This window comes from Streptomyces sp. NPDC001194 (assembly GCF_042896985.1).
Taxonomy (GTDB): Bacteria; Actinomycetota; Actinomycetes; order Streptomycetales; family Streptomycetaceae; genus Streptomyces.
On the sequence record NZ_JBIAXU010000003.1, the window covers coordinates 222,370 to 278,025 of the forward strand.

Annotated in this window: 52 protein-coding genes, 1 tRNA gene and 2 pseudogenes (2 of these 55 cut by a window edge); 23 read left to right on the plus strand and 32 right to left on the minus strand. The window is 71.4% G+C overall.

Annotated elements, in window-relative coordinates; translation table 11 throughout:
* From ACFY1T_RS09035 to ACFY1T_RS09045, 3 genes are all read right to left on the minus strand, one after another.
* Positions 1–224, minus strand: the 5' end (the start) of a protein-coding gene (locus tag ACFY1T_RS09035) for a glycosyltransferase (RefSeq protein ID WP_390787614.1). It extends 2,326 nt beyond the left edge of the window; 224 of the gene's 2,550 nt are visible here — the first part of the coding sequence; it begins with the start codon at positions 222–224; its stop codon lies off the left edge, out of view.
* Positions 221–901: a GntR family transcriptional regulator gene (locus ACFY1T_RS09040; RefSeq protein ID WP_390787615.1), complete on the minus strand. Its 681-nt coding sequence runs from the start codon at positions 899–901 to the stop codon at positions 221–223. Before ACFY1T_RS09040 ends, ACFY1T_RS09035 begins: the two co-directional genes overlap by 4 nt.
* Positions 902–1,001: 100 nt before the next feature.
* Positions 1,002–2,384, minus strand: a complete 1,383-nt coding sequence (locus ACFY1T_RS09045; RefSeq protein WP_390787616.1) for an aspartate aminotransferase family protein — start codon at positions 2,382–2,384, stop codon at positions 1,002–1,004.
* A 140-nt stretch (positions 2,385–2,524) separates the two neighbouring features.
* Between ACFY1T_RS09045 and ACFY1T_RS09050 the strand changes: the two genes are divergently transcribed.
* The 9 genes from ACFY1T_RS09050 to ACFY1T_RS09090 all read left to right on the plus strand — a co-directional run bounded on the left by ACFY1T_RS09050 (position 2,525) and on the right by ACFY1T_RS09090 (position 11,658).
* Positions 2,525–3,241 carry a DJ-1/PfpI family protein gene (locus ACFY1T_RS09050; RefSeq protein WP_390787617.1) on the plus strand — a complete coding sequence of 239 codons (717 nt, stop codon included), beginning with the start codon at positions 2,525–2,527 and terminating at the stop codon, positions 3,239–3,241.
* Positions 3,234–3,722 carry a MarR family winged helix-turn-helix transcriptional regulator gene (locus ACFY1T_RS09055; protein WP_390787618.1) on the plus strand — a complete coding sequence of 163 codons (489 nt, stop codon included), beginning with the start codon at positions 3,234–3,236 and terminating at the stop codon, positions 3,720–3,722. The genes ACFY1T_RS09050 and ACFY1T_RS09055 overlap by 8 nt, the downstream gene beginning before the upstream one ends.
* A 275-nt stretch (positions 3,723–3,997) precedes the next feature.
* Positions 3,998–5,011 carry an alpha/beta hydrolase gene (locus tag ACFY1T_RS09060; protein ID WP_390787619.1) on the plus strand — a complete coding sequence of 338 codons (1,014 nt, stop codon included), beginning with the start codon at positions 3,998–4,000 and terminating at the stop codon, positions 5,009–5,011.
* A complete protein-coding gene (locus tag ACFY1T_RS09065) occupies positions 5,004–6,215 on the plus strand; it encodes an acyltransferase (RefSeq protein WP_390787620.1) in 1,212 nt (403 codons plus the stop codon). The genes ACFY1T_RS09060 and ACFY1T_RS09065 overlap by 8 nt, the downstream gene beginning before the upstream one ends.
* 10 nt (positions 6,216–6,225) lie before the next feature.
* A complete protein-coding gene (locus ACFY1T_RS09070; RefSeq protein ID WP_390787621.1) occupies positions 6,226–7,593 on the plus strand; it encodes a sensor histidine kinase in 1,368 nt (455 codons plus the stop codon).
* A 9-nt stretch (positions 7,594–7,602) separates the two neighbouring features.
* Entirely contained in the window at positions 7,603–8,283 is a 681-nt protein-coding gene (locus ACFY1T_RS09075; RefSeq protein WP_390787622.1) for a response regulator, read from the plus strand.
* 87 nt (positions 8,284–8,370) lie between these two features.
* Positions 8,371–9,723 carry a sensor histidine kinase gene (locus ACFY1T_RS09080; protein ID WP_390787623.1) on the plus strand — a complete coding sequence of 451 codons (1,353 nt, stop codon included), beginning with the start codon at positions 8,371–8,373 and terminating at the stop codon, positions 9,721–9,723.
* Entirely contained in the window at positions 9,720–10,379 is a 660-nt protein-coding gene (locus tag ACFY1T_RS09085) for a response regulator transcription factor (protein WP_030870872.1), read from the plus strand. Before ACFY1T_RS09080 ends, ACFY1T_RS09085 begins: the two co-directional genes overlap by 4 nt.
* Positions 10,380–10,461: 82 nt before the next feature.
* Positions 10,462–11,658: a cytochrome P450 gene (locus ACFY1T_RS09090; RefSeq protein WP_390787624.1), complete on the plus strand. Its 1,197-nt coding sequence runs from the start codon at positions 10,462–10,464 to the stop codon at positions 11,656–11,658.
* Positions 11,659–11,682: 24 nt separating this feature from the next.
* On the opposite strand, the gene ACFY1T_RS09095 is transcribed toward ACFY1T_RS09090, so the two are convergent.
* Both ACFY1T_RS09095 and ACFY1T_RS09100 read right to left on the minus strand, forming a co-directional pair.
* Positions 11,683–13,266, minus strand: a complete 1,584-nt coding sequence (locus tag ACFY1T_RS09095) for an ABC transporter permease (RefSeq protein WP_390787625.1) — start codon at positions 13,264–13,266, stop codon at positions 11,683–11,685.
* Positions 13,263–14,195, minus strand: coding sequence for an ATP-binding cassette domain-containing protein (locus tag ACFY1T_RS09100; protein ID WP_390787626.1), 933 nt, complete (start codon positions 14,193–14,195; stop codon positions 13,263–13,265). Before ACFY1T_RS09100 ends, ACFY1T_RS09095 begins: the two co-directional genes overlap by 4 nt.
* Positions 14,196–14,270: 75 nt before the next feature.
* Here ACFY1T_RS09100 and ACFY1T_RS09105 point away from each other — a divergent pair, with 75 nt between their 5' ends.
* Complete coding sequence (locus tag ACFY1T_RS09105; RefSeq protein WP_390787627.1) at positions 14,271–14,774, plus strand: GbsR/MarR family transcriptional regulator; 504 nt, start codon at positions 14,271–14,273, stop codon at positions 14,772–14,774.
* A gap of 139 nt (positions 14,775–14,913) precedes the next feature.
* Here ACFY1T_RS09105 and ACFY1T_RS09110 read toward each other — a convergent pair whose 3' ends face one another.
* The gene (locus ACFY1T_RS09110) at positions 14,914–15,720 is read right to left on the minus strand and encodes a diacylglycerol kinase (RefSeq protein WP_390787894.1); all 807 of its coding nucleotides are present in this window, start codon (positions 15,718–15,720) and stop codon (positions 14,914–14,916) included.
* Between the two features lie 184 nt (positions 15,721–15,904).
* Between ACFY1T_RS09110 and ACFY1T_RS09115 the strand changes: the two genes are divergently transcribed.
* Positions 15,905–17,188, plus strand: a complete 1,284-nt coding sequence (locus ACFY1T_RS09115) for an adenylosuccinate synthase (RefSeq protein WP_229337648.1) — start codon at positions 15,905–15,907, stop codon at positions 17,186–17,188.
* 121 nt (positions 17,189–17,309) lie between these two features.
* Here the strand turns inward: ACFY1T_RS09115 and ACFY1T_RS09120 are convergent, their stop codons facing one another.
* The 11 genes from ACFY1T_RS09120 to ACFY1T_RS09170 all read right to left on the minus strand — a co-directional run bounded on the left by ACFY1T_RS09120 (position 17,310) and on the right by ACFY1T_RS09170 (position 29,026).
* On the minus strand, positions 17,310–19,016 hold the full coding sequence (locus ACFY1T_RS09120; protein ID WP_390787628.1) for a PKD domain-containing protein: 1,707 nt from the start codon (positions 19,014–19,016) through the stop codon (positions 17,310–17,312).
* A gap of 123 nt (positions 19,017–19,139) precedes the next feature.
* On the minus strand, positions 19,140–20,024 hold the full coding sequence (locus ACFY1T_RS09125; protein ID WP_390787629.1) for an alpha/beta hydrolase family protein: 885 nt from the start codon (positions 20,022–20,024) through the stop codon (positions 19,140–19,142).
* A gap of 167 nt (positions 20,025–20,191) precedes the next feature.
* The gene (gene kynU, locus ACFY1T_RS09130; RefSeq protein WP_390787630.1) at positions 20,192–21,415 is read right to left on the minus strand and encodes a kynureninase; all 1,224 of its coding nucleotides are present in this window, start codon (positions 21,413–21,415) and stop codon (positions 20,192–20,194) included.
* Complete coding sequence (locus ACFY1T_RS09135) at positions 21,408–22,253, minus strand: tryptophan 2,3-dioxygenase family protein (RefSeq protein ID WP_390787631.1); 846 nt, start codon at positions 22,251–22,253, stop codon at positions 21,408–21,410. Before ACFY1T_RS09135 ends, kynU begins: the two co-directional genes overlap by 8 nt.
* A gap of 197 nt (positions 22,254–22,450) precedes the next feature.
* On the minus strand, positions 22,451–22,864 hold the full coding sequence (locus ACFY1T_RS09140; protein ID WP_390787632.1) for a DUF3151 domain-containing protein: 414 nt from the start codon (positions 22,862–22,864) through the stop codon (positions 22,451–22,453).
* Positions 22,865–23,015: 151 nt separating this feature from the next.
* The gene (fbaA, locus tag ACFY1T_RS09145) at positions 23,016–24,038 is read right to left on the minus strand and encodes a class II fructose-bisphosphate aldolase (RefSeq protein WP_030152875.1); all 1,023 of its coding nucleotides are present in this window, start codon (positions 24,036–24,038) and stop codon (positions 23,016–23,018) included.
* Between the two features lie 302 nt (positions 24,039–24,340).
* Positions 24,341–24,880 (minus strand): orotate phosphoribosyltransferase, encoded by a 540-nt coding sequence (gene pyrE / locus ACFY1T_RS09150; RefSeq protein WP_030152877.1) that lies wholly within the window; start codon positions 24,878–24,880, stop codon positions 24,341–24,343.
* 21 nt (positions 24,881–24,901) lie between these two features.
* A complete protein-coding gene (locus tag ACFY1T_RS09155; protein WP_390787633.1) occupies positions 24,902–25,687 on the minus strand; it encodes an aldose 1-epimerase in 786 nt (261 codons plus the stop codon).
* Between the two features lie 53 nt (positions 25,688–25,740).
* Complete coding sequence (locus tag ACFY1T_RS09160; RefSeq protein WP_390787634.1) at positions 25,741–26,622, minus strand: SRPBCC family protein; 882 nt, start codon at positions 26,620–26,622, stop codon at positions 25,741–25,743.
* 81 nt (positions 26,623–26,703) lie between these two features.
* Positions 26,704–28,344 (minus strand): polyamine aminopropyltransferase, encoded by a 1,641-nt coding sequence (locus ACFY1T_RS09165; RefSeq protein ID WP_390787635.1) that lies wholly within the window; start codon positions 28,342–28,344, stop codon positions 26,704–26,706.
* A 139-nt stretch (positions 28,345–28,483) separates the two neighbouring features.
* The gene (locus ACFY1T_RS09170; protein ID WP_030870911.1) at positions 28,484–29,026 is read right to left on the minus strand and encodes a DUF2617 family protein; all 543 of its coding nucleotides are present in this window, start codon (positions 29,024–29,026) and stop codon (positions 28,484–28,486) included.
* Between the two features lie 222 nt (positions 29,027–29,248).
* Between ACFY1T_RS09170 and ACFY1T_RS09175 the strand changes: the two genes are divergently transcribed.
* Positions 29,249–29,452 carry a hypothetical protein gene (locus ACFY1T_RS09175; RefSeq protein WP_390787636.1) on the plus strand — a complete coding sequence of 68 codons (204 nt, stop codon included), beginning with the start codon at positions 29,249–29,251 and terminating at the stop codon, positions 29,450–29,452.
* Positions 29,453–29,647: 195 nt separating this feature from the next.
* Positions 29,648–30,844, plus strand: a complete 1,197-nt coding sequence (locus tag ACFY1T_RS09180) for a pyridoxal phosphate-dependent aminotransferase (RefSeq protein WP_390787637.1) — start codon at positions 29,648–29,650, stop codon at positions 30,842–30,844.
* A 309-nt stretch (positions 30,845–31,153) separates the two neighbouring features.
* Here ACFY1T_RS09180 and ACFY1T_RS09185 read toward each other — a convergent pair whose 3' ends face one another.
* Positions 31,154–31,639, minus strand: a complete 486-nt coding sequence (locus ACFY1T_RS09185; protein ID WP_390787638.1) for a prevent-host-death family protein — start codon at positions 31,637–31,639, stop codon at positions 31,154–31,156.
* Between the two features lie 320 nt (positions 31,640–31,959).
* On the opposite strand from ACFY1T_RS09185, the gene ACFY1T_RS09190 reads away from it, so the two are divergent.
* Positions 31,960–33,078 (plus strand): hypothetical protein, encoded by a 1,119-nt coding sequence (locus ACFY1T_RS09190; RefSeq protein WP_390787639.1) that lies wholly within the window; start codon positions 31,960–31,962, stop codon positions 33,076–33,078.
* 10 nt (positions 33,079–33,088) lie between these two features.
* Here ACFY1T_RS09190 and ACFY1T_RS09195 read toward each other — a convergent pair whose 3' ends face one another.
* Both ACFY1T_RS09195 and clpB read right to left on the minus strand, forming a co-directional pair.
* A complete protein-coding gene (locus ACFY1T_RS09195; protein ID WP_030870916.1) occupies positions 33,089–33,634 on the minus strand; it encodes a YbjN domain-containing protein in 546 nt (181 codons plus the stop codon).
* A gap of 168 nt (positions 33,635–33,802) precedes the next feature.
* Entirely contained in the window at positions 33,803–36,403 is a 2,601-nt protein-coding gene (gene clpB / locus ACFY1T_RS09200) for an ATP-dependent chaperone ClpB (protein WP_390787640.1), read from the minus strand.
* A 125-nt stretch (positions 36,404–36,528) separates the two neighbouring features.
* On the opposite strand from clpB, the gene ACFY1T_RS09205 reads away from it, so the two are divergent.
* Positions 36,529–36,942, plus strand: a complete 414-nt coding sequence (locus ACFY1T_RS09205; protein WP_390787641.1) for a pyridoxamine 5'-phosphate oxidase family protein — start codon at positions 36,529–36,531, stop codon at positions 36,940–36,942.
* Between the two features lie 142 nt (positions 36,943–37,084).
* Here ACFY1T_RS09205 and ACFY1T_RS09210 read toward each other — a convergent pair whose 3' ends face one another.
* A complete protein-coding gene (locus ACFY1T_RS09210) occupies positions 37,085–37,399 on the minus strand; it encodes a hypothetical protein (protein WP_030299141.1) in 315 nt (104 codons plus the stop codon).
* Positions 37,400–37,725: 326 nt separating this feature from the next.
* On the opposite strand from ACFY1T_RS09210, the gene ACFY1T_RS09215 reads away from it, so the two are divergent.
* Complete coding sequence (locus ACFY1T_RS09215; RefSeq protein ID WP_030870924.1) at positions 37,726–38,739, plus strand: hypothetical protein; 1,014 nt, start codon at positions 37,726–37,728, stop codon at positions 38,737–38,739.
* Between the two features lie 91 nt (positions 38,740–38,830).
* On the opposite strand, the gene ACFY1T_RS09220 is transcribed toward ACFY1T_RS09215, so the two are convergent.
* The 4 genes from ACFY1T_RS09220 to dnaK are packed head-to-tail and all read right to left on the minus strand — an operon-like array spanning position 38,831 to position 43,030.
* Positions 38,831–39,283, minus strand: a complete 453-nt coding sequence (locus ACFY1T_RS09220) for a heat shock protein transcriptional repressor HspR (RefSeq protein WP_030870928.1) — start codon at positions 39,281–39,283, stop codon at positions 38,831–38,833.
* A gap of 1 nt (position 39,284) precedes the next feature.
* Positions 39,285–40,472, minus strand: a complete 1,188-nt coding sequence (dnaJ, locus tag ACFY1T_RS09225) for a molecular chaperone DnaJ (protein WP_390787642.1) — start codon at positions 40,470–40,472, stop codon at positions 39,285–39,287.
* 39 nt (positions 40,473–40,511) lie between these two features.
* Complete coding sequence (gene grpE / locus ACFY1T_RS09230; protein WP_390787643.1) at positions 40,512–41,183, minus strand: nucleotide exchange factor GrpE; 672 nt, start codon at positions 41,181–41,183, stop codon at positions 40,512–40,514.
* Positions 41,183–43,030: a molecular chaperone DnaK gene (gene dnaK / locus ACFY1T_RS09235; protein ID WP_390787644.1), complete on the minus strand. Its 1,848-nt coding sequence runs from the start codon at positions 43,028–43,030 to the stop codon at positions 41,183–41,185. The genes grpE and dnaK overlap by 1 nt, the downstream gene beginning before the upstream one ends.
* A 205-nt stretch (positions 43,031–43,235) precedes the next feature.
* On the opposite strand from dnaK, the gene ACFY1T_RS09240 reads away from it, so the two are divergent.
* Together ACFY1T_RS09240 and ACFY1T_RS09245 are read left to right on the plus strand one after the other, a co-directional pair.
* Complete coding sequence (locus tag ACFY1T_RS09240; protein ID WP_390787645.1) at positions 43,236–43,841, plus strand: sugar transferase; 606 nt, start codon at positions 43,236–43,238, stop codon at positions 43,839–43,841.
* 121 nt (positions 43,842–43,962) lie between these two features.
* Positions 43,963–46,176, plus strand: a pseudogene (locus ACFY1T_RS09245) ((Fe-S)-binding protein); the annotation flags it as partial.
* Between the two features lie 663 nt (positions 46,177–46,839).
* Here ACFY1T_RS09245 and ACFY1T_RS09250 read toward each other — a convergent pair.
* Positions 46,840–47,949, minus strand: a complete 1,110-nt coding sequence (locus ACFY1T_RS09250) for a hypothetical protein (protein ID WP_390787646.1) — start codon at positions 47,947–47,949, stop codon at positions 46,840–46,842.
* 266 nt (positions 47,950–48,215) lie between these two features.
* On the opposite strand from ACFY1T_RS09250, the gene ACFY1T_RS09255 reads away from it, so the two are divergent.
* The gene (locus tag ACFY1T_RS09255; RefSeq protein WP_030870947.1) at positions 48,216–49,151 is read left to right on the plus strand and encodes a Yip1 family protein; all 936 of its coding nucleotides are present in this window, start codon (positions 48,216–48,218) and stop codon (positions 49,149–49,151) included.
* 79 nt (positions 49,152–49,230) lie between these two features.
* Here the strand turns inward: ACFY1T_RS09255 and ACFY1T_RS09260 are convergent, their stop codons facing one another.
* Positions 49,231–49,731 (minus strand): phosphoribosyltransferase, encoded by a 501-nt coding sequence (locus ACFY1T_RS09260; protein ID WP_030870950.1) that lies wholly within the window; start codon positions 49,729–49,731, stop codon positions 49,231–49,233.
* Positions 49,728–50,315, minus strand: coding sequence for a dCTP deaminase (dcd, locus tag ACFY1T_RS09265; RefSeq protein WP_030870952.1), 588 nt, complete (start codon positions 50,313–50,315; stop codon positions 49,728–49,730). Before dcd ends, ACFY1T_RS09260 begins: the two co-directional genes overlap by 4 nt.
* Positions 50,316–50,799: 484 nt before the next feature.
* Here dcd and ACFY1T_RS09270 point away from each other — a divergent pair.
* Both ACFY1T_RS09270 and ACFY1T_RS09275 read left to right on the plus strand, forming a co-directional pair.
* A tRNA-Gly gene (locus tag ACFY1T_RS09270) sits at positions 50,800–50,870 on the plus strand.
* 576 nt (positions 50,871–51,446) lie between these two features.
* Positions 51,447–52,151, plus strand: a complete 705-nt coding sequence (locus ACFY1T_RS09275; protein WP_390787647.1) for a restriction endonuclease — start codon at positions 51,447–51,449, stop codon at positions 52,149–52,151.
* A 163-nt stretch (positions 52,152–52,314) separates the two neighbouring features.
* On the opposite strand, the gene ACFY1T_RS09280 is transcribed toward ACFY1T_RS09275, so the two are convergent.
* Both ACFY1T_RS09280 and ACFY1T_RS09285 read right to left on the minus strand, forming a co-directional pair.
* Positions 52,315–52,752, minus strand: coding sequence for a hypothetical protein (locus ACFY1T_RS09280; protein ID WP_390787648.1), 438 nt, complete (start codon positions 52,750–52,752; stop codon positions 52,315–52,317).
* 29 nt (positions 52,753–52,781) lie between these two features.
* Positions 52,782–53,006: pseudogene (locus tag ACFY1T_RS09285) on the minus strand (restriction endonuclease fold toxin-2 domain-containing protein); the annotation flags it as partial.
* A 301-nt stretch (positions 53,007–53,307) separates the two neighbouring features.
* On the opposite strand from ACFY1T_RS09285, the gene ACFY1T_RS09290 reads away from it, so the two are divergent.
* Complete coding sequence (locus ACFY1T_RS09290) at positions 53,308–53,655, plus strand: GntR family transcriptional regulator (protein ID WP_390787649.1); 348 nt, start codon at positions 53,308–53,310, stop codon at positions 53,653–53,655.
* Between the two features lie 311 nt (positions 53,656–53,966).
* Positions 53,967–54,626 carry a hypothetical protein gene (locus tag ACFY1T_RS09295; RefSeq protein ID WP_390787650.1) on the plus strand — a complete coding sequence of 220 codons (660 nt, stop codon included), beginning with the start codon at positions 53,967–53,969 and terminating at the stop codon, positions 54,624–54,626.
* A 64-nt stretch (positions 54,627–54,690) separates the two neighbouring features.
* Here ACFY1T_RS09295 and ACFY1T_RS09300 read toward each other — a convergent pair whose 3' ends face one another.
* Together ACFY1T_RS09300 and ACFY1T_RS09305 are read right to left on the minus strand one after the other, a co-directional pair.
* Positions 54,691–55,104: a GNAT family N-acetyltransferase gene (locus ACFY1T_RS09300; RefSeq protein ID WP_390787651.1), complete on the minus strand. Its 414-nt coding sequence runs from the start codon at positions 55,102–55,104 to the stop codon at positions 54,691–54,693.
* A gap of 111 nt (positions 55,105–55,215) precedes the next feature.
* Positions 55,216–55,656: the 3' portion of a TetR/AcrR family transcriptional regulator gene (locus tag ACFY1T_RS09305; RefSeq protein WP_390787652.1), read on the minus strand. The gene runs 195 nt beyond the window's last position; the window shows 441 of its 636 coding nt (coding positions 196–636); its start codon lies off the right edge, out of view; its stop codon occupies positions 55,216–55,218.

Here is a 55,656-nt window from a genome sequence, read left to right on the forward strand (position 1 = left end):
AGGTGGGCGCGGAAGGCGTCGAGGGCCGCGCCGATCCGGTGCGCGTCCTCGTGGGCGGGGATGACGACGGAGAGCCCGACGGCGCCCAGCCAGGCGGGGGCCGCGGCCGGTCCGCCGGTGGTCTTCGCGCCGGGACCTTCGGTCTTGCCGGTCTCGCCGGTCTCGCCGGTCGCTTCGGTCTCGCCGGTCGCTTCGGTCTCGCCGGTCGCGGTCGTGTCCGTCATGCGCCGACCGCCTCGAGGCCCGCGGCCCAGTCCAGCCCGTGCTGGTTGTACGCGTACACGAGGCTGCGCACCTCGTCGGCGTCGGCCCGGGTCACCGCGTCCACCAGCTCGTTGTGGCCCGACCACAGTCCGGTGTGCAGATCCGGCGCGGCCTTCAGGTGCGGTACGGCGAAGACCCAGCACTGCACCCGGATGCGGTGCAGGAAATCCGAGATGTACGTATTGCCGACCAGCCCGCTCAGCTCCCTCCAGAAGCGCAGGTCGTAGCCGATCAGCACTTCGAGGGACCCGCTCTGCGCGGCCCTGCACGCCTCCTCGGCACGACGGCGCACCGACACCAGCATTTCGCCGGAGCCGGGCGCGGTGCCGCGCTCGACGAGCCGCCGGAAGATCCCGTCCACTATGAGCGTACGGGCCTCGATCATGCCCCGGTAGTCGTCCACGGAGAAGACGCGCACGCGAAAGCCCCGGTGCTGGACCGATTCCAGCAGCCCCTGGGCCGAGAGGTCGACCAGTGCCTCGCGTACGGGCGTCGCGGAGACCTCGTACTGCTCGGCGATCTGCTTGACCGTGAACTCGGTGCCCGGTGGCAGGCGTCCCGCCAGCACCTCGTCGCGCAGCGCGTCCGCGATCTGCTGGCGAAGTGTGTTGCGGGTGACAGCGCCGCTGCCTGGCATAGGGGTCCGTCTCCTCAGTAGAACTTTCGGACACCTTAGGCCAGGCAGCGAGGCCGAAACCGTTCGAACGCCGGTGGTGTGTGTCTCGCGCGTCCCCCGGTCAGGCGGACGTGGTGTGCCGGTCCGCGACCGTCAGCGCCTCGTCGAGCAGGGCCAGGCCCTCCTTGGCCTCCGCCTCCGTGATGGTGCACGGCGGCACGACGTGCGTCCGGTTCATGTTCACGAAGGGCCACAGGCCGGAGGCCTTGCAGGCCGCCGCGAATTCGGCCATCGGCGCGTTGGCGGCCCCGGCCGCGTTGTACGGGACGAGCGGCTCGCGCGTCTCCTTGTCCCGTACGAGCTCCAGCGCCCAGAACGCGCCGAGGCCCCGGACCTCGCCGACCGACGGGTGCCGCTCGGCGATCTCGGCGAGCGCCGGGCCGATGACGTTCGCGCCGAGGTGGGCGGCGTGCTCGACGACGCCCTCCTCCTCCATGGCGTTGATCGTCGCCACGGCGGCGGCGCAGGCCAGGGGGTGGCCGGAGTACGTCAGGCCGCCGGGGTAGGGGCGGTTGGCGAAGGTCTCGGCGATGGCGCCGGAGATGGCGACGCCGCCGAGCGGCACGTACCCGCTGTTCACGCCCTTGGCGAAGGTGATCAGGTCGGGGGTGACGTCCCAGTGCTGGGCGGCGAACCACTTGCCGGTGCGGCCGAAGCCGGACATGACCTCGTCGAGGATGAAGACGATGCCGTGGCGGTCGCAGAGCTCGCGTACGCCCGCGAGGTAGCCGGCGGGCGGGGTCATGATCCCGGCCGTGCCCGGCACGCTCTCCAGGATGATCGCGGCGATGGTCGCCGGGCCCTCGAAGGCGATGGTGTCGGCGAGGTGCGCGAGGGCGCGCTCGCACTCCTCGGCCTCGGTGGCGGCGTGGAACGGCGAGCGGTAGAGGAACGGGCCCCAGAAGTGCACGACCCCGGCCGCTGCGGTGTCGGAGGGCCAGCGGCGCGGGTCGCCGGTCAGGTTGATCGCGGCGGCGGTGGCCCCGTGGTAGGAGCGGTACGTGGAGAGAACCTTCTGCCGTCCCGTGTGCAGACGGGCCATGCGGACGGCGTTCTCGACGGCCTCGGCACCGCCGTTGGTGAAGAAGACCTTGTCCAGGTCGCCCGGGGTCCGCTCGGCGATGAGGCGTGCGGCCTCGGAGCGGACGTCGACGGCGAAGCCGGGCGCGAGGGTACAGAGCCGGGCGGCCTGCTCCTGGATCGCGGCGACGACCTTGGGGTGCTGGTGGCCGATGTTGGTGTTCACCAGCTGGGAGGAGAAGTCGAGGTAGCGGTTGCCGTCGTAGTCCCAGAAGTACGACCCCTCGGCCCCGGCGACGGCGAGCGGGTCGATCAGGGCCTGGGCGGACCAGGAGTGGAAGACGTGGGCGCGGTCGGCGGCCTTGACGGAGGCGCCGGTTGCCGCGAGGTCTGCGGGGTTGCCCGTGGTGACGTGAGGGGTCATGCGGCCACGCTAAAAGTGCGCAGGTGGGAAGGGACATCGGCGGACTGTCTGCGGGTGGGGGCCGGGTCTCGGCAGTCTGTCGGCACGGAAGGGGGAACGGGGTGATTGACAGCACACTGTCGAAGTGACAGCCTACTGTCATGTCGATGGAAGAGGCGATGAAGATGACGACGACCGGGACGACGACCACCCCCTCCGATGCCACCGCTACCTCCGCCACCCCTGCTCCCCCGGCTCCCACCGGCCGGCCGGTGCACCTCGCGGTGTACGACACGTACGCGGACTGGGAGACCGGCCACACCACCGCACACCTGACCCAGCGCGGCTTCCCGGTCCGTACGGTCGGCCTCGCCGCCGGGGCGCCGGTCACCACCATGGGCGGCGTGCGCATCCAGCCCGACCTGGCCCTCGCGGACCTCTCGCCCGGGGACTCCTCCCTCCTCATCCTGACCGGCGCCTCGCTGTGGGACTCCGGCGACGAGCTGGCCCCCTTCGCGGCGAAGGCCCGGGAGTTCCTGGCGGCCGGGGTGCCCGTCGCGGCGATCTGCGGAGCCACGGCCGGCCTGGCCCGGGAAGGGCTGCTCGACGCGCACGCCCACACCAGCGCGGCCGCCGCGTACCTGGCCCACCAGCCGGGCTACGCGGGCACCGGGCGGTACGTCGAGGCCGACGCGGTGACGGACGGCGACCTGATCACGGCGGGCCCGACGGAGCCGGTCGCCTTCGCCCGGGAGGTCTTCGCCCGGCTGGACGTCTACGGGCCTGAGGTGCTCGACGCCTGGTACCGGCTGTTCCACGACTCGGACGCGAGCGCGTTCCCGGTGCTGATGGCGGCGGCGGAGCGCGGCGATGCCTGAGGCCCCCGCTCCGTCGGAACGGGCCCGGCAGGACCTGCTCAGCCGCACCGCGCTGGGGGTGTTCGGCCTGAACGGCCGGTTCCTCGCGATCTCCGAGGAGCTGGCCGGGCCGGCCGGGCTGACCGCGGCCTGGTGGCAGGTGCTGGGGGCCGTGCTACGGGAGCCGCTGCCGGTGGCGGGGATCGCCCGGGCCATGGGGATCACGCGGCAGAGCGTCCAGCGCATCGCGGACCTGCTGGTGGGGAAGGGCCTCGCGGAGTACGTCCCGAACCCGGCCCACCGGCGCGCGAAGCTGCTGCGCCCGACGGAGGAGGGACGTGCCGCCGTCGCCCGCATCACCCCGGCCCACGCCGTACTGGCCAACCGCCTCGCGGAGCAACTGGGCGAGGCGGGCTTCAGGGAGACGGTCGAGGTCCTGGACCGGCTCACCGAGGCCCTGGACACGCTGCTGGCCGAGGGATCCTCCGCCGCGGACGCCTGAGGCACGGGGCGGGGCGCGGGCTGGGCGGGGGCGTGGGCTCGGCGGGCGTGGGCGTGGGCTGTTCCGGGCACTTCGTCCACCGTCCCGGGGATGCATCCCGAGGACTGATCGACCGCTTCGGGTGTGGCCCTCAGGTTGGCCCTGTCATACCTGAGAGCCACGCGGAAAGGCCGCTCTGCAGCGGGACGCCGACGATGCCCCTCAATTCCTAACTTCGAGACCAGAGAAGACGTGAGCACAGCCCTCTGGATCGAGCGAAGGAAAAGGGACCCGCCATGACCCGCGCCGCAGGACGCCCCGCAGGCCACCCACGAGGACGCCGCGAAGGACGCACCACGGGCCGCCGCGCCGGACGTCACCCCGGCCGGCTGCGCCGGACCCTGCTGGCCGGGCTCGTCGCCGCGGCGGTCGTGCTCCCCGTCTCCGCCGCCGCCTCTCCCGACGTCCCGGCCCCGCCGCCCGCCGTCCTCGCCGAACAGGCCCCGCTCTTCGACCGGTACGCCGCCAACCGCGCCGACCTCGCCGAGGCGGCCCGCATGGCGCGGGACGCCGGCCGCACCGGCCGCGCGGCGAAGCTGCGGGCCATGGAGGCGGACGGCACCGCCCGCTTCCTCGCCTTCGACGGCCGCGGCAGGGGCCGTGCCGTCGAGGTGCTCGGCGATCTGGAGACCGCCGACCGGGTCGCCGTCCTGGTGCCCGGCTCCGACACCACGCTGGACACCTACCAGCGGTTCCGCGCCGGGGCCGTCGCCCTTCAGCAGCGCCTGCGCGCCGAGCATCCCCGCTCCGCCGTGGTCGCCTGGCTCGGGTACGACACCCCCGGCACGGTCAGCGCGAGCGTCCTGACCGCCGACCGCGCGGATGCGGCAGCTGCCGAACTGGGTCCCTTCCTCGACCTCTTGGGGCGGGTCGCCGCGCCCGGCGCCCGGCTCTCCCTGCTCTGCCACTCGTACGGGAGCGTGGTCTGCGCCCGGACCGCCACCGGCCCCGGAGTCGGCGACACGGCCCTGTTCGGCAGCCCCGGTACGGGCGCCGGCTCCGCCGCCGAGCTGCCGACCGACGCCCGGATCTGGGCGGGGCGCGGCGGGGCCGACTGGATCGGCCACGTCCCCCATGTCCGCCTCGGCGGGGTCGGCTTCGGGACCGACCCCGTCGACCCGGCCTTCGGAGCCCGGCTCTTCACCGCCGGCCCCGGCGGCCACAGCGACTACCTCAAGCCCGGCACCCCGTCCCTCGACAGCCTGACCCGCATCGTCCTCGGCAATGACCCGGAGGCCCCCCATGCGTAAGCTCCGTGCCCGCTGGTCCGTCCTCGCGGACCGCATCGAGGCCGGCACGCCCGCCGACCGGGACCGGACCGTGGACGCCCTGCGGTCCTTCGCCATCCTCGGTGTGGTGCTGGGCCACTGGCTGGTGACCGCCCTGACCACCGCCAACGGAGGCCTGAGCAACACCAGTCCGCTGGCCCACCTGCCCTGGCTGGCGCCGGTGTCCTGGGTGTTCCAGACGCTGGCCGTGTTCTTCCTGGTCGGCGGCCATGTCGCCGCCCGCGGCCACGCCTCGGCGCGCGAGCGCGGGGTGCCTTACGGGGTGTGGGTCGCGCAGCGGCTGTCGCGGCTGTTTCGGCCGGTCGCCGCGGTGCTCGCACTGTGGACCGTGACGGCGGCCGGACTGCTGCTCGGCGGGGCGGAGCCGGGCACCGTCCAGACGCTGGTCAAGCTCGTCCTCTCGCCGCTCTGGTTCCTCCTCGTCTTCGCCGTGCTCACCGCGGCGACCCCGCTCGTGGCCCGGCTCAACCCGCTGTGGCCGCTGGCCGTGGTGGCCGGTGTGGATGTGTGGCGGTTCGGCTTCGGCGGGCCGGAGTGGATCGGCTGGGTCAATGTGGCCGCCGGCTGGCTCGTCCCCTACACCCTGGGCGCCGCCTGGTCCCGTGGGGCGTTCGCCCGGCGCACCCCGGCCGCCCTGCTGCTGGGCGGGGGCGCGGCCGCCACCGTCGGGCTCGTCCTCTGGGGCGGATATCCGGCCTCCATGGTCGGCGTCCCCGGGGCCCCGATATCGAACCTGAACCCGCCGACGCTGGCCGCCGTTTCCTTCGGCCTGGCCCAGTGCGGGCTGGCGCTGCTGCTCCGCAGCCCTCTGGAGCGGGCCATGCGAAGGCCCCGCGTCTGGGCGAAGGTTGCCCTGATGAACCTGTCCGCGATGACGATCTTCCTCTGGCACCAGACCTCGATGATGGCCGTCACCGCCCTGGGGCTGCTGGCCCCGGTCGATCTGCCCGGGCTGCACACCGTTCCCGACTCCCCGCAGTGGATAGCCGCCCGGCTGCTGTGGCTGCCGGTGTTCGCCGCCGCGCTGGGCGTCTGCTGGGCCGCGTTCCGTACCTACGAGCAGGCGAGGCGGCCGAAGCGGGGCGGCCCCTCCAGGACCGTCGCGGCCTCCCGCCCGGCGGCGGGTTCCCCGCCGGCACCGGCCCGGGAGATCACCCATGCCTAGGCTGACCGGTGTGAACGAGCAGAGCGCGCCCCCGGCCACTTCCCCCTCCCGGGACCGGAGTCCGGCGGCCGCCGGGGCCCCGGCGGCCGACCCGCACCGGCATCCGGGCCGGGCCTCCGCACCCCGGGGAGGGTGGCTGGGGGCCCTGGGCCGGGACCTGCTCACCGTGGAGTGGGATCCGCTGCCCAAGATGTCCCGGCCACGGTGGCTGAGCCGGCTGCCGCACATCGCGGTCGCCTACGTCGCCGTCTTCTTCTGCTTCCTCACCACGGAACAGCTGGGCGACCACTACGGCGTCACCGGCGGTCCGCCGCTGGTGGCGGCGCTCCTGACCGGTGCCTCGATCGCGCTCGCGATGTTCCGGCCGATGGCTGGCTGGTGGCTCGGCCTGGTGGCCGGCGGGCTGAGCGCGTGGCTGATCCATCCCGACGTCGGCGCGGGGCAGACGTGGCCCTGGACCGCCGGGGGGTTGATCGCCTTCGCCCCGGTGCTGCTGCTGGTCGCCCTGCGCGTACCGCCGCGCGTGACCGTGTCTGCCGTTGCTGTCCCCGTCGCCCTCACCGGTCTGGCCGAGGTCCTCTGGCAGCCGGAGCACGGCCAGAGCACCGTGCTCACGGCGCTCCTCCTCTACGGGTTCGTCGGACTGCTCGGATACGCCCTGCGGGCCACCCGCCTGGCCCGCGGCAAGCTCGTCGAGCAGGAGACGATCACCGAGGAGGAGCGGGCCCGGCGCACCCTGCTGGAGGAGCGGAGCCGCATCGCGCGCGAACTGCACGACGTCGTCGCCCACCACATGTCGGTGATCTCCATCCAGGCGCAGGTCGCCCCGTACCTGGTGGAGAACCCCTCCGAGGAGCTCAAGGAGAACCTGGCGGGCATCCGGGGGAACGCTCTGGAAGCCCTGACGGAACTGCGCCGGGTGCTGGGCGTGCTGCGTTCCGAGCAGCCGGACGATCCGGCGAACCCGCACCATCCGCAGCCCACCCTCGCCGAACTGGACGGCCTCGTGGACAACGTGCGCAGTGCGGGGCTGGCCGTCACCACCGAGCTGGCGGGCGTCCGGCGGCCCCTCGCCCCGGGGGTCGAGCTCACCGCGTACCGGATCGTGCAGGAGGCACTGAGCAACTGCCTGCGCCACGCGCCCGGTTCCCGGGTGGAGGTCGGCATCGCGTACGGGCCGCGCGAGCTGCACCTGTGCATCGCCAACAGCGCGCCGACCCGGCCGGCCCCGCCCTCGCACGGTGCCGGGCACGGTCTGCTGGGGATGCGGGAGCGGGCGGGCATGCTGGGGGGCGAGCTCGCCGCCGGCCCCCGCCCGGGCGGGGGGTACGAGGTGAGCGCCGTGCTCCCGATGGATCCCGAGACGAAGAAGGACTGAAGAGGACGCATGAGCACTCCGGCCGACCCGATCAAGGTGATGATCGCCGACGACCAGATGATGGTCCGGCAGGGATTCACCGTCCTCCTCAACGCCCAGCCCGACATCGAGGTCGTCGGCCAGGCCGTGGACGGCGCCGACGCGGTGGCGAAGGTCGCCGAGCTCGGTCCTGACGTGGTCCTGATGGACATCCGCATGCCCGGAATGGGCGGCATCGAGGCCACTTCCGTCATCACCGCCGCGCCGGGCTCCGGCCCCAAGGTGCTGGTGCTGACCACCTTCGACCTCGACGAGTACGTGTACGAGGCGCTGCGCGCCGGGGCCTCGGGGTTCCTGCTGAAGGACGCGTCGGCCGACCAGCTCGCGGAGGCGGTCCGGGTGGTGGCGGCCGGCGAGGCCCTGCTCTCGCCGAACATCACCAAGCGGCTGATCACGGAGTTCTCCCGGATGGGGGCGCCGCGTGCGCCGTCGAGGGCGCGGATCGACGAGCTGACCGAGCGGGAGACCGAGGTCCTGTCGCTGATCGCGCAGGGGCTGTCCAACGCGGAGATCGCCGGGCACCTGGTGGTGGCCGAGCAGACCGTGAAGACCCATGTCGGGAGGATCCTGGTGAAGCTGGGCCTGAGGGACCGGACCCAGGCCGCGGTGTTCGCGTACGAGACGGGTCTGGTCCGTCCGGCGGGCTACTGAGCGGCCCGGGTAGTACCTGAGAGGGAGGCCGGGATATCCCCTTCAGCGGCGACGCGGACGAGGGGGCGGCCGACCTACGGTGTGGGTATGAGCGAGACGACCTCCCGGGCGAATCCCCGGGCACCCGAGTTCCGGATGGCCTCCGGCCTGTTGCGGAGCCTGCGCCAGGATCTGATCACGGACGCCTTCGCCTACCGGCCGCTGGCGCCGATGCGCACCGACGGGCCGGTGACGAGGCGGCTCCCGGCGCGGATACGGCCGTACCTGGCGTATCTGCCGCATGCGGTGATCGGGTTCATCGCCTTCTTCGTGGTGATGCTGACGTCCGCCACCAGCGGGGAGTACGTCGCTGCGATCAATTCCCTCGTGATGGGGCTGGTCGCGGCCACTCCGGTGCTGATGACGCTGGTGCGTCCGGTGGGGGCGTTCTGGGCGGCCATCGCCGCCACCGGGGCGCTCGCGGTGGCCGGCTCCGGCTTGAACGACGTGTGGCCCTGGTCGCCGGGCGCCTTCGTCTCCTACCTGGCGACGGTGACGTTCGCCGCGATGCGGACCAGGCCCCGGGCGGCCGGCTGGATGTGGCTGATCACCCTGGGCATCGGGATCGGGATACCGGTCGTGCTCGGCCGGGGGGAGCCGGTCGAGGTCATGCCGATGGCCTTCCTCCTGGCGGTCTCGCTGCTGGTGGTGACGGTCCGCAACATACGCAGGGAAGCGGAGCAGGAGGTCAGCGCGCAGCAGGAGGTCACGGCCGTCGAGCGGGACCGGCGGACGCTTCTGGAGGAGCGGACGACGATCGCGCGCGAGCTGCACGACGTGGTGGCCCACCACATGTCGGTGGTGGCGATCCAGGCGGAGGCCGCGCCGTACCGGGTGAAGAACCCGCCGCCCGAGCTGGAGGCGGCGTTCGCCACCATCCGGGAGAACGCGGTGGCGGCGCTGACGGAGCTGCGCCGGGTGCTGGGTGTGGTGCGCTCCGCGGACTACGAGGCACCGGACGCCCCGCAGCCGACGCTGGCTTCGCTGGACGGACTCCTGGCCAATGTGCGGGAGGCCGGGCTGAGCGTGGAGAAGACGGTGACGGGAGCGGTGCGGGAGCTGCCCCCGGGCGTGGAGCTGTCGGCGTACCGGATCATCCAGGAGACGCTGAGCAACACCCTGCGCCATGCGCCGGGGGCGCCGGCCTCGGTCGAGGTCTCTTACGTGCTGGGCGGGTTGGGCATACGGGTGGTCAACGCGGCGGGGACCGCGGCTGTGCGGCCCTCGCCGGGCGCCGGACACGGGATCACCGGGATGCGGGAGCGGGTGGCCATGCTGGAGGGTGAGATGACGGCCGGGGAGACCGAGGCGGGCGGGTACGAGGTGGCGGTGTTCATACCGGTGCGCGGCCGGCAGGGCCAGGCCCAGGACGCGGCGCAGGGGCCGGGGCAGTCGGCATGACGATCAGGGTGCTGATCGTCGACGACCAGATGATGGTCCGGGAGGGCTTCTCCGTCCTGCTCAACGCGATGGACGGCATCGAGGTGGTCGGCGAGGCGGTGGACGGCCGCGAAGCCATCGCCAAGGTGGCGGCGCTGCGGCCGGACGTGGTGCTGATGGACATCCGGATGCCGGTGATGAACGGGCTGGAGGCGACGCGGGAGATCGTGGCCTCCGACACGGACGCGAAGGTGCTGGTCCTGACGACCTTCGACCTCGACGAGTACGTGTACCAGGCCCTGCGGGCCGGGGCCTCCGGGTTCCTGCTCAAGGACGCCTCGGCCCGGCAGTTGGCCGACGGGGTGCGGGTGGTGGCCTCCGGTGAGGCGCTGCTGGCACCGACGGTCACCAAGCGGCTGATCCTGGAGTTCTCGAAGCTGTCGACCCCGACGAAGCTGTCGGATCCGGCGGGGATAGGGGAGTTGACCGAGCGTGAGACGGAGGTGCTGGTGCTGATCGCGCAGGGGCTGTCCAACGCGGAGATAGCGGACCGGCTCATCGTCGCGGAGTCCACGATCAAGACGCACGTGAGCCGGATCCTGGTGAAACTGGGCCTGCGCGACCGCACCCAGGCCGCGGTGTTCGCCTACGAGACCCGCCTGGTGACCCCGTCGTAGCCGAGGTGGGCCGGGCCGGCGGCGGCGACTGCGGCGGTGGCGGTTTCCGGCCGCGCGCGGGGCGGTCTTCTACAGTGAAGGGATGGGCTTTGATCCGTGGGACGCCGCGTTCGTCGCCGATCCTTATCCTGCCTACCGCGAGCTGCGGGAGCAGGGGCGGGCGCTGTGGTGGGAGGCCACCGGGCAGTGGCTCGTGCCGCACCACGCCGATGTGAGCGCGCTGCTGCGCGACCGCCGGCTCGGCCGGACCTACCTGCACCGCTTCTCGCACGAGGAGTTCGGCCGCGAGGCCCCGCCGCCGGGGCACGAACCGTTCCATGTCCTCAACGACAACGGCCTGTTGGACCTGGAGGACCCCGCCCACGCGCGGGTGCGGCGCCTGGTGTCCAAGGCGTTCACCCCGCGCACCGTGGAACAGCTCGCGCCCGCCGTGGACCGGCTCGCCGGGGAGCTGGTCGGGCAACTCCTCGCCGACGGGGGCGGGGACCTGCTCACCGTCGTCGCCGAGCCGCTGCCCGTGGCCGTGATCGCCGAGCTGCTCGGGATCCCGGAGGCGGACCGGGCCCTGCTGCGGCCCTGGTCGGCGGACATCTGCGGGATGTACGAGCTCCGTCCCGACGAGGAGACCGCGCGGCGGGCGGTCCGCGCGAGCGTGGAGTTCAGCGCCTACCTGCGCGAGCTGATCGCCGAGCGGCGCAAGGAGCCCGGCGAGGATTTGATCTCCGGCCTGATCGCCGCCCACGATGACGAGGGCCGGCTCAGCGAGCAGGAGATGATCTCCACCTGCGTCCTCCTGCTGAACGCGGGCCACGAGGCCACCGTGAACACCACCGTCAACGGCTGGTGGACCCTCTTCCGCCACCCCGAGCAGCTCGCCTCGCTCGATTCCGAAAAGTTGTCCACAGCTGTGGATGAACTGATGCGCTACGACACACCCCTCCAGCTCTTCGAGCGCTGGGTGCTCGACGACATCCGGATCGGTGACACCCTCGTCCCGCGCGGAGCCGAGGTCGCGCTGCTCTTCGGGTCCGCGAACCGGGACCCCGCCCGGTTCGAGCGGCCCGACGCCCTGGACCTCGCACGGGAAGACAATCCGCATCTCAGCTTCGGCGCCGGGATCCACTACTGCCTCGGCGCTCCGCTCGCACGGCGGGAGCTGACCGCCTCGTTCGGGGCCCTGCTGGCAGACGGCGTCCCGCCCCTGAAGCTCGTACGGGAGCCTCGGTGGCGGGACGGGTACGTCATCCGCGGTCTGGACGAACTCCTCGTGGAGTTCTGAGAGTTACGGGCATGGCGGGCGGGGCTACGCGGCCAGGTCGCGGCGGCGCAGCGCCGCCAGGCCGGCCGCCAGCAGGGCCGCCGCCAGCGCGGTCAGCACCAGCAGCGGAGCCCAGGCCAGGGCCTCGGCACCCGGCAGCTTGGGCAGGTGGGCGAAGGGCGACAGGTTCAGGACGGCCTGCGGGAGGTTCAGCGCGGGCCCGATCCAGCCCAGCGTCAGCGCGCCCCCGGCCACCGCCCAGGCGGCCACCGCGTACCGCGGGAGGGCTCCGTGCAGGAGGGCCGCGAGGGCGCCGATCACCCAGACCGCCGGGAGCTGGGCGAGCGTCGCACCCACCGCCGCGGCCACGCCCCGCAGGCCCTGTCCGTGCCCGATCCCCAGGCCCAGCCCCGCCAGCAGCAGGATCAGCGCCGAGCCGCCGAAGGCCACCGCCAGGTGCCCGCCGGCCCAGCGCAGCCGGCCGACCGCGTTCGCGAGCAGCGGTTCGGCGCGCTGCCCCGACTCCTCGCCGCTCAGCCGCAGCACCGACGAGACGATGAACAGGGAGGCGATCATGCCGAGCATCCCGGCCATCGTCGCGAGGAAGGCGTCGGCGATCCCGCTCTGCCCGCCCATCCGCTCGATGATCTCGCGGGTCCGTTCGTTGTCGCCGACCAGCTGCGTGGCTCCGTCCGTCATCCCGCCGAAGACCACTCCGGCCGCCAGGAACGCCAGGCTCCATCCGGTCAGGCTCCCCCGCTGGAGCCGCCAGGCCAGCGCCCCCGGGCCGGCGAGCCGGCCCTCCGCCGGGCCCGGGCGGGCCGGCAGGAAGCTCATGCCGACGTCGCGGCGGCCGGCCAGCGCGTACGCCGCCGCCACCAGCACCGCCACGGCCGCCGCGAACAGGGCGAACACCCACCAGCGTTCGGCCGCGAAGGCCCGTACGTGCTCCAGCCAGCCCAGCGGCGACACCCAGGTCAGCGCGCTCGAACCCCCGGTGCTCCCGGCGTCCCCGGCGGCGCGCAGCACGAACGCCGCGCCGATCAGTGCTCCCGCGAGCCCCTTCGCGAGCCGTGCGCTCTCGGTGAGCTGAGCCGCGATGGCGGCCAGCGCCGCGAACAGCATCCCGGTGGCGCCGATGCCGAGCCCGAGGGCCGACGCACCGCCCGCCCCGCGCCCGGCCAGCCCGGCCGTCACCAGCAGCGCGGCGAGCCCGTTGGCCGTCAGGGCCGCCAGCAGCGCGGCCGTCAGCGGCGCCCGGCGGCCCACCATCGCCGCGGAGAGCAGCTCCTGACGGCCCGTCTCTTCCTCCTCGCGGGTGTGCCGGACCACGATGACCAGGCTCATGATCCCGGCGAGCACCCCGGCGAAGACCCCGCCGCGCCATGCGGTCAGCGCGCCGATCGAGTCGCCGAAGACCGGCCCGTACAGGGCGCGCAGCGAGCCGTTGGTGTTCATCGTGCCGAGCAGCCGGTCCCGTTCGGCGGCGGTCCCGTACACCGATTCCAGCGAGGCGGGCAGGCTGAGCACCAGCAGCGCCACGACCGTGATCCAGACCGGCATCATCACGCGGTCGCGGCGCAGGGCGAGGCGCAGCAGCGTTCCCGTGCCGGCCAGTTGGTTCCTCATCGCGACACGCCCGCCTTCGCGTGGGCACCGGCGCCACGGCCGTGCACGTCGTCCGCGTAGTGCCGCAGGAAGAGCTCCTCCAGCGTCGGCGGGGTCGAGGTCAGCGACCGCACCCCGGAATCGGCGAGCGAGCGCAGTACGGCGTCCAGCTTGTCCGTGTCGGCCTGGAGGCGGATCTTCAGTCCCCGCACCTCCACGTCGTGCACGCCCGGCAGCTGCGCGATGCCGTTCGGCGGGCCGGCGAGCTCGGCGCTGATCGACGTACGCGTCAGGTGCCGCAGATCGGCCAGCGTGCCCGTCTCGACGGTGCGGCCCTTGCGGATGATGCTGACCCGGTCGCAGAGGGTCTCGACCTCGCTCAGGATGTGCGAGCTGAGCAGGACGGTCCGCCCGGCGGCGCGCGCCTCGGCGACGCAGCCCTGGAAGACCCCCTCCATCAGCGGGTCCAGCCCGGAGGTGGGCTCGTCGAGGATGAGCAGTTCGGCGTCGGAGGAGAAGGCGGCGACCAGCGCGACCTTCTGCCGGTTGCCCTTGGAGTACGTGCGCCCCTTCTTGGTGGGGTCCAGCTCGAACCGCTCGATCAGCTCGGCGCGCCGGGCCCGGTCCAGGCCGCCGCGGAGCCGCCCGTAGAGGTCGATGACCTCGCCGCCGGAGAGGTTGCGCCACAGGGTGACGTCTCCGGGGACGTAGGCGACGCGGCGGTGCAGTTCCACGGCGTCGGCCCAGGGGTCGCCGCCGAGCAGCTCGGCGGTTCCGGAGTCGGCGCGCAGGAGGCCCAGCAGAACCCGGATGGTGGTGGATTTGCCGGAGCCGTTGGGGCCGAGGAAGCCGTGTACCTCGCCGGCGGCCACGGAGAGGTCGAGACCGTCCAGTGCGTGGGTGCGGCCGAACGCCTTGTGGAGCCCGGCGACACTGATTGCCTTCGTCATGATTCTGAACGTACGCTACTTTCACAAACTTGTGAAGCTAGGGAAACGTATAAAGTCGGAAGGGTGGCGGACGACATGAACACTCAGGCACCAGACGTACGGAGCGACGAAGCGGCGGTCTCCCGCTTCGTGGAGCGGTTCGCCGCGCAGCTGACCGAAGCCGGGATGCAGCGGATGGCCTCGCGGGTCTTCGCCCAGCTGCTCGCGAGCGACCGCGGGTCGATGACCTCGGCGGAGCTGAGCGAGGCACTGCAGATCAGCCCGGCGGCGGTATCGGGGGCCGTGGCCTACCTGTCGCAGGTGACCATGGTCAGCCGGGAGCGGGAGCCGGGCTCCCGGCGGGACCGGTACGTCCTGCACAACGAGCTCTGGTACGAGACGTTCACCCGGCGGGACCAGGTGCTGAGCCTCTTCGAGAAGACCCTGCGCGACGGCGCGGCCGGAGTCGGCACGGACACCCCGGCCGGCGCGCGCATGGCGGAGACGGCGGCGTTCTTCGCGTTCCTGCAGGGCGAGATGCACGCGATGATGGACCGCTGGCGGGCCCACCGGGCCACCCTGGACCTCCCCGCACCCTAGGTCGTGTCGGATACGGACGGGTGCCGGGCGACGTGGCGGACCTGATCGAAGCGGCCGCCTGCGAGTCCGGCTCCTGACCGGCGCCTGACCGGCCGGCCCGGCCGGCCCGGCCCCGCCTCACGCGGGGCCGGGGTTCCGGTCAGCGCGGCAGCGTCAGCGACCAGGCCCCCGGCCGGAGCGTCCACGTACGGCGCCGGACCGGCCCCGCCACCAGCGCGTCCGCCCGGTAGCGGAAGTCCGGGCCCGACACCGTCACCGAGGCCGCCTTCACCCGCAGCGAAGGGCCGCCGACCAGCCGGACCGTCACCTCCGCCACCCTGCCGGAAGAGGACACCGGCACCACCCGCAGCTCCTCCACCGCCCGGTCCACGTCCACCAGCAGCTGCCCGTCCGCCTCCACCCGCAGCCGGTGCCCCACCCGGACGCCCGGCGGGACCAGCGTCCGCACGAGCGAGCGGTACGCGCTCCACACCGACGGCCCCGACGGCCTGGCCGCCGCCCGGACGGGTGGAATCCGCAGGTCCCCGAGCACCACCCCGTCGCTGTCGTCGACCAGCAGGTCCCGCGTGACCACGGCCCCGTCCAGCACCGAGCGCGCCGCCGCCACCGCCGACAGCGGAACACCGAGGGACCGCGCCAGCCCCAGCGACCCCACCTGCCCCACCGGAATCAGCGAAACGGCCCCGTCCCCGAGCCCGCGCTCCCGGTACAGCAGCCCCACGGCCCGGACCAGCGCCCGGTCGTCGCCGACGATCACCGGCTGCCGATGGCCCCGGCGGGCAAGAGCCCGCGCAAACTCCTCCTGCGAGTCCGGGAGGCAGATTTTCGCCGCAGCTCCCGCCGACAGAACATCCTTCGCGATCCGCACGGACTCGCCGTCAAGACGGCGGGCGACCGGGTCGACGAGCACGAGCAGGCCGCCTACCGGCGCGCCCGCATGGCTCATGGTGGGCTCTGGAGCCGACACCTCGGTCCTTCCTCGGGTAGCATCTTTGTGCAAGAGGCCCTTGCGCTATTGCGCCAGGGCCTTCGTCTATTCCGGGGTACCGGTCCGACGGCTCAGCCTGCGGTGTACATCGTCGTACGCCCCCTGACCTTGGACATGCCCCATCCGGAAGAGGTGTACGCCTGTGCCCGCTCTTGTGCTGCTCGGAGCTCAGTGGGGTGACGAGGGCAAGGGAAAGGCCACCGACCTGCTCGGTGGTTCCGTTGACTATGTGGTGCGCTACCAGGGCGGCAACAACGCCGGCCACACGGTCGTCGTAGGCGACCAGAAGTACGCGCTGCACCTTCTCCCTTCCGGCATCCTCTCCCCCGGATGCACCCCGGTCATCGGCAACGGTGTCGTCGTCGACCCGGCCGTCCTGCTCTCCGAGCTGCGCGGCCTGAACGAGCGCGGCATCGACACCTCCAAGCTGCTCATCAGCGGCAACGCGCACCTCATCACGCCGTACAACGTCACCCTCGACAAGGTCGGCGAGCGCTTCCTCGGCAAGCGCAAGATCGGTACGACCGGCCGCGGCATCGGTCCGACGTACGCGGACAAGATCAACCGCATCGGCATCCGGGTCCAGGACCTGTACGACGAGTCCATCCTCGCCCAGAAGGTCGAAGCGGCGCTGGAGGGCAAGAACCAGCTCCTCGCCAAGCTCTACAACCGCCGCGCCATCGAGGCCGCGGCGATCGTGGAGGAGATGCTCCAGTACGCGGAGCAGATCAAGCCGTACGTCGCCGACACCACCCTGATCCTCAACAACGCGCTCGACGAGGACAAGGTCGTGCTGTTCGAGGGCGGCCAGGGCACCCTGCTCGACGTCGACCACGGCACGTACCCCTTCGTCACCTCCTCGAACCCGACCGCGGGCGGCGCCTGCACCGGCACCGGCGTGGGCCCGACGAAGATCAGCCGCGTCATCGGCATCCTGAAGGCGTACACGACCCGCGTCGGCGCCGGCCCGTTCCCGACCGAGCTGTTCGACCAGGACGGCGAGGACCTGCGCCGCATCGGCGGCGAGCGCGGCGTGACCACCGGCCGCGACCGCCGCTGCGGCTGGTTCGACGCGCCGATCGCGCGTTACGCCACCCGCGTGAACGGCCTGACGGACTTCTTCCTCACCAAGCTGGACGTGCTGACCGGCTGGGAGCAGATCCCGGTCTGCGTCGCGTACGAGATCGACGGCAAGCGCGTCGAGGAGCTCCCGTACTCGCAGACGGACTTCCACCACGCGAAGCCGATCTACGAAAACCTGCCCGGCTGGTCCGAGGACATCACCAAGGCCAAGACGTTCTCGGACCTCCCGAAGAACGCCCAGGCGTACGTGAAGGCCCTCGAGGAGATGTCGGGCGCCCCGATCTCCGCCATCGGCGTCGGCCCCGGCCGCACCGAGACGATCGAGATCAACTCGTTCCTCTAGGACCGAAGCGAAAGGGGCGGTGCGCCGTGTGGCGCACCGCCCCTTTCCGCTCGTCCGCACGTGCCCGTCCCGGACCGGCACGGTCGCCGGGTTCGCAACGGGGCGCGGGCGCTTCCGGGGATCAGCTGGTCTGGTACCAGGCGATCAGGTCGACGATCATGTCGATGTCCTGCCAGCCCTGGTTCCAGAAGTCGATGACACCGCCCTTGCCCCCGGACGTCTGGACCAGGTTCGCCGCGGTCGTGCCCGCCGTCCAGTTCACGGACGAGGAGACGGGCCGCTGCGGCGTGACCGCGGTGCCGTTGCAGTAGTCGGGCCAGGTGTTCGGGTCCGCGGTGACCGACAGGAAGCCCGCGCCCTTGGTGTTGGTGACCGTGGTGTTCAACACCCAGCCGTCGATGTCGGAGTTCGTCGTGTCGGCGTCGAACTGGACGGGGAGCATCGTGCGGGCCGGCACCGGGCCGGCCTTGCGGCCCCAGCTGTCGATGCGGGTGTCCAGGATCCGGTACGGACCCCCGAGGCAGACGAGGGCCGCCCTGCTGTCGGTGCTGTAGTAGCCGACCACGTCGGCCACCACGTCGGCCCGGTCCCAGCTGCCGTTGCGGACGGTGATCTTCCCGTCGGGGCCGACCGGCACGATCACCGAGTTGGCGACCGTCTGACCCGCGGCGAAGTTCACGCTGGACGTGGACGGCGCCGCCTGCCCGCTCGGGTACGCGGTCAGGTGACCGGCCGCCCGCGGGTTCGTGGCCGTCAGGTTGAGCGCCACCGCGGTGACTCCCTTGGGGACGCCCGCGCGCCCGGCGATGTCGACGCCGAAGGTCCCGTAGCCGGCCACCTGCCCCTTCGCCGTACCGATGCCCTCACGGGTGTCGACGGCGCGGACCGGGTTCACCGTGGTGTAGCCGCTGGCGACCGACGCCGTGAAGTAGCCGGTGACGTCCGCGAGCAGGTCGACGGAGTCCCAGCCGCCGTTGATCAGGTGGACGGACCCGTCCTTGCCGACCGGCACGATCACCTGGTTCGCAACGGTCTGCCCCGGGGCGTAGTTCAGGTTCGACCCGGCCTCGAAGCCGTCCTTGTCGGGCTGGACCACGACGTGGCCGGCGCTCGCGGCGTTGGTGGCGGTGACGTTCAGGACCACTTCGGTGGCCCCGGCGGGGATCTGGGCCGCGCCCGCGACCCGCAGGACCACCGAGCCCCGCCCGGCGACCTTGGCCTGTGCGGCGCCGAGGCCGGAGCGGGTGTCCAGCAGGCGCGTGGGCGCGTGCGCGGTGTACTCGCTACCCGAGGTGACGAAGTCGAGCCGGTTCACGGCCTCGGCGCCGTTCGTGGTGTCCTTCACCGTGACCGTGACCGCGTACGAGCCGACGGCCGTGTAGGTGTGCTGGGTGTTGCGGCGGTCGTAGCCCGTGCTGGAGGCCGTGACCTTGTCCGTGGTCCCGTCGCCCCAGGCGATGGTGATGTCGAGATTCGCGGTCTCGCTGCTGATGCGCGTCGTCAGGTCGATCGAGTGCGCGGTCGGCGTACTGCCTTCCAGGGCGATCGCGAGGTACGGGTTCGTCTGCGCGCCCTGCGCGCCCTGGCCTCCCTGCGCCCGCGCGGTCCCCCCGGACCGGGACCCCGGCGTGAGCACCGTACGGTCGGCCGGGCTGGAGAAGGTCCTGCCCCCCGGCAGCGGCCCTCCCTTGCCCGGGTTCACCCCGGTCGCGGCGGCCACCCCGTGGCCGGGCGGAACGGCCGGACCGGCCGCGGCGGCCGGAACGGAGGCGAGACCTGCGAACGCCGCCACGAGGGCGGCGGAAAACATGAGACGGCGACGGAGCACCGTTCCCCCCTTGGTCTGGTGCAAAAACCCTGAACGGGTTCGAAATCCAGTTCAGCGTACAGACCGGTCGGCAGCCCGGACCACGGGGTTCTTCCTCGTCACGCCCACGGGCGGTGGGCTGCTCTACCAGGCGAGCTGCGAGATCTCCTCGGCCACCACCGCGCAGGCGTCGGCGGCGGGGTCGATGAGCGGGAAGTGACCGACCCCGTCCAGCAGCGTCAGCCCCACGGTCTCGCCCGCCCTCGCCGCCGCGGCCACGTACGACTCCGCCACCGACGCCGGGACCACGATGTCCTCCCGGCCGTGGACGACGGCCGTCGCGATCCCGGTCGGCAGCAGGACCGCCGGGTCCGCGAACGACAGCCGCCGCGCCCACTGTTCGGCGCCGCCCAGCAACTGCGCGGACGCGCCCCCGCACACGCCCAGCTCCTCCGCGGCCACGAAGTCCGCGATCGGGGCCAGCGCCACCACGCCGCGCAGCGACGGCGGGGAGGTCAGCCTCCAGGCGTCCGGGGAAGCGGGCGGCAGGACGTGCCGGGCCGAGGCCCACAGCGCGAGGTGGCCGCCCGCGGAATGGCCGGTGACGACCGTACGGCGCGGGTCGGCCTGCGGGAGGTGGGCCGAGGCGAGCTTCGGGAGGGCGTCCATCGCGGCGGCCACGTCGTCGAAGGTCTCGGGCCAGCGGCCGGCCACGTGCCCCTCGGCGTTCTGGCGCGGGAGGGAACTTCCGCGCCGGTACTCGACGTTGGCGACGGCGAAACCCCGGCGGGCCAGGAAGTCCGCGAGCGGGGTGATGTGGTGCCGGTCGTACGGGGCGCGCCAGGCGCCGCCGTGCAGCAGCACGACCAGCGGGGCCGCGCCCGCGGCGCCCTCGCCGCGCGGGGCGTAGAAGTCGATCACCTGGTCGGGATGGTCCCCGTACGCCCCGGTCGTGTCGGGGGCGACCGGCGGGTGGGAGAAGGCCGAGGCGGCCTCGGCGGCGTCCCGTTCGACTGCGGGGTCCGTCATCGGCTCAACCTCTCGGTAACGCGTGGGACTGGTGTTCCGGCAGAGCGGGACCGTATCAGGCCGGAAACAGGACTGTCGGTCCCGGGCCGCGAGCTTGGCCGGGATGCGCGGGGGCGGACGGAGCCGAAGCCCCGCCCGCCCTGTTGCCGTGACGTTTCGCCCCTACATCACCCGAAAATGTGACCCAGTGTCCGGGCCGCGCGCTCCGCGTCGGCGAAACCGACGTAGAGGGGGGTGAAACCGAACCGCAGGACGTCGGGGGCGCGGAAGTCCCCGATCACGCCGCGGGAGATCAGGTCGTCCATGACCGCGCGGGCGTTCTCGGTGCGCAGCGAGACCTGGCTGCCGCGCCGGTCGTGCTCGGCCGGGGTGACCGATTCGACCTTGCCGGCCGGGACGTACGCGGCCACGCACTCCAGGAAGAAGTCGGTCAGGGCGAGGGACTTGGCCCGTACGGCTTCCACCGACACCCCGTCCCAGGCGTCGAGCGCCGCTTCCAGGGCCAGCATGGACAGGATGTCCGGGGTGCCGACCCGGCCGCGGACCGCGCCGGCCGCCGGGGTGTAGCCGGGGGTCATCGCGAACGGCTCCGCGTGGCCGTTCCAGCCGGGGAGCGGGGAGTCGAAGGCCTGCTGGTGGCGTTCGGCGATGTAGAGGTACGCCGGGGAACCGGGGCCTCCGTTGAGGTACTTGTACGTGCAGCCCACCGCGAGGTCGACGCCGTGCTCGTCCAGGCCGACGGGGAGCGCGCCGGCCGAGTGGCACAGGTCCCAGACCGTGACGGCCCCGGCGGCGCGGGCCGCCGCGGTGAGGGCCGGGAGGTCGTGGAGGCGGCCGGTGCGGTAGTCGACGTGGTTGAGGAGGACGACGGCGGTGTCCTCCCCCATCGCCTCCGCGGCGCGCGAGGGGTCGACCGGCATGACGGTGAGGCCGGTCATCCGGGCGGCCGACTCGGCGATGTAGCCGTCGGTGGGGAAGGTGGAGGCGTCGACCAGCATCCGCGTGCGGCCGGGACGGGCCAGGCGGGCGGCTCCGACCAGGGCCTTGAACAGGTTGACGCTGGTGGAGTCGCCGACGACCGTCTGGCCGGGGGCGGCGCCGATGAGCGGGGACAGCTTGTCGCCGATCCGCTCGGGGGCGGTCCACCAGGTGCCGGTGGACCAGGACTGGATGAGCTCCGTGCCCCACTCGTGCGTGATGACCTGGGCGATGCGGGCCGCGACGCCGGTCGTCAGCGCTCCCAGGGAGTTGCCGTCCAGGTAGACGACTCCGTCGGGGAGGCTGAAGCGGTCGCGGAGCTTGCCGAGCTCGTCGGCGGTGTCAAGGGCGGTGGCGCGGGCGGCGAGGTCCGGGAAGGACCCCGCGCCGTACGAGGAGTTCGCGTCAGACATGGCTGCGCGCCGTCCAGAGCTCCGGGAACACGTTCTTCGTGGCGCGCTTTTCGAGCCAGGTCACGCCGGCCGAGCCGCCCGTGCCGGTCTTGGCGCCCATCGCGCGGCGGGTGGCGACCAGGTGGTCGTTGCGCCAGCGCCAGACGAGCTCCGCGACGTCCGTGAGGACCTCGCCGAGGCGGTGCAGGTCGTGCTGGGCGCCGGGGTCCGCGTACAGGGAGGTCCAGACGGCCTCGACCTCGGGCGAGGGCTCGTACCGCCGGGAGAGGTCGCGGTCCAAGACCGCCTGCGGGACCGGCAGGCCGCGGCGGGCCAGCAGGCGCAGCACCTCGTCGTACAGGCTGGGCTCCTGGAGGGCCTTCTCCAGCTCCGCGTGGACGCGCGGGGCGCCGCGGTGCGGGACGAGCATCGACGCGGACTTGTCGCCGAGCAGGAACTCCATGCGGCGGTACATCGCCGACTGGAAGCCCGAGCCCTCGCCGAGGGCGGCGCGGTAGGCGTTGAACTGGCCCGGGGTGAGCTGGGCGAGCGGGCGCCAGGAGGCGTTGAGGGCCTCCAGTTCGCGGAGGGATCGTTTCAGCGCATCCATCGCGACCGGGATGTCGTCCTCGCGGAGGGCCTTCGCGGCCGTCTCCCATTCGTGGACGATGACCGTGAACCACAGCTCCATGACCTGGGTCGTCACCAGGAAGACCATCTCGCCCGGGTCGTCCGAGCGGGGGTGCTGGAGGTGGGTGAGGACGTCCGCCTGGACGTAGTCCTCGTACGGGGTCGTGCCGGCGAAGTCGAGGTTCGGGGTGTCCGAACCGGCTCCGGAGGCATCAAGGGTGTTCGACATCGCTGTCTCCTCGACACGTGCTTCCGGGTAGCGGTCCGCCCCTTCCGATGGGTGAGTGGAGCCCCGGTCCCCTGCTCGCATCATAGGACCGGTTGCCGGGCTCTCTCTATTGGGGTGTGACCGGGGTCACAGGTGTTTTTCGGACACTACGGCATGCCGGGCCCCCGCGCTCGGGGTCCCGGCATGCCGGATGCGGCTCAGGCTTCGAGCACGTCCGCGGCCGTCTCGGAGGAATCGCGCAGGAAGGTCGAGCAGCGCTCGTACTCCTCCTTCTCGCCGATCGCCCCGGCCGCGCGGGACAGGGCGTGGAGGGCGCGCAGGAAGCCGCGGTTCGGCTCGTGCTCCCACGGCACCGGGCCGTGGCCCTTCCAGCCGGCCCGGCGCAGGGCGTCGAGGCCGCGGTGGTAGCCCGTACGGGCGTACGCGTACGACTCGACGGTGCGGCCGGCGGCGAACGCCTCGTCGGCGAGGACCGCCCAGGCGAGGGAGGAGGTCGGGTGTGCGGCGGCCACCTCGACGGCGGGCGTGCCCGCGGCGATGGCCTCGCGGCCCGGCTCGTCGGGGAGGTGGGTGGGGGCGGGGCCCCCGAGCAGGTTCTGGTGAATGGACATGCCCCAAGTCTGGGGTATCCGGCCCCTCGACGGCTCGGCCGCCCCCGGCCCGGTCGTGCACGCCGAAGGGCTCGGACTCTGACGCCGAAGGGCCCGGTCCGCCGTCGCGAGACGGTGGCCCGGGCCCTTCGGTCGTACGAGGTGGCGGGTACTACTTCAGCTTGGTGCCCGTCGAGCGCAGGTTCGCGCAGGCCTCGGTGACGCGCTTGGCCATGCTCGCCTCGGCGAGCTTGCCCCAGGTGCGCGGGTCGTAGGTGGACTTCTTGCCGACCTCGCCGTCGACCTTCAGGACACCGTCGTAGTTGCGGAACATGTGGTCCGCGACGGGCCGGGTGAAGGCGTACTGGGTGTCGGTGTCGAGGTTCATCTTCACGACGCCGTTCTCGAGCGCGGTGGCGATCTCCTGCTCGGAGGAGCCGGAGCCGCCGTGGAAGACGAAGTCGAACGGGCTGGTCTTGCCGTACTTCTCGCCGACGCCCTGCTGAAGGTCCTTCAGCAGCTCGGGACGCAGGACGACGTTGCCCGGCTTGTAGACGCCGTGCACGTTGCCGAAGGAGGCGGCGAGCAGGTAGCGGCCCTTCTCGCCCAGGCCCAGGGCCTCGGCGGTGCGGATCGCGTCGTCGACGGTGGTGTACAGCTCGTCGTTGATCTCGTGGGTGACGCCGTCCTCCTCGCCGCCGGTCGGGGTGATCTCGACCTCGAGGATGATCTTCGCGGCGGCGGCCTTGGCGAGCAGCTCCTGGCCGATGGCCAGGTTGTCGGCCAGGGTCTCGGCGGATCCGTCCCACATGTGCGACTGGAAGAGGGGGTTCAGGCCACGGGCGACGCGCTCGGCCGACACCTCGAGGAGGGGGCGGACGTAGCCGTCCAGCTTGTCCTTGGGGCAGTGGTCCGTGTGCAGGGCGACGGTGACGTCGTACTTCGCGGCGACGATGTGCGCGAACTCGGCCAGGGCCACCGCACCCGTGACCATGTCCTTCTTGTACTGGCCACCCAGGAACTCCGCACCACCGGTGGAGATCTGGATGATGCCGTCGCTCTCGGCCTCCGCGAAGCCGCGCAGTGCAGCGTGCAGGGTCTGGGTCGAGGTCACGTTGATCGCCGGGTAGGCAAACTTGCCTGCCTTCGCCCGGTCGAGCATCTCGTTGTAGACCTCGGGGGTTGCGATGGGCATCTGTCCGCTCCTTGGATGTGCGGGGAGTGTGCGATTGCTGGCCCTGACCTGGGGGCGACGTAACCGTCGGGCTCATCTTTCCAGACTCCGCACGACACTCCACCCGTGCCGGGTGGAGCGTTTCACGTGAAACACTCCGCCCGGCACGGAAAGAGCAGGTCAGGACCTGTGCCCGGAGCCCCGGGGACCTAAGTCACCAGTTCTCCGGCGGTCAGCATGCGAGACCGGACAAGATCAAATGCGATCGGGCGGGATCGGCACGGGGCACGATCAGCCCGGGGCACGGTCAGTCCGGTGCGCGCTCAGCCCAGGTCGAGATCGGCGAGCCGGTAGCCGGTGAGGTACGGCAGACCCGCCTCGGCGATGGCGTCGGCGGCACCGCGGTCCACGATCGTGGCGACGGCGACGACTTCACCGCCGGCCTCGCGGACCGCCTCGACGGCGGTCAGCGGGGACCCGCCGGTGGTGGAGGTGTCCTCGACGACCAGGCAGCGCTTGCCCTTCACGTCGGTGCCCTCGATACGGCGCTGCATGCCGTGGGCCTTCTGCGCCTTGCGGACGACGAAGGCGTCGAGGCGTCCGCCGCGCGCGGCGGAGGCGTGCAGCATCGAGGTCGCGACCGGGTCGGCGCCCAGGGTCAGACCGCCGACGCAGTCGAAGTCCAGGTCGGCGGTGAGGTCGAGCATGACCTGACCGACCATCGGGGCGGCCTCGCCGTCCAGGGTGATGCGGCGGAGGTCGATGTAGTAGTCGGCCTCCTTGCCGGAGGAGAGGATCACCTTGCCGTGCACGACGGCCTTGTCCTTGATCTGCTGCAGAAGCGCATCGCGTACGTCAGTCATGACCCCGAGCTTAAAGCCGCTCTAGCCGAGCCGGCGCCAGGTCCACGTCGTGGAGATCTCCAGCGGGTCGACGGGCGTGACCAGGCGCGGGAGGCTGTTCAGACCGTTCGGCGGACCGGACTGGGGCTCCACGCAGACGGCCTCGGGCTCCTCGTCGTAGATGACCACCCACTCCTCGCGGCTGCGGACCCTGAGCTCCAGCACGCCGGGCCAGGTGAGGGTGACGTCCACGCCGCTCGGCATGCCGAAGCAGTCGTCCCAGGGGCCGGGGCCGGGGGCGAGACGGTTACCGGTGGGGATGTGGTCGGCGCCCCGCTCCTCCTGCCATTCGGCCTCGAACTCGAGCCGCGCGTCCTCCCCGGTGCCGAGGTTGCGGCGGAACCAGGGGTGCCAGCCGGCCTGGGCCGGGAAGGAGTCGCCGTACGTCTCGACGCCCATGGAGAGCGTCAGGCTCTCGGGGGTCAGCTCGACGGTCTGGGTGACCCGGCCGGGCCAGGGCCACGGGTCGGCGAGGTCGTGGACGAACGCCGCGTCGGTGTCGCCGTGGCGGACCTTGCGCCAGGGGTGGTCGCGGCCGAAGCCGTGGATGGCGTGCGGGGGGTGGTTGAGCGGGAGCTGGTGGAGGACTCCGCCGTCGCGGAACCGGCCGTCCGCGGTGCGTCCGCACCACGGCACCATGGGGAAGGCGCCGAAGTGCGCCCCTTGGCGCAGCAGCTCCGTGCCGTCGATGCGCAGGCTGCTGATCCGGCAGCCGTTCTCCTGGTCGACGGTCACCTCGGCGCCGCCCGCGCTCAGTTGCGTACTCATGCGCCCGACTCTAGGGGGTGTCTTGTCGATCGGGCCGGGCTCACGGCGAGGGGTCAGTGGCGGCGGCGCAGGGCTCGGCCGACGACGACCGCCGAGGCCAGCGCCAGGGCGGCGGCCGGGGCGATCCAGCGCAGGTTCGCGCCGGCGCCGGAGGAGGCGGGGGCCGGTACCGGGGCGTAGCGGCCGCGCGGGGGCGCGTGGTCCACTTCCTCGGCGCTGCGGCCGATCATGGTGCGGCGGGCGTGGGCGGCCTCGGCGGGGGGCTGCGCGGCGGCGGCGAACTCGTCGACGTCCCCGATGTCGCCGATCTCCGCGATCCGGTCGAGCTCCGGGAGCCCCTCGAAGTCCCCGTCCATGAAGGGCTCCAGGGACGGGGGCGGCACCTCGGTGTCGAAGACGGACGCCGTGACCTCGTCCGTGACGCCGTCGCCGTCGTCTTCCCCGTCCGGACCGCCCTCGGCCTCCTCGGCCTCGGCGATGACGTCGGTCACCGGCTCCCCCTCGCCGGACGCCAGCCCCGCGAGCTGCTCGGCGGCCCGCTCCAGGAGCCGCTGGACGGCGGTGGCGGTGGCCTCCGGCGCGAACGCGGCGGCGCGTCCGTCGGCGGAGCCCTCGGCGGTGAACTCCAGCCGGGTCCCGTCGTCGACCGGGGTCAGCAGCAGCCCGAGCACCAGCTTGACGGTGCCACTGCCGCGGATCTCCGTGCCCTCGCCCGCCACGGTGAAGCGGTCCGGATCCCGCTCGGTGACGGTCAGGGCGCCCCGATACGTGACGGTGTTCCCGCCGACCCGGAGTTTGAGGCGGCCCGCGACGGGCCCGGACGCCGCGTCGGCGTCCTGCTGGAGCCCGGGTACGCAGCGGGCCACCCGGGCGGGGTCGCGCAGCACGGCGCGGAGGTTGTCTGCCGGTACCGGAACGAACACCTGATGCTCCATGTGGTCGAGCCTACCGAGGGGAGCCCCTCCCGTACCCGGTCCGGCGCTCACGAATGGCCGATCCGTACGAATGGCCGGTACTCACGAGTACCTCGGGTGCGGCAGCGTCGACGGCGGCAGCCCCGCCACCCGGGTCCGCTCGGCGTCGCGCCCGGCGTCGCGCAGGGACTGCGTCGACAGCGAGCGCAGCGACGGCGTGTCCCGGTCCACCCGCAGCTCGGGAACCCGGTCCCGGCCGGCCAGTACGAAGCCCCAGTCCTGCGGTGGGGCGTCGGAGGTGCCGGGGGTGCGGTCGGGGCCCGCGGCGAAGCCCGAGAGCCGGCCGCCCGCGCTGTAGGGCGCGGTGCGCAGGCCGGCCGCGCGCAGCGTGGCCTCGACCGTCCAGTACGTGCGCGGGCGGCCGGTCAGCGGCCCCGCGTGGACGGCGAGCCGCCCGCCGGGGCGCAGGGCCCGCGCGGCGAGCCCGTAGAACTCCTGCGAGTACAGCTTCGTGCTGGGGGTGATGCCCGGGTCGGGGAGGTCGGAGACGATGACGTCGAACCGGTCGTGGGCGGCGGGTCCGCGCAGCCAGTGGAACGCGTCCTGCGTGACGACCCCCAGGCGCGGGTCCTCGTACGCCCGGCCGTTGAGCGCGGACAGCATCGGGTCGGTGCGGGCGAGGCGGACCACGCCGGGGTCGAGCTCGACGACGGTGACGGAGGCGACGTCGCGGTAGCGCAGCACCTCGCGGGCGGCGAGCCCGTCGCCGCCGCCGAGGACCAGGACCCGGGCGTGCGGGCCGGTCATGGCGGGGTGCACGAGCGCCTCGTGGTAGCGGTACTCGTCGTAGCCGCTGACCCGCAGCCGGCCGTCGAGGAACAGGTCCAGGGAGCGCGGGGAGCCGGTGGCGGGGCCCGTCAGGACGAGCTCCTGGACGCCGGTCTGCCGGGCGACGCGGACCTCGCCGCCGTAGACGGCGCGGCGGGCGACCCGCTCGAAGTCGTCGGCGAGGACGGTCGCACAGGCGAGGACGGCCAGCACGGTGAGGTGCGTGGCGATCAGCAGCCAGCGGGAGCGGCGGCTCAGGTCGCGGCGGAACAGCCACAGCACGAGGCCCGCGCCGACGACCGCGTTGACGGTGCCGGTCAGCATCGCGCCGGTCAGCTGGCCGAGCAGCGGCAGCAGCAGGAAGGGGAAGGCCAGCCCGCCGACGAGGGCGCCCACGTAGTCGGCGGCGAACAGGTCGGCGACGGCGCCGCCCGCGTCCTGTCTGCGGATGCGCTGGATGAGGACCATCAGCAGCGGGATCTCGGCCCCGATGAGCACGCCGATCGCGAAGGAGAAGGCCACGAGCGCGGGCCGCGACTCGCCGAGCCAGGCGAAGCTCGCGTACAGCGCCATCGCGGAGAGCCCGCCGAGCAGCGCGAGACCCGCCTCGATGGCGGCGAATCCGAAGGCGGGCCGTCTGCGCAGCCGTTTGGCCAGCAGGGAGCCGACGCCCATCGCGAAGACCATGACGGACAGCACGACGGACGCCTGCGTGACGGAGTCGCCGATGAGGTAGGAGCCGAGGGCGAGCAGCTCCAGCTCGTACACGAGACCGCAGGCGGCGCAGACGAACACGGTGGCCAGGACGAGGAGTCGGCCGGTCCGGGGCCGTACGGGCAGGGCGGCCGGGAGGGTCGCCGCGCCCCGCGGCTCCGGGGCCGGGAGCACCCGGCGCGGGACGGAACGGTCGATCATGCAGCGAACCGTACGTCACCGCCCACTCACATCCCGTCACCCACATGGGTGCAAGTGGCGTACGTTTCCAGCCGGTTGGCGTAACCGCGCGGGTACGCTCGCGGCGCCCGCGCCCCGCGGGGCCCGGCCCGGTCCCGCCCTACCGCGCGGCGGACTCCAGGGCCCCGGCCGGTGCGCCGATGCGCACGCCGACCCTCGTACGAGTGGCCACCAACTGGCCTTCCTGCGGATACGCGTGCCAGGTCCGCCAGCGCACCTGCCCCTCGTGGCGCTGCGCGAGCATGGCGGTGAAGGCGTAGGGGCTGCCGGGAAAGGTTCCGGCCAATCCGTTCGGGTGATCCGCGACCAGCGCGAGCAGCTCCTGCGCCCGCCCCGCGAAGGAGCCCTGCGACAGGGTCTCCACCCGCGCGGCGAACTCGTAGTCCCAGTCGCCCATCCGCTTCGCCACGCCGAGCGGCAGCGGCGTACGGCTGCCGGGCATACAGGCGACCGTCTCCGAACAGAGCACTCCACCCTCCTCCAGGAGCACCTGGTGCGAGGCGCCGAGGAGACGCAACTCCAGCTTCGCACCAGCCAGTTCGAGATTCAGTACGGCCAGGGCGGGCAGCCGGTCCCGACCCAGGGCCCAGGCGAGATCGGCGGCACGCGTGTCGGTGTAGGTGGTCTGGAGGGTCGTGAGCATGAGTCGGCTCCGCAAACGCGCGAGGGAGATGGGCCGGGGCCCGCCAGCGGTAGTCAACGGGTGGGGGGACACCGGCACGGGTCCACAGGAAGTCCAGGGAGGTCCGAGGACTGGTCTACTCAACCGAGGGAATCATGAAAGGCACGGCACTCACAGCGTTTTTACCCAACTTGGTTGGGTTTACATCCCCCCGGGGGCTACACAGTTCACGTGTTCAACCCCATGCGTCACACAGGCCTGACGTCGACCGCCCCGGGTCAGCTGGAACCGCAGCCTCCGCCGCCGCAGGAGGACGAGGACCCGCCGCAGGACGAGGAGGAGCCGCAGGAGGATCCGCTGCTCCCGCACCCGCCGGACGAGCCGCCCCCGCCCGCCCACCACGACGAGCCCGAACCGGAGCCCGAGCCCTTGCCGGAGCCGGAATAGCCACCGGTCCACGCACGGGCCACCTTCCGGACCAGGGCCACGAAGCACACGACGACCAGCGCGGCGAAAATCCAACCGACAACAGACATCAGCCCAACCCCCGTTCATCGCCCGGTTCCCCGGGTGTGAAGGGGAGATGCCCCCGGGCCACCCGGGCCAAAGCACACTTGAGCAAGTCCAGAGGTTCCCCCCAGGATGGCGCCCATGAGCGCACCCGTGGGCGGCAGCCGCCCCCTCCTCAACCGCCGCCTGGCCTCCTTCGGCACCACGATCTTCGCGGAGATGTCGGCCCTGGCCACCCGCACCGGGTCGATCAACCTCGGTCAGGGCTTCCCCGACACGGACGGCCCGGCCGAGATCGCCGAGGCCGCCTCCCAAGCCGTCCTGACGGGCCTGGGCAACCAGTACCCGCCCGGCCCCGGCGTCCCGGAGCTCCGCACCGCCGTCGCGGTGCACCAGCAGCGCTTCTACGGCCTGTCGTACGACCCCGACACGGAGGTCCTGGTCACGGCGGGCGCGACGGAGGCCATCGCGGCCTCCCTGCTCGCCCTGCTCGAACCGGGCGACGAGGTCGTCGCGCTGGAGCCGTACTACGACTCGTACGCCGCATGCATCGCGATGGCCGGGGCCACCCGCGTCCCGGTCACCCTGCGCCCGCACGCCGGCGCGTTCACCCTCGACCTCGACGAACTGCGCGCCGCCGTCACCCCGCGCACCCGCCTGCTCCTGCTGAACACCCCGCACAATCCGACGGGCACGGTCCTGTCCCCGGCCGAGCTCGCGGCGATCGCGGAGCTGGCGGTCGAGCGGGACCTGCTCGTCGTCACGGACGAGGTCTACGAGCACCTGGTCTTCGAGGGCACCCACCTCCCGCTGGCCTCGCTGCCCGGCATGCGCGAGCGCACGGTCACCATTTCCAGCAGCGGGAAGACCTTCTCGTTCACGGGCTGGAAGGTCGGCTGGATCACCGCGCCGCCCGAGCTCGTCTCGGCGGTCCGCTCGGCGAAGCAGTTCCTGACCTACGTCTCCTCCGGCCCCTTCCAGTACGCCATCGCGCAGGCCCTGCAGCTGCCGGACGGCTACTACGAGGGCCTGCGCGCCGACCTCGCCGCCAAGCGCGACATCCTCGCCGAAGGGCTCGCGGCCGCCGGCTTCGAGGTCTACCGCCCGCAGGGCACGTACTTCATCACCACGGACATCACCCCGCTCGGCGAGAAGGACGGCCTCGCCTTCTGCCGCGCCCTGCCCGAGCGCTGCGGGGTCGTCGCCATCCCCAACCAGGTCTTCTACGACGACCGCGCCGCGGGCGCCACCCAGGTCCGCTGGGCCTTCTGCAAGCGGACGGTAGTTCTGGAAGAGGCGGTTGAGCGCCTCGGTCGGCTGTCTCGCTGAGCGCGAGCCAGATGAACGTGCAGGCACGGGGCCCGGCCATTCAGCCGGAGCCCGTGCCGCACGGGAACTACGAGTTACTCGGTGTCCTTGGGGTGCTGGGTGGATGCGTAGACCTCCCGCGCAGCTGGTGCTGACGGTTCCAGTTGTCACGCGACAGCGGGTCGGTGCGCAACGCCTCGAGGCATCGGTGGGCGCTGGGCAGCGCCGCGCGGCACAGTTCCTCCCACCCCGTCACCGCCTCCGTGGTCCCGAAGACCACGTTCCACCCGCTCAAGGGTGGGACGCTGACACGATCGCCCTTCTTCGGGCTCACCCGCCCACCTCGACCGGCCCCAGGTCATCCCCGTCGAGCGGACGCAGAGCTTCCTTGAGCTGCTCCGGATCCGCGTTGATACGAGCCGTCGCCCTCCAGGAGACGAGCGCGCGATGCACGGCCTCCCGCGCACCCAGCTCCGCCGCATCGGAAAGCGCTTCCAGGAGTTCCACGGAGAACGCGCGCATCTCTTCGTCGTCCAGATGCCGCACCCACGGGAAGACTTCGGGCAGCGCCAGCAGGAGCGACCGAGCTCCGTCGTCGTGCTTCATGAGCGCGAGGAAGAGCCGGGACGCCGTCGTGAGGTTCTCCTCGGTGCGCTCCGCGTGCACGGCCGTCGTCAGCACCATGTCGGGCGCGTCCCGATGCGTGACACGCAGAGCACCGAGGGCGGCGGCCCGGGCGGCTACGGCCTTCGGGTTTCTCGACAGGTCCGTGAACGAAACCGACTCGGGCTCGGCTCCCAGGTAAGCAAGGCTCATACTCAGACTGTACTCAGATCGTGTTCTGAGTGCCAGACTTCCCTGGTGCTCCGTGCTCATGCCTTGCCCTTCTGCAAGAAGACCGAGGTCCTGGAGGAGGCCGCCGCCCGGCTGCGGAGGCTCTGAGGCCGGGCGCCCGGCCGCGGGCGGACGCCCCGCACTGCGCACGGCCCCGAGTTCACCGGAGGTTCCCAGGGGATTCACACCCTTCGGAACGGGGTGGGCTTTAGGGTGCCCGAGGCCCTCCTCGTCCGGACGGGTGTCCACCCAGCGCGGGAAAGACGGGGTTCATGACGGCGACGGGCAGTGTGTCGGTTTCCGTGCGGCCGCAGGTACTCCGGACCGGCAGGGTGCCCGCGGCCCTCGTCGCCCTCGGGGTCTTCGCCGCCGTCCGGACCGGCGGGGCGGCGGTGCTCGCCGTCGGGGCGTGGTGGGCCGGGCGGAGCCCCGTCCGGGTGCTCGGGCACTCCTGGGACTCCGTCTGGTACCTCGGCATCGCCGTGCACGGCTACGGACGCACCCAGATGTGGGCCGGGTCCGGGCTGGTGCAGAGCGACTACGCGTTCTTCCCGCTGTACCCGCTGCTGGTCCGGATGGCCGGCGCCACCCCCTGGGCCGGGCTGCTGGTGTCGTGGACCGCAGCCCTGGTGGCCGCCGCCGGGGTGTACCGGGTCGGGGAGCTGGTGCTCGGGCGGCGCGCCGGGGTGCTGCTGGTGGCCCTGTGGGCGGCGACCCCGCACTCCGTGGTGCTGAGCCTCGCCTACACCGAGCCGCTGCTGGCCGCGCTGGGGGCCTGGGCCCTGTACGCCGTACTGCGCCGCCGCTGGCTGCCGGCCGCGGGCCTGGCGGTACTCGCCGGCCTGACCCGCCCGACCGGGATCGCCGTCGCCGCCGCCGTGACCGCCGTCGCGCTGCACGCGCTGCTCGCGGGGAGGTCCCGCGCGCCCGAGGTGTGGGCGGCCGCGCTGCTGGCCCCGGCGGGCTGGGCCGCGTACGTCCTCGCCGTCGGGATACGCACGGGGGACCCGGCCGGCTACTTCACCGTGCAGCGGCGCTGGGGCTCCCGCTTCGACTTCGGTTCGTACACGACGGACAGCATCTGGCGGGTGCTGACCGGCGGGCACGTGCCGCCGGCCACCGTCGTGACCGTGGTGGTCCTGGCCGCCGCCGGGTTCCTGGCCGTGCTCCTGCTGCTGGACCGGATGCCGCCGGCGCTGCTCGTGTACACCGCCGTCCTGCTGGTGATCGCCTACGGCGGGGCCGGCTACTTCGAGTCGAAGCCGCGCTTCCTGCTGCCCGCGTTCCCGCTGCTCCTGCCGGTCGCGGCCGCAATGGCGCGAGCCCGGCCGCGCTCCGCGGTCGCTGTGACCGCGGGGCTGGCCGGGCTCTCGTACGGCTACGGGCTGTACCTGTTGCTGGTCGCCCGCGTACCGCTGTGACCGGGGGCGACTAGTTGTCGTCGCCGTCCTTGTCGTCGCCTTCGCCGTCGGTGGAGTCGATCTCCTTCTCCAGGCCGAGCTGCTCCACGAGCCACTTGTCGAACTCGATGGAGGCGCGGACCCAGCTGACCGTGGACGAGACGAAGTGCTCCAGGCTGACGCCGGTGCCGATCAGCATCTGCGCCTCGCCGATCAGGCGGACGGAGCCGTCGTCGTGCGTGTGGCTGTAGACCTTCGGCCACAGGGTGCGGCGGTTCCAGTCGTCGATCGACTCGAGGAGCGCGGGCTTGTCCTCGATCGCGTGCGGGCGATCGTAGAAGGTCCGCACCGAGAAGACCTGCTGCTCCTCCTCGCCGCGGAACATGAAGTACGTCCGGAACTCCTCCCACGGCGCCGCGAGGTCGCCCTCGTCGTCGACGACGTACTTGAGCTCCATCTGCTCCAGCAGCTGCTTGACCAGATCCTGGTCGGGGACGACGGGGCCCGCCGGTCCTGTGGCCTGCGGATCGGGCTGCTGCCCTCCGAAGTTCGGAATCGAGGCCGGGTCGATGCTCACCGTGTTTTCCCTTCGTGCGGATGTTGTCATCCTCCCCCATGGCTCCCACCCCCTGTCCACCCCCGCACGTGCGATCCGCGCAGGGCGGACAGGAGTAAGCCGTCGATAAGGGGAACCTGTGCCGGTACGCCGTGCCGCGGAGCGCCGCCCCTCGCGTACCGGCCCCGGCTACAGGGCCTTGCCGACGATCAGGTCCTCGCCCGCCACGTCGACGCGGACGGTGTCGCCGTCGCGGACCTCGCCCGCGAGGATCTCCTTGGCGAGGCGGTCGCCGATGGCCGTCTGGATCAGACGGCGCAGGGGCCGCGCACCGTAGGCCGGGTCGTTGCCCTTGTCCGCCAGCCAGGCCAGCGCCTCGGGCGTCACGTCCAGGGTCAGGCGGCGCTGCGCGAGGCGCTTGGCGAGACCGGCGATCTGCAGCTCGGCGATCCGTGCCAGCTCCTGCTCGTCGAGCGCCGAGAAGACCACCAGGTCGTCCAGGCGGTTGAGGAACTCCGGCTTGAACGAGGCCCTGACCACCTCCAGGACCCGCTCGCGCTTCTCCTGCGGGGAGGTGGTCTGGTCCATCAGGAACTGGCTGCCCAGGTTCGAGGTCAGGATCAGGATGGAGTTGCGGAAGTCCACGGTGCGGCCCTGGCCGTCCGTGAGACGCCCGTCGTCCAGGACCTGGAGCAGGATGTCGAAGACCTCGGGATGGGCCTTCTCCACCTCGTCCAGCAGCACCACCGAGTACGGGCGCCGGCGCACCGCCTCGGTCAGCTGGCCGCCCTCCTCGTAACCCACGTAACCGGGAGGAGCGCCGACGAGACGGGCCACGCTGTGCTTCTCCGAGTACTCCGACATGTCGATGCGGACCATCGCCCGCTCGTCGTCGAAGAGGAAGTCCGCGAGCGCCTTGGCCAGCTCCGTCTTGCCCACGCCCGTCGGGCCCAGGAACAGGAACGAGCCCGTCGGCCGGTCGGGATCGGCGATGCCGGCCCGGGTGCGGCGCACGGCGTCCGAGACGGCCCGCACCGCCTCGCCCTGGCCGATCAGACGCCGGCCCAGCTCGTCCTCCATCCGCAGCAGCTTCTGCGTCTCGCCCTCCAGCAGACGGCCCGCCGGGATGCCCGTCCAGGCACCCACCACGTCCGCGATGTCGTCCGGGCCGACCTCGTCCTTGACCATGGCGGACTTGGAGCTGCCGGTCTTGGAGGCCTCTTCCTCCTCCTCGGTGGCCTCCGCCAGCTCGCGCTCCAGCGTCGGGATCTCCCCGTAGAGCAGCTTGGAGGCGGTGTCGAAATCGCCGTCGCGCTGCGCGCGCTCGGCCTGCCCGCGCAGATCGTCCAGGCGCTCCTTGAGCTCGCCGACCCGGTTGAGGGACTGCTTCTCCTTCTCCCAGCGGGCCGTCAGACCGCGCAGGTCCTCCTCCTTGTCGGCGAGGTCCTTGCGCAGCTTGTCGAGGCGCTCCAGCGAGGCCGGATCCGACTCGTTCTTCAGCGCCAGCTCCTCCATCCGCAGGCGGTCCACCGAGCGCTGCAGCTCGTCGATCTCCAGCGGCGAGGAGTCGATCTCCATCCGCAGGCGGGAGGCGGCCTCGTCGACCAGGTCGATGGCCTTGTCGGGAAGGAACCGGGAGGTGATGTACCGGTCGGAGAGGGTCGCGGCCGCCACGAGGGCGCTGTCGTTGATGACCACCTTGTGGTGCGCCTCGTAGCGGCCCTTGAGCCCGCGCAGGATCGCGATGGTGTCCTCCACCGACGGCTCGGCCACCAGCACCTGCTGGAAGCGCCGCTCCAGCGCCGGGTCCTTCTCGATCCGCTCGCGGTACTCGTCCAGGGTGGTCGCACCCACCATCCGCAGCTCGCCGCGGGCCAGCATCGGCTTGAGCATGTTGCCCGCGTCCATCGCCGAATCACCGCCGGCGCCCGCGCCCACCACCGTGTGCAGCTCGTCGATGAAGGTGATGATCTGGCCGTCGCTCGACTTGATCTCCGCCAGGACCGTCTTCAGACGCTCCTCGAACTCGCCGCGGTACTTGGCACCCGCCACCATCGCACCCAGGTCCAGGGAGACCAGGCGCTTGTTCTTCAGCGACTCCGGGACGTCACCCTTGACGATGCGCTGCGCCAGCCCCTCGACGACGGCCGTCTTGCCCACGCCGGGCTCACCGATCAGCACCGGGTTGTTCTTCGTGCGCCGCGACAGGACCTGCACGACCCGCCGGATCTCCTGATCACGCCCGATGACCGGATCCAGCTTGCCCTCACGCGCCGCCGCCGTGAAATCCGTACCGAACTTCTCCAGGGCCTTGTACTGGCCCTCGGGATCGGGAGTGGTCACCCGCCGTCCTCCTCTTGCGTTCTCGAAGGCCTCCAGCAGCTTCTTCGCCGTCGCGCCCTGGCCGGAAAGGACCTCACCGGCCGCGCCGCCCTTGGCGGCGATCGCGATGAGGAGGTGTTCGGTGGAGAGGTACTCGTCGCCGAGCTTCCCGGCCTCCCGGTCGGCCTCGGCGAGTACGGCGAGCAGCTCGCGGGTGGGCTGCGGGGGCGCGACCGTGGAGCCCGTGACGCTGGGCAGGGCGGCCAGCAGCCGCTCGGCGCCGCCGCGGACCGCCGCCTGGTCGGCCTCGGTGGCCGCGAGGAGGTCGGTGATGTTCTCGTTGTCCTCGCCGGCCAGCAGGGCCAGCAGCAGGTGCGCCGGGGTCAGGTCCGCGTGGCCGTCCTTCACGGCGCGGCTGGTGGCGGCGTTAAGGGCGTCCCGGCTCTTGTTGGTCAGCTCGGCATCCACGTGCGACTTCTCCTCTCAGACAGGTCGGACACAGGTTTGGTCCCGCTCTTTGAGTATGTCAGCGTGCGCAAAGTTGAGTCTATTCCACTCAAGGACGGATTTCCGCCCTCACGTACCCTCGGGCCATGGCTCTTGACGTACTCAACCCGACGCCCGAGTACCTCGCCTTCTGGCGGGAGCGGCACGTCTGCACGCTGACCACCCCGCGCCCCGACGGGACCCCGCACGTGGTGCCGGTGGGCGTCACGTACGACCCGGAGGCCGGCCTGGCCCGGGTGATCAGCAACAAGAACAGCAAGAAGATCCGCAACGTGCTGGCGGCGCAGGGCGCGCAGGAGGGCCCCGCGCGGGTCGCCGTGTGCCAGATGGCGGGGCGGCGCTGGGCGACGCTGGAGGGGTACGCGGTGATCCGTACGGACGAGGCCTCGGTCGCCGAGGCGGTCGCACGCTACGCGGAGCGGTACGGAAGGACGCCGTCGCCCAATCCGGACCGGGTCGTCCTGGAGATCACCCTCGACCGGGCGATGGGCCGGGCCTGAAGGAGAAACAGTTCGGTTTTCACCTTGTCCGGTTCAAGCACTGGACGCGGACATCACAACGGCGCCATCGTGGTCAGGTCCACGATGGCGCCGTTGCGTGGGGGAAGCACCTGGAGCGATCTGCGACGACGGGGGAATCGCTTCAGGCACTGCGGGGGGTGGCGGTGGTGATATCGGGTTCGAAGAGCTGGTGGTCGCGCTGATCAAGGTTGACGAAGACCATTCCGTAGCGCACCTCGCAGCGGACGGGCTGCGGCGCGCCGCGGGGGCGGCGCAGGCAGCGGTACGCCCGGACGTCCTCGTCCTCCTCGCGCGTGATGACGATGGGCTGTCCGAACAGGGTGACCATCAGCGAGTCGCCGGGGTGGGGGATGGCGGTGGCGAGGTCGATGAACTGCCAGCCGGAGCGGTAGGCAGAGGCCATTTCGCGACGGAAACCGCGGTCGTCGGGGGTCATGCCGCGCTCTCCACGCCAACGACGCCCGCTTCGGCGTCTGCGGGGGCCGAGCGCCATCCGCTGTCCATCGGTGCCGCGCGCCATCCACTGTCCTCCAGCGGCGCCGCCTGGAGGTCTGCGGCACCCCCTTCAGCTCCCCCCAGGGTGACCCCGGCAAGTCCCAGACCGGCCACAGCCGAGAAGATGACGGTGGCAAGCGCCGAGCGAAGCATTCTCTTGTTCATGGTCGGCTTCGTCCTCACTTGATGAAATCCTCTCCCCCGCCTGTCAGACGATGGCTCATTCAGGCACGTCGCTGCCACAGGGACGATGCATCATGTTCTTGCATGTTCAGGACCCTGGGGGGTGGAGATTTGACCACAAACAGCACAAAAGCGACACATCCCCACTCGGTCACCGAGCTGTGCGGCGAGGGGGCACGGCTCTACACGAGCGCGCTGCGCACGGGACGTATCGCACGTGGGGATGTCAAAACGGCACCCTGTCTGCTCGATCTGGCGTTGTTGCAGCCAGATCCTGATGACGTGAATTCCCTCCGTCCGGTTCCACCAGCGGTGGCACTCGCACAGCGGCTGCATCCGATCGAACGCGAGATCCGCGACAGGCGCCGCGACTCACTCGAACTGTCCGAGGCTTTCGAGCCGTTTCTCGCCATCAGCGCGCAGAGTCCGGCGAGCACCCACGCCATCACCGTCCTCGAGGGCTTCGACCCCATCAACGCGGCCCTCAACCTTGCCACGGCCGAGTGTCACACGGAGATGCTCACCATCCAGCCCGGCGGCGCCCGCCCCAGCCTGGAGCTCACCGAGGCCCTGGAACGCGACCAGCCGCTGACCGACCGCGGTGTCCGGATCCGGACCCTCTACCAGCACACCGTGCGGCACAGCCGCGGCACGCTCGCGTACGTCGACCTCCTCAAGGCCGGCAAGGTCGAGGTGCGCACGCTGGAGGAACTCTTCGAGCGCCTCATCATCTTCGACCGCACCGTCGCCTTCATCCCGGCCAGCGACGACCGCCAGGTCGCCCTGGAGCTGCGCCACCCGGGGCTGGTGGACTACCTCATCAAGGTCTTCGAGCAGCTCTGGCACCGCGCCGTGCCGCTCCAGGAGGAAGTCACGTACCAGCACACCCGCGGGGGCATCTCGGGCGTGCAGCGCACCATCGCGCAGCTCCTCGTCGAGGGGCACGTGGACGAGGCCATCGCCCGCCGGCTGGGCATGAACGTACGGACCTGCCGCGCGCACATCGCGAAGCTCGCCAGTACCCTCGGCAGCGGCAGCCGGGCCCAGCTCGGCTTCCTCATCGCGCGCTCCGGGATCCTGGAGGACGAGGGCGACTGAAACGCACGCACAGGCCCCGTCCGGAATCCCGGACGGGGCCTGTGCGTGCGTGCCGTGCGTGCCGTGCGCGTGCCGCGTGCGCGCGGGCGGTTCAGTCGCCCTGACGCTTCGGCGCGGGGCGCCAGACGACCAGGGCGTTGCCCGCCACCGGTGGCTGGTACTTGACCAGATCCCGCCGGTACGAGGCGTGCACCTGGGCCTCGCGCTGCTGCAGCACGGCGGCCGCGCCGTCCACCGCCGCCGAGAGCTCGGCCACGCGCTGCTGGAGCGCCGCGACCTGGTTCTCCAGCTCGATGATCCGCTTGATCCCCGCCAGGTTGATGCCCTCGTCCTGGGACAGCGCCTGCACCGTGCGGAGCAGCTCGATGTCGCGGGCCGAGTAGCGCCGGCCGCGGCCGGCCGTCCGGTCCGGGGAGACCAGGCCGAGGCGGTCGTACTGGCGCAGGGTCTGCGGATGCAGGCCCGAGAGCTGGGCGGCCACCGAGATCACGTATACCGGTGTGTCGTCCGTGAGCTGGTAGTGGCTCCTGCGGCGGCCGTCCATGTCATGCTCCCTTCGCGGACTCGAACAGCGCGGCGCGCGGGTCCTCCGACTCCGTCGCGTCGCGGTACATCTCCAGCGCCTCGCGGGCCTTGTCCGACAGCGAGGCCGGAACGGCGACCTCGACCGTCACCAGCAGGTCTCCGCGGGTGCCGTCCTTGCGGACCGCTCCCTTGCCGCGGGCCCGCATCGTACGGCCGCTGGGGGTGCCCGGCGGCAGCTTCAGCGTCACCGAAGGGCCGTTCAGGGTCGGGACCTTGATCTCGGCGCCCAGGGCGGCCTCGGCGATGGTCACCGGGACGGTGACCGTCAGGTTGTCGTCCTTGCGCCCGAACACCGGGTGGGAGTCGACGTGGACGACGACGTACAAGTCGCCGGCGGGCCCGCCGCGTTCACCCGGGGCTCCCTTGCCGCGCAGCCGGATCCGCTGGCTGTCGGAGACGCCCGCGGGGATCCGGACCTGCATGGTGCGGGAGGACTTGGCCCGCCCGCTGCCCTTGCAGACGTCGCAGGGGGTCTCGGCGATGAGGCCGCGGCCCTTGCAGTCCGCGCAGGGGTCGGTCAGCGAGAACCCGCCGCCACTGCCCCGCGAGACCTGGCCGGTGCCGACGCAGGTCGGGCACACGCGCGGCGTGCCGTTCTTGTCACCGGTGCCCGAACAGGCCTTGCAGGGCGCCTGCGAGGACATCCGGAGCGGGACCGTGGCCCCGTCCACCGCCTCCGTGAAGGAGAGGGTGACCTCCGATTCGATGTCCTGGCCGCGGCGCGGCTGGACCCTGGTACCGGAACCCGCGCCGCCGCGGTTGAACAGTCCGCCGAAGACATCGCCCAGACCGCCGCCACCACCGAAGCCGCCCGCGCCGCCGCCACCCTGCTGGGTGCCGCCGAACAGGTCGCCCAGGTCGAAGTTGAACGAGCCGCCGCCCCCGCCGGGACCGGGGCGGAAGCCGCCGTTCCCGAACAGGGCGCGGGCCTCGTCGTACTCCTTGCGCTTCTTGGCGTCGCCGAGGATGTCGTTGGCCTCGGAGATCTCCTTGAAGCGCTCCTCGGCCGAGGCGTCGCCCTTGTTGGCGTCCGGGTGGAACTCGCGCGCGAGCTTCCGGTACGCCTTCTTGATCTCGGCCTCGGTGGCGTCCTTCGGGACACCGAGGACCTTGTAGTAGTCCTTCTCGACGAAGTCCTTCGTGCTCATCCCCGGTGTCCCTCCTCTCGTACCGCTACTGGTTCAACGTCAGCCCTTGTCGGGGGCATCCGTGTCCTTGTCCGAAGGCGCGTCGGCCTCGGCCGACTCGGACTTGGGGGCCGCGCCCGGCTGGGGCTCGGCCACCGCGACCCGCGCGGGGCGGATCGTACGCTCGCCGATCCGGTACCCCGGCTGCAGGATCGCCACGCAGGTGTCCTCGGTGACGTCCGGCGCGTACGAGTGCATCAGGGCCTCGTGGATCGTCGGGTCGAAGGGCTCGCCCTCCTTGCCGAACTGCTGCAGCCCCATCTTGGCCGCGGCGGTCTCCAGCGATTCGGCCACCGACTTGAAGCCGCCGACCAGCTCGCCATGGTCCCGCGCCCGGCCGATGTCGTCCAGGGTCGGGAGCAGCTCCGTCAGGAGGGACGCGACCGCGATCTCCTTGACGGCGATCCGGTCCCGCTCCACCCGGCGGCGGTAGTTCTGGTACTCCGCCTGGAGCCGCTGGAGGTCCGCGGTGCGCTCACCGAGCGCGGTGCGTGCCTGGTCCAGCTGCGCCAGCAGAGCCGTGTCCTGGGCGGACTGGGCTGCGGAGTCCCCGGCCGGGGCCGCGGCCTCCTCCTCGGAGGAAGCTGCGGCCTTCGGCTCGGCGGCGTCGTCAGGCGTGCCGTCGGCGGGGACTTCGGGCTTCTCCTCGAAGCCCGGGGTCTCCTCCGACATCAGGCAGCGCCGCCCTTCGGCTTGTCCTCGTCCACGATCTCGGCGTCGACGACGTCGTCGTCGGCCTTGGCCTGGCCCGCGTCACCCGCGCCGCCGGCAGCGCCCTGGGCGGCCTGCGCGTCGGCGTAGATGGCCTGGCCGAGCTTCTGGCTGACCGCGGCGAGCTTCTCGGTCGCGGTGCGGATCTCGGTGGTGTCCTCGCCCTTGAGCTTTTCCTTCAGCTCGGCGACGGCGGCCTCGACCTCGGTCTTGACCTCGGCCGGGACCTTGTCCTCGTTGTCCTTGACGAACTTCTCCGTCTGGTAGACGAGCTGCTCGCCCTGGTTGCGGGACTCGGCCGCCTCCTTGCGGCGCAGGTCCTCGTCCGCGTACTGCTCCGCCTCCTGGCGCATGCGGTCGACCTCGTCCTTGCCGAGCGAGGAGCCGCCGGTGACGGTCATCTTCTGCTCCTTGCCCGTGCCGAGGTCCTTGGCCGTGACGTGCATGATGCCGTTCGCGTCGATGTCGAAGGAGACCTCGATCTGCGGGACGCCGCGCGGGGCCGGGGGCAGGCCCGTCAGCTCGAACATGCCGAGCTTCTTGTTGTACGCCGCGATCTCGCGCTCGCCCTGGTAGACCTGGATCTGCACGGACGGCTGGTTGTCCTCGGCCGTCGTGAAGATCTCGGACCGCTTGGTCGGGATCGTGGTGTTGCGCTCGATGAGCTTGGTCATGATGCCGCCCTTGGTCTCGATGCCGAGGGACAGCGGGGTCACGTCGAGGAGCAGGACGTCCTTGACCTCACCCTTGAGGACACCGGCCTGGAGGGTGGCGCCGATGGCGACGACCTCGTCCGGGTTGACGCCCTTGTTGGCGTCCTGACCGCCGGTCAGCTCCTTGACGAGCTCGGCGACGGCCGGCATGCGGGTGGAGCCGCCGACCAGGACCACGTGGTCGATCTCGGACAGCTGGATGCCGGCGTCCTTGATGACGTTGTGGAACGGGGTCTTGCAGCGGTCCAGCAGGTCCGCGGTCAGCTGCTGGAACTGGGCGCGCGTGAGCTTCTCGTCCAGGTGCAGCGGGCCCTCGGCGGAAGCCGTGATGTAGGGCAGGTTGATCGTGGTCTCCGTGGAGGAGGACAGCTCGATCTTCGCCTTCTCGGCGGCCTCGCGCAGGCGCTGGAGCGCCATCTTGTCCTTGGAGAGGTCCACGCCGTGGCCGCCCACGAACTGCTTCACCAGGTAGTCGACGACGCGCTGGTCCCAGTCGTCACCACCGAGGTGGTTGTCACCGTTGGTCGCCTTGACCTCGACGACGCCGTCGCCGATCTCGAGGAGCGACACGTCGAAGGTGCCGCCACCGAGGTCGAAGACGAGAATGGTCTGGTCGTCCTTGTCGAGGCCGTAGGCCAGGGCGGCGGCGGTCGGCTCGTTGACAATACGCAGGACGTTCAGGCCCGCGATCTCGCCGGCCTCCTTCGTCGCCTGGCGCTCGGAGTCGTTGAAGTAGGCCGGGACGGTGATGACCGCGTCCGTGACCTTCTCACCCAGGTACGCCTCGGCGTCGCGCTTCAGCTTCTGCAGGATGAAGGCGCTCATCTGCTGCGGGTTGAAGTCCTTGCCATCCAGGTTGATCTTCCAGTCAGTGCCCATGTGGCGCTTGACGGAGCGGATGGTGCGGTCCACGTTCGTGACCGCCTGGCGCTTGGCGACCTCGCCGACGAGGACCTCGCCGTTCTTGGCGAAGGCGACGACGGACGGCGTGGTCCTGGCGCCCTCGGCGTTGGTGATGACGGTGGGCTCGCCGCCTTCGAGAACGCTGACGACGGAGTTAGTGGTGCCCAGGTCGATGCCGACCGCACGTGCCATTTTGATTTCCTCCAGCTGACTTGAGTGGAACAGACTCAACCATGCCCCATCACCGCGCGAACGTCAACAGAGGTGAGTGGAGGCGACTCAACTTTTATCGCCGCCTTACGCTCACAGGGACCTCCCGAGGGCCGAGCGGGCGATGCTGCGGCGGCCCACTGCGCGGCACCGCCGAAACCGCCGGAGGCGCATGCAGGGTGCCCCCATGCCGCTGCCGCCGCTCACGCTCCCCCCGATCCGGCGCCTCGTACGACGGCGCCCCGCGGGCCCCCCGCACCCCCTCGCGCGCCGGCGGAGCCTGCCGGACCTGCCCGACCTGCCGCACGTGTCCGCCAAGCGGGTGGTCGACCTCCTCGGGGCCGCCGCGCTGACCGGGCTGCTCGCACTGCCGTTGCTGGCCGTCGCCGCCCTGCTGTACGCGGCGCAGGGCGGCCGGGTCTTCGTGCGGGAACCGGCGGCGGGGCTCGCCGGGCGGCCCTTCCTCACCTGGCGGCTGCGCACGGACGGGGCCGGGCGGCTGGGGGCGGCGCTGGAGCGGTGCGCCCTGGACGGGGCGCCCCAGCTGCTGAACGTGCTGCGCGGGGAGATGTCACTGGTCGGGCCGCGCCCGGAACCGCGTACGGACCGGGCCGACCGGCTCCTCGTACGCCCGGGAATGACCGGTTTGTGGCAGGTCAGCGCGCGATCCGACCTCCCCTGGGAAGAGATGGCCCTGCTGGACCGGCACTATGTGGAGAGCCATTGGCTGGGGATGGATCTCGCGATCCTGGCTCAGACCCCTCGGGCGGCCTGTCGGCACAGGCGCTCCTGAGGCATGCCTGAGCGACACAGATCACCGCTCGCCCACCTACATTGCGGCGCGGGGAATGGGTAACCTCAAGCCTTGACTTCATAAGTTACCGCTTAGTAAGTGCCGCCCGAGGAGCCCTTCCATGCAACTCGCCGCGATCATCGTGTCGCTGGTCATCACGGTGGTGGCCGTCGCACTGTTCGGCCGTGCCACCGTGCAGATCTACCGCTTCGTGCGGCTCGGCCAGCCAGTGCCCGCGGGCACCCGCACGGGCGACCCGACGCAGCGCACCATCACCCTGGTCAAGGAGTTCCTCGGCCACACCCGCATGAACCGCTGGGGCATCGTCGGCTTCGCGCACTGGTTCGTGGCGGTGGGCTTCTTCTCGCTGCTGCTCACGATCGTGAACGCCTTCGGTCAGCTCTTCCAGGCCGACTGGCTGATCCCGATCATCGGCGACTGGCTGCCGTACGAGATCTTCACCGAGTTCCTCGGCCTGATGACCGTCCTCGGCATCGTGACCCTGATCGTGATCCGGCAGCTGAGCAGGCCGGGCGCGGCGGGCCGCAAGTCCCGCTTCGCGGGTTCCAAGACGGGCCAGGCGTACTTCGTCGAGGCCGTCATCCTGATCGTCGGCGTCTGCATCATGACGCTGCGCGCGCTGGAGGGCGTCCAGCACGGGGTCGACGGCTGGGAGCCGGGCTTCTTCGCCTCGTACCCGCTGATCGCCGCGTTCGACGGGCTGGACCTGAGCACGATCCAGTACCTGACGTACTTCTTCGCCGCGCTCAAGATCGTCACCTCCTTCACCTGGATGATCACGGTCTCGCTCAACACGAACATGGGCGTCGCCTGGCACCGCTTCCTCGGCTTCCCGAACATCTGGTTCAAGCGGAACGCCGACGGTTCGACGGCGCTGGGCGCGCTGCAGCCGATGACGAGCGGCGGCAAGGAGATCGACTTCGAGGAGCCGGGCGAGGACGACGTCTTCGGCGTCTCCCAGGTCGAGCAGTTCTCCTGGAAGGGCATCCTCGACTTCTCCACGTGCACGGAGTGCGGCCGCTGCCAGTCGCAGTGCCCGGCGTGGAACACGGGCAAGCCGCTGTCCCCGAAGCTCCTGATCATGTCGCTGCGCGACCACGCCCACGCCAAGGCGCCGTACCTGCTCGCGGGTGGCGGCAAGACCATGGAGGGCGAGGAGAAGGCGACCGCGGAGCAGCTGAAGGACGTTCCGGCGGCGGCGCTGGCGGAGGCCGAGCGCCCGCTGATCGGCACCGCCGAGGAGAACGGCGTCATCGACCCGGACGTGCTGTGGTCCTGCACGACCTGCGGTGCGTGCGTCGAGCAGTGCCCGGTCGACATCGAGCACATCGACCACATCGTCGACATGCGCCGCTACCAGGTGATGATCGAGAGCGCGTTCCCGTCGGAGGCGGGCACGATGCTCAAGAACCTGGAGAAGAAGGGCAACCCCTGGGGTCTGGCCAAGAAGCAGCGCGTGGAGTGGACCAAGGAGGTCGACTTCGAGGTCCCGATCGTCGGCAAGGACGCCGAGGACCTCTCGGAGTACGACTACCTGTACTGGGTCGGCTGCGCGGGCGCCCTGGAAGACCGCGCGAAGAAGACCACGAAGGCCTTCGCCGAGCTGCTGAACATCGCGGGCGTCAAGTTCGCGATCATGGGCGGCGACGAGAAGTGCACCGGTGACTCCCCGCGCCGCCTGGGCAACGAGCCGCTGTTCCAGCAGCTGGCCCAGGAGAACGTGGCCATGCTGAACATGGCGTTCGGCGAGGACGACGACGACCCGGAGACGAAGAAGCCGAAGTCGGCGAAGCGGATCGTCTCCACCTGCCCGCACTGCTTCAACACCATCGCGAACGAGTACCCGCAGCTGGGCGGCGAGTACGAGGTCATCCACCACACGCAGCTGCTGCAGCACCTGATCGACGAGGGCCGGCTGCTGCCGGTGACGCCGGTGGACGGCCTGATCACGTACCACGACCCGTGCTACCTGGGCCGGCACAACAAGGTCTACACGCCGCCGCGCGAGATCATGTCGGCCGTGCCGGGCCTGCGGCAGCAGGAGATGCACCGCCACAAGGAGCGGGGCTTCTGCTGTGGCGCCGGTGGCGCGCGGATGTGGATGGAAGAGCGCATCGGCAAGCGCATCAACAACGAGCGCGTGGACGAGGCGCTGTCCCTGAACCCGGACATCGTCTCGACGGCCTGCCCGTTCTGCCTGGTCATGCTGACGGACTCGGTGAACGGCAAGAAGAACGACGGCCAGGCGAAGGAATCCGTCCAGGTCGTGGACGTGGCCCAGCTCCTCCTGGAGTCGGTGAAGGCCCCGGCACCGACGGAAGCCGAGCTGGCGGCGGAGGCCTTGGCGGCCGAGGAGGCCGCGGCAGCCGAGGCCGAGGCGGCAGCCGAGGCGGCGGCGGCCAAGGCGGAAGCCGAGGCGAAGGCGGAGGCGGAAGCTGCGGCGAAGGCGGAGGCCGAGGCGAAGGCGGAGGCCGCCGCCAAGGCGAAGGCCGAGGCAGACGCTGCGGCCAAGGCCGAGGCCGAGGCCGAAGCGGAGGCTGCGGCCAAGGCCGAGGGCGAGCCCGCCGCGGAGGTCGCGCCGGAGGGCGACGCCACCGCCGAGGCGAAGGCCGGGGCCGACGCCACCGCGGAGGCGAAGGCCGGGGCGGCCGAGGAGGCGGACACCGAGGTGGACGCGGCGGCCGGGACCGAAGCCGGGACCGCCGCCACGGCGGAAGCCACGACCGAGGCGGAGGCGGAGCCCAAGGCCGCTGCCGAGGCCACGGCCGAGCCGGAGGCGGAGGCCGCTCAGGCGGACGAGCCGAAGGCGGAGGCCGAGCCGAAGGCCGCCGCGGACACCGAGTCCGAGTCCGAGGCGAAGCCGGAGGCCAAGGCGTAGGTCTGCGGGCCGGGCGGCAGCCCGACGGAACGCCGGTACGGCCGGCCCCCTGAGCAGGGGGCCGGCCGTACCGGCGTTCCGGGACCCGATCGTCAGGGCTCAGGACTGGTCGGCGCGCCCCCGCTTCAGCAGGGCGAAGCCCAGCCCCGCCGCCCCCACGGCAGCCATTCCCCCGCCGGCGGCGACCAGCATCGGCGTGTCACCCTTCGAACTTCCGGCCGCGGTCCCGACACCCTCCGCCCCGGCCTTCACGCCGCCCTTCGGCACCACCCACTCCACCCGGTCCGCCCGCTCCACCGCGGGCTTCGAGGGCTTCGCAGCCTTCGAGTGCTCGGCCACGTACTTCTCGATCAGCTTCCCGTCGAACCCGTACACCCAGCTGTTCCCGCCGCCCTTCCCGTCGATGACGACGAACTTCACGCGCTTGCCGTCCTGGACGATCCGGTACGTCCAGCCGTCGTTCTGCGCGCTGGGGTGCTTCAGGTCGACCGTCCCGAGCCGGTTCCCGTTCGGCATGGAGATCTCGACGCGCTTGCCGTTCGGGCCGTCGACCAGCTTCGCGATCCGCCCGTCCGGCATGGTGATCCGGACCGAGCTCTCCTTCTTGCCCTCCCTGACCTCGTGCTTCGGCCTCTCCAGCGGCTTCGGCTTCGGCGTCGGCGTCGGCTCGGGCTTGGGCTTCGGCGTCGGCTCGCCCTCCACCCAAGAGGTCACGGTCCCGTTCGGCTGGAGGACGACGTGCAGCCCGTTGTTCTGCCCGTACGCCGGCTTGCCGCCCTTGCTGACCAGCGTGTCCAGCTTCACCGACCCGGAGAAGACCACGGCTTCGAAGTGGCCGTCACCGATCTTGTAGACCTTGGCGATCGAGCCGTCGGCGAGCCTGACCGTGGTCACGAAGACCCGCTTGGCCGGCGGCGCGGTCGGGTCGACTTGCGGCACGGTCGGGTCCACGGCCGGCGCCGTCGGATCGACGGCGGGCTGCGTGACGGGCTTCTCCCCGCCCGGCTGCTCCTCCACCGGCCGCTCCCCGGCCGGCTTCTCCTCCGCCGGCCGCTCCCCGCCCGGCTGCTCGACGCCCGGCAGAGCCTCCTGCTCCGGCCCGGCCGGCGAGTCCGCGAAAGCGGACCCGACCGGGAGGGCCAGTACGGCGGCCGCGCCCGCGAAGACGGCGGCGGTGCGAAGGGTGGTGCGACGGGTCGTGCTGCGCATGTGAGGGGCTCTTCTCGTACTCGTGGCTCAAGGCTCGTAGTCGGTGGCGTCGGCGCCTCGGCGGCGACGCATACGAAGCTACGGACCCGATATCTACGTATTCCGTCGAAGATGTAACGAACCCCCGCAGACTCCACACCAACCAGGTAAATCACCCAAAACCACCCATTGGGGATCCCCTAGGGGATGTCACAGCTCAGCCGCAAAGGGCCCCTATTCCGGCAGCCCGCCCACCACGACCCGCGGGACCAGGTACGTTCGATCACGTGGCTGGATTCAGGATCGGACGCGGCCGGGACAACAACCGCGCTCCCCAACAACCCCCGCGGCAGCAGCCGTACGGTCAGCAGCAGCAACCGCCGCAGGCACCGTACGGCCAACAGCCCTACCCTCCCCAGCAGCAGTGGCCTCAGCAGCCCGCCGCCGGAGGACACGGCGAGCCCGAGTACTTCGACCCGCACGAGCAGCAGCAGCCGTACGGCCAGCAGCCCGGGCAGTCGTACGACCGGCAGCAGCAGCCCCCGTACGGCAACGGGGGCCGGGGCGGCGGCTCGTACGCGAACGACAACCCGGGGCACACCCAGGTCTTCGCGTACGGCGAGGACCCCTACAACCAGGGCGCGACGTACCAGGCGGGCGCCGCGGCGGCCGCACCGACGGGCCCGCGCCTGCCGTGGAAGGAACTCCTGCGCGGCATCGTGATGCGGCCGGGGCCGACGTTCCTGCAGATGCGCGACTACGCCGTCTGGGGCCCCGCGCTGATCGTGACCTTCCTGTACGGCCTGCTCGCGGTCTTCGGGCTCGACGACGCCCGCGAGGACGTCATGAAGGCCACCCTTCCCAACGCCGTCCCGATCGTCCTCAGTGCCGGTGTGGCCTTCGTCGTCTGCGGCCTGATCCTGGGCGCCGTCACGCACACCCTGGCGCGCCAGCTGGGCGGCGACGGCGCGTGGCAGCCGACCGTGGGCCTGTCGATGCTGGTCATGTCCATCACGGACGCGCCGCGCCTGCTCTTCGCCGTGTTCCTGGGCGGGGACAACATGTTCGTGCAGGTGCTCGGCTGGGCCACCTGGGTGGCGGCCGGAGCCCTCTTCACGTCGCTCGTCAGCAAGTCGCACGACCTGCCGTGGCCGAAGGCGCTGGGCGCGTCCGCGATCCAGCTGGTCGCGCTGCTGTCGATCATCAAGCTGGGCACGCTGTAAGGCATCGGCGAGAACGAGGAAGGGCCCCGACGCGCTCCGCGTCGGGGCCCTTCCTCGTCGGCCTGTGGATGCCGGGCGATCAGGCGTCGAGGACCTGGCCCTCGCGCCTCACCACGGGCGGCTCGACGGACCAGGGGAAGTTGATCCACTCGTCGGTCTTCTTCCACACGTACTCGCACTTCACGAGCGAGTGGGACTTCTCGTAGATCACGGCGGACCGGACCTCGGCGACGTGCCCCAGGCAGAAGTCGTGGACGAGCTTCAGCGTCTTCCCGGTGTCGGCCACGTCATCGGCGATGAGGACCTTCTTGTCGGTGAAGTCGATCGCCTCGGGCACGGGCGCCAGCATGACCGGCATCTCCAGCGTGGTCCCGACGCCCGTGTAGAACTCGACGTTCACCAGGTGGATGTTCTTGCAGTCGAGCGCGTACGCCAGTCCGCCGGCGACGAAGACGCCGCCCCGGGCGATGCTCAGGATGATGTCGGGCTCGTAGCCGTCATCGGCGATGGTCTGCGCGAGCTCGCGCACCGCCCGCCCGAATCCCTCGTAGTTCAGGTTCTCTCGTACGACGTCGCTCATGCCTCGTGCCTCACCTGGGTGCGGTGGAAGTTCTGGAAGGAGCGCGAGGCCGTCGGGCCGCGCTGGCCCTGGTACCGCGATCCGTAGCGCTCGCTCCCGTACGGGAACTCGGCGGGCGAGCTGAGCCGGAACATGCACAGCTGCCCGATCTTCATCCCGGGCCACAGCTTGATGGGGAGGGTGGCGAGGTTCGACAGCTCGAGCGTGACGTGGCCAGAGAACCCGGGGTCGATGAACCCGGCGGTCGAATGCGTCACCAGCCCCAGGCGGCCCAGGCTGGACTTCCCCTCCAGTCTGGAGGCGATGTCGTCGGGCAGCGAGATGACCTCGTAGGTCGAGGCGAGGACGAACTCGCCCGGGTGGAGGATGAAGGCCTCGTCACCCTCCGGCTCGACCATGCGGGTCAGGTCGGGCTGCTCGACGGCGGGGTCGATGTGGGCGTAGCGGTGGTTCTCGAACACCCGGAAAAACCGGTCGAGACGTACATCGATGCTGGAGGGCTGCACCATCGATTCCTCGAACGGGTCGATGCGAACCCGTCCGCTGTCGATCTCGGCCCGGATGTCTTTGTCTGAGAGAAGCACGTCCCGAGGATACGCAGTGCGCGCGGGCCACCCCCAATCGAGAGCGGCGCCGCGCGCCACGGACCGTCTATCGCTTGACGGCCGCCGCCCCGACGGGCACGGCATGCCTCAGCCGCGCACACCGCGGGCACCGCAACAGCCGCCCGGGCCCGATCCGGCCGGCACCGAGGTGCTGCAGCGGGAACGAAGCGGTACTGAAAACGTGCCCTTCGGCACAACGGACGACGGTGTTCTCCATCGAGTCCCTTTCCCCAACCTGCCGTACTGCGACGAATCGCCACATTAGGGGATGATCGCGACCTGCTCCAGCCGCCACTCCAACACCGCGCCGGCGCCACCGCGCACGGGTACGTTACGCCCCAACTCCCGCCCCCACGAGCCTCGGTGCACCCCACAAACAACGACGACCCCGCGGCTGATTCACCGGGGGTCGATCATGGGGTAGAGTGTCCGAAGATACCGATCCAGGAAACTGGAACGCTATGCGGATGTAGTTTAATGGTAGAACATGAGCTTCCCAAGCTTATAGCGCGGGTTCGATTCCCGTCATCCGCTCAGATACGAAGGCCCAGGTCACAGACCTGGGCCTTCGTCGTTGTCCAGACCTCCCGAGGCCTGTCGCGCCCTCCACATGCACCACGCAGGCAGGTCGCCGTCTCGGATCGCGAGAGGCATTTCAAGTAACCGCGTCACAATCCAGCGCGGATTCACGCATTCGCCATCCCGAAGGCGGCAGCCAACCGCCGCCCCAGAAGCGTCAGTTAATGACGCCAGACCGAGGACCCGTCCGCCGCCCGCACGCCGGGGGCGGAACAGGCCCGACCCCGGAGGGCAGGGCCCGGCGGCTCAGCAGATGAACACGAATAGCGACCAAATGGTGACCTGCTGTCAGTGACGAGTGCTTTCATGGGTCGGTTACGCAGGGAGGCGTAACGCGACTGAGGGGGATGCATCTGTGCCCTGGATCAATGACCACGTGCGGTCGAGTGTCGGGACCGGGCAGGAGTTACCCCGGCCGCAGTCGACGGTGGTCTATCCGATCAAGTGGCCGGCCTGGGAGAAGCAGACGCAGCCCCGGCCGACACCCACTGTCTCCTACCCCATCGTCTTCCCCAGCACGGGAAGCGAACTGTGACCCGGCGCCCGCCCGTGAGGCGGCGCAGGCGCAGTGGTCCCACACGTCGCCGCAGGAACTCGGGCTCGGAAGGCTTGGTCTTCCTCGGGCTCGTTGGACTGGTGGCCGTCAGCCTGATCGCGGCGCTCCTGAACTGGCTGGCCGCCCACCCATGGCTCGTGGCCCTCCTACTCCTGGCCGCGGCCGGCGCAGGAGGCTTCCGGCTACGGCGACGACGGGAGGCAGCCCGCTGGGAACAGGTGCGGGCCCAGGGGCTGCGCTACGCCGTCGAGCACCTCGACAACCTCCACCACAACGACTTCGAGTTCGCCGTCCGGGACCTCATGCACCGCGACGGCTGCACCGACGCGATGAAGGTGGGCGGACGGGGTGACAACGGAGCAGATGTAAGGGCCACCGACCCCTACGGCCGCCGCTGGGTGATCCAGTGCAAGCACCGCAAGGCCGGCTGGTCCGGATCCGCGGTCGGCACCCCCGACCTCCAGGTCCTCAACGGCACCGGCCGCCAGATACACGGTGGCGACGTCCTCGTCATGCTCACCAACGGCCGCTTCTCCAAGCCCGCCCTCGACTTCGCCAAGTCCCAGCGCCTCCACCTCGTCGACCGCCACCTCCTCGCCCAGTGGGCCACCGGATCCCGCCCCCTGTGGGAACTCCTCCGCTCCGTCCCACCACCCCGCAAGCCTGCCTCTCTCTCCTGACCACGGGGAGAGGGACAGCGCGATCGCCCCGACGGGCCGGGGCGTGGATACACCGATGGGGCAGGCACGCCGTGCCTGGCCCCATCACGGGGACCTCCCGGGCGGTCTCCGGGACCGGCGTCCTCTCATACGCGGCGGCGAGTGCTGCATCGCCACGGTGCGCTCATTCCAGGCCGGTTGCTTCGAGGTGGGCAAGGAAGGCCGCGATAAGCCGGGGCCGTGTCACTTCGGGCACAGTGGCGTCGGGCAGATCCTCTTCCAGCCCCCACGCGGTGTTGAACGTCATCGCCACACCTTCCGGGACGACGTGCTCCCGGAGCCAGCCGACGAAGTTCGCAGCCGCCTGGGCGGTGGAGTCGAGGATCGAGATGCCTTCCGGCTGGACGCGTGCGTACCCTTCGAGCTCTTCGCCGTCGAGGCTGATGCCGTAATGCATGGCCGAGCCTCGGATCTGCCCACCCTCCTGGATCCGGATGAACTCGTCCGGATCGCGCTCCAGGAGCCTGGCCTTCAGACTGTCGTACGTCAGCCCCCAGATCTGCCCCTCTATGGGGGTGAAGACGTACATGGTGCGCAGTTCGGCGAGCTGGGACGCGTCCACGGGTGCACTCCTTGGCGGTTCAGGGTGGGTCAGGGAACGTAGCGGGCATAGCCCTTGACGCCGTATGCCGCCATCATCACGCGCCAGTAGGCGACGGAGTCTTGATTGTTGGTGACCGTTTCCACTCCGCGCATCTCGGTGTTGCGGGGGTCGTTCAGTGCGGCGGCGTACTTCTGCAGCTCGTTCCGGTCGGGGTCGAAGAGGAACTCCTTCTTGCCCGTCTGGTGATTGGCGCGGAGCTCTTCCAGCGAGCGGTAGCACTTGACGCCCCGCGCGGAGGAGGACCTTCAGTCCGTACGCGCGCCTGGATGCTCTCCGGCTCGATCCGCCCGGCACCCGACTCGGGCGTGAAGGGCGAGCCGGCTCGTCGAGTCGTACGGCGTCGACCAGGCGGCCGTCCCGGTGGGAGGTCGGCATCCGTAAGCCCCCGGACGAGGCCCGGAGGCCACTGCGGCCGGCCGGCTCGCCGAAGAACGACGGCGCCGCGGCGAGCCTCCGAAGTCCGCGGCGCCGCCCATACGATATTGGATCGATGGTGCTATCGTCATTAGCATCATGTTGCTGAGATTGGACACCACGGACAGTCGCCCCCTCCACGAGCAGGTGGCGGGGGCGATCCGACGGGCCATCGCCGAGGGCGAGTGCGCGCCGGGGGACCGACTGCCTCCGGCGCGAGACCTGTCCCGGGCGCTGGGCGTGAACGCGAACACCGTTCTTCGCGGCCTGCGCGCCCTGCGCGACGAGGGAGTGCTGGAGTTCCGGCGCGGTCGCGGCGTCACCGTTGCCGAGGCCGCCGACCAGCGGGCGCAACTGCTCGAGCGGGCAAGGCAGTTGGTGGCCGACGCGGCGCACCTCGGATACGGCAAGAACGATCTCATCGAGCTGCTCAGGGGGCTTTCGTGACTGACCGTACGAAGAAGAACGGCGCCCGTTGGGGGGCGGCATGGGTGGCCGGAGTGTCGGCCGTCTTGGCCGCCCTTCCGTTGGCCGCAAGCGGGCGCCTGCCGGACCGGCTCGCCACGCACTGGGGTGGCGCGACTCCGAACGGCTCAATGCCCCTGTGGGCAGCGGCGCTGTTACCGGCGCTGGTCTGGGCCGTCCTGGCGCTGTCCATCGCCTTCGCCGGCCGGCGGGGAGGACCTCCCTCGGGGCCTTGGGTGGGTGCATCGCTGCTGTCCGGCGGGGTGTTCCTGGCAGGGGCCCAGGCGTCAATCGTGAGGGCCAACCTGGACCGGACCGACTGGAAGGACGCTGCGTCGGTTGGCACGGGAGTCGCGATCACGGCTGTCGTTGCGGTGGCCGCGGGCGCGCTCGGCTGGCTGGCCGGTCGGCGTGCTGAGCCGCCGATCGAGCCGATCCGGCCCGCCGAGGGTGACGTCATGGAGATCCCCGCGGGCGAGCGCCGCGTCTGGCTCTCCCGCATGTCGAACCCCTGGCTCCACCTCATCGGCGTGGTCACGGGCCTGGTGGCCGCGGCCGGCACTGCGGCAGCCGCGGGCGGCCTGATCGGCGTGGAGTGGGCCCTGATCGCTCCGTTCGCATTCGCCTCGCTCGGGATGTTCGCCTTCGCCTCGGTCCAAGCACGCGTGACGGAGGCCGGGCTGGAGGTTTCCTTCGGACCCCTGGGCTGGCCGGCGCGCCACTGGACGGTCGGCAACATCGTCTCGGCGCGCGTGGAAGACCGCAGGCCGGCGCAGGTGGGCGGCTGGGGCTACCGGCTCAGCGGGCTGGGCACCACCGTCATGCTCCGGTCCGGCGAATGCCTGGTCGTCCACCCCCGCAAGGGCCCCGAGTTCGCCGTGAGCATTGACGATGCCGGACGCGGCGCCGCGCTCCTCAACGCTCTCGCCGCGAAGCGGCAGGCGGGCGCATGAGCCAGACTTTCGCGGCCCTCGGCTTCGCCGTTCAAACCTGACCCGGCGCCTTCTCGAAATCCGGTCAGGGCTTCGTGTTGCGCAGGTCGGGGCGGTTCCTGGGCAGGCCGAAGCCCGCCATCTCCTTCTCCTCGTACGACAGGAAACCCAGGCTCCGGTAGAACGCGTGGTTGCGCTCGCCCTCCGGCGACGACTCGTGGTCCGTGGAGAGGAGGAAGAAGCGGCAGTGCGCATACCGCCGCATGAGGTGCTCGACCAGGGAGCGGCCGACGCCCTGCCGGTGATACGCGGGGTTGACCACCACATCCTGGACGTAGCAGATGTGTTCGTCGTCGGAGATCGTCCGGGCCAGACCCAGGAGCGTTCCCGAAGCGTCTCGCGCCGTGATGACCAAGTGGGAGTTGGCCAGGCCCCGGCACAGTCTGTCGACGTCGCGGGTGTAGCCCTCCCACCCGACCGACTCGTAGAGGCTCAGCATTTCACCCGGATCGAATGCATCCTCTTCACGTACGAACACGCGAAACCCCCCATGCAGTAGTGCTCTTGCCTGTCCCCGGCCCCGCGGCGCGTGCCGGCGTCTCGCGGCGCATCAGGTCGGTCCCGCTCCCGCCTCGGACGTCTCGGCGGTCGTGAAGATCCGGTCCAAGTGGTGACGGAGCACCGCGATCGCCGACTCCGGACGCCGCTGGCCCACGAGGATGCTGGTGCCCATGGTCGCCGCCATCGCGAGCAGGCTGATCGCCTCCGTCCGTGCATCGACGTCCGGGTCGGCCGCGCCTGACGCCTGCGCCTGTTCGAGGAGCCCGGTCAGGGCGTGCTCCGCGGCGTCGGGGTTGTCGATGAAGGGCTGGGCGGCCAGCGCCTCGTCGGTCACCGACAGGATCGCGTACGAGCTGTACAGCAGGTGGAAGGTGCGACTCTCCTCGTCGGTCGGCAGCGAGGCCAGCAGCAGGGCCTCCACCGTGGCGCGCGGGCCCGGGTCCGGGCCGGCGGCGGCCAGTCGGGCGCCGACCCTCGCCGTGAAGCGGTC

Bases quoted from the DNA above. Each gene is read 5' to 3' on its own strand.
- ACFY1T_RS09040 (WP_390787615.1), bottom strand. From the start codon at position 901: ATGCCAGGCAGCGGCGCTGTCACCCGCAACACACTTCGCCAGCAGATC.
- ACFY1T_RS09045 (WP_390787616.1), bottom strand. From the start codon at position 2,384: ATGACCCCTCACGTCACCACGGGCAACCCCGCAGACCTCGCGGCAACC.
- ACFY1T_RS09050 (WP_390787617.1), top strand. From the start codon at position 2,525: ATGTCGATGGAAGAGGCGATGAAGATGACGACGACCGGGACGACGACC.
- ACFY1T_RS09055 (WP_390787618.1), top strand. From the start codon at position 3,234: ATGCCTGAGGCCCCCGCTCCGTCGGAACGGGCCCGGCAGGACCTGCTC.
- ACFY1T_RS09060 (WP_390787619.1), top strand. From the start codon at position 3,998: ATGACCCGCGCCGCAGGACGCCCCGCAGGCCACCCACGAGGACGCCGC.
- ACFY1T_RS09065 (WP_390787620.1), top strand. From the start codon at position 5,004: ATGCGTAAGCTCCGTGCCCGCTGGTCCGTCCTCGCGGACCGCATCGAG.
- ACFY1T_RS09075 (WP_390787622.1), top strand. From the start codon at position 7,603: ATGAGCACTCCGGCCGACCCGATCAAGGTGATGATCGCCGACGACCAG.
- ACFY1T_RS09080 (WP_390787623.1), top strand. From the start codon at position 8,371: ATGAGCGAGACGACCTCCCGGGCGAATCCCCGGGCACCCGAGTTCCGG.
- ACFY1T_RS09085 (WP_030870872.1), top strand. From the start codon at position 9,720: ATGACGATCAGGGTGCTGATCGTCGACGACCAGATGATGGTCCGGGAG.
- ACFY1T_RS09090 (WP_390787624.1), top strand. From the start codon at position 10,462: ATGGGCTTTGATCCGTGGGACGCCGCGTTCGTCGCCGATCCTTATCCT.
- ACFY1T_RS09095 (WP_390787625.1), bottom strand. From the start codon at position 13,266: ATGAGGAACCAACTGGCCGGCACGGGAACGCTGCTGCGCCTCGCCCTG.
- ACFY1T_RS09100 (WP_390787626.1), bottom strand. From the start codon at position 14,195: ATGACGAAGGCAATCAGTGTCGCCGGGCTCCACAAGGCGTTCGGCCGC.
- ACFY1T_RS09105 (WP_390787627.1), top strand. From the start codon at position 14,271: ATGAACACTCAGGCACCAGACGTACGGAGCGACGAAGCGGCGGTCTCC.
- ACFY1T_RS09110 (WP_390787894.1), bottom strand. From the start codon at position 15,720: ATGAGCCATGCGGGCGCGCCGGTAGGCGGCCTGCTCGTGCTCGTCGAC.
- ACFY1T_RS09125 (WP_390787629.1), bottom strand. From the start codon at position 20,024: ATGACGGACCCCGCAGTCGAACGGGACGCCGCCGAGGCCGCCTCGGCC.
- kynU (WP_390787630.1), bottom strand. From the start codon at position 21,415: ATGTCTGACGCGAACTCCTCGTACGGCGCGGGGTCCTTCCCGGACCTC.
- ACFY1T_RS09135 (WP_390787631.1), bottom strand. From the start codon at position 22,253: ATGTCGAACACCCTTGATGCCTCCGGAGCCGGTTCGGACACCCCGAAC.
- ACFY1T_RS09140 (WP_390787632.1), bottom strand. From the start codon at position 22,864: ATGTCCATTCACCAGAACCTGCTCGGGGGCCCCGCCCCCACCCACCTC.
- fbaA (WP_030152875.1), bottom strand. From the start codon at position 24,038: ATGCCCATCGCAACCCCCGAGGTCTACAACGAGATGCTCGACCGGGCG.
- pyrE (WP_030152877.1), bottom strand. From the start codon at position 24,880: ATGACTGACGTACGCGATGCGCTTCTGCAGCAGATCAAGGACAAGGCC.
- ACFY1T_RS09155 (WP_390787633.1), bottom strand. From the start codon at position 25,687: ATGAGTACGCAACTGAGCGCGGGCGGCGCCGAGGTGACCGTCGACCAG.
- ACFY1T_RS09160 (WP_390787634.1), bottom strand. From the start codon at position 26,622: ATGGAGCATCAGGTGTTCGTTCCGGTACCGGCAGACAACCTCCGCGCC.
- ACFY1T_RS09165 (WP_390787635.1), bottom strand. From the start codon at position 28,344: ATGATCGACCGTTCCGTCCCGCGCCGGGTGCTCCCGGCCCCGGAGCCG.
- ACFY1T_RS09170 (WP_030870911.1), bottom strand. From the start codon at position 29,026: ATGCTCACGACCCTCCAGACCACCTACACCGACACGCGTGCCGCCGAT.
- ACFY1T_RS09175 (WP_390787636.1), top strand. From the start codon at position 29,249: ATGCGTCACACAGGCCTGACGTCGACCGCCCCGGGTCAGCTGGAACCG.
- ACFY1T_RS09180 (WP_390787637.1), top strand. From the start codon at position 29,648: ATGGCGCCCATGAGCGCACCCGTGGGCGGCAGCCGCCCCCTCCTCAAC.
- ACFY1T_RS09185 (WP_390787638.1), bottom strand. From the start codon at position 31,639: ATGAGCCTTGCTTACCTGGGAGCCGAGCCCGAGTCGGTTTCGTTCACG.
- ACFY1T_RS09205 (WP_390787641.1), top strand. From the start codon at position 36,529: ATGGCTCTTGACGTACTCAACCCGACGCCCGAGTACCTCGCCTTCTGG.
- ACFY1T_RS09210 (WP_030299141.1), bottom strand. From the start codon at position 37,399: ATGACCCCCGACGACCGCGGTTTCCGTCGCGAAATGGCCTCTGCCTAC.
- ACFY1T_RS09215 (WP_030870924.1), top strand. From the start codon at position 37,726: ATGTTCAGGACCCTGGGGGGTGGAGATTTGACCACAAACAGCACAAAA.
- ACFY1T_RS09220 (WP_030870928.1), bottom strand. From the start codon at position 39,283: ATGGACGGCCGCCGCAGGAGCCACTACCAGCTCACGGACGACACACCG.
- dnaJ (WP_390787642.1), bottom strand. From the start codon at position 40,472: ATGAGCACGAAGGACTTCGTCGAGAAGGACTACTACAAGGTCCTCGGT.
- grpE (WP_390787643.1), bottom strand. From the start codon at position 41,183: ATGTCGGAGGAGACCCCGGGCTTCGAGGAGAAGCCCGAAGTCCCCGCC.
- dnaK (WP_390787644.1), bottom strand. From the start codon at position 43,030: ATGGCACGTGCGGTCGGCATCGACCTGGGCACCACTAACTCCGTCGTC.
- ACFY1T_RS09240 (WP_390787645.1), top strand. From the start codon at position 43,236: ATGCCGCTGCCGCCGCTCACGCTCCCCCCGATCCGGCGCCTCGTACGA.
- ACFY1T_RS09250 (WP_390787646.1), bottom strand. From the start codon at position 47,949: ATGCGCAGCACGACCCGTCGCACCACCCTTCGCACCGCCGCCGTCTTC.
- ACFY1T_RS09260 (WP_030870950.1), bottom strand. From the start codon at position 49,731: ATGAGCGACGTCGTACGAGAGAACCTGAACTACGAGGGATTCGGGCGG.
- ACFY1T_RS09290 (WP_390787649.1), top strand. From the start codon at position 53,308: ATGTTGCTGAGATTGGACACCACGGACAGTCGCCCCCTCCACGAGCAG.
- ACFY1T_RS09300 (WP_390787651.1), bottom strand. From the start codon at position 55,104: ATGCTGAGCCTCTACGAGTCGGTCGGGTGGGAGGGCTACACCCGCGAC.